Origin of the sequence: Mesorhizobium sp. L48C026A00 (genome assembly GCF_000502375.1) — a bacterium.
In the GTDB taxonomy this organism is placed as follows: Bacteria; Pseudomonadota; Alphaproteobacteria; order Rhizobiales; family Rhizobiaceae; genus Mesorhizobium; species Mesorhizobium muleiense.
Genome location: NZ_AYWU01000015.1, coordinates 1 through 54,270 on the forward strand (window position 1 = coordinate 1; position 54,270 = coordinate 54,270).

Here is a 54,270-nt window from a genome sequence, read left to right on the forward strand (position 1 = left end):
CAAGGCGGTTGCCGCCGGCATGAACCCGATGGACCTGAAGCGCGGCATCGATCTCGCGGTTAGCGACGTCGTCGCGACGCTGATCAAGAACGCCAAGAAGATCAAGACCTCGGAAGAGGTTGCCCAGGTCGGCACCATCGCCGGCAATGGCGATGCTTCGGTCGGCTCGATGATCGCCGAAGCCATGCAGAAGGTCGGCAATGAGGGCGTCATCACGGTCGAGGAAGCCAAGACCGCCGAGACCGAACTCGAAGTCGTCGAAGGCATGCAGTTCGACCGCGGCTATCTCTCGCCCTACTTCGTCACCAACGCCGACAAGATGGTTGCGGATCTGGAAGACGCCTACATCCTTCTCCACGAGAAGAAGCTCTCCAACCTGCAGGCCATGCTGCCGATCCTCGAGGCTGTCGTGCAGACCTCGAAGCCGCTGGTCATCATNGTTCGACCGCGGCTATCTCTCGCCCTACTTCGTCACCAACGCCGACAAGATGGTTGCGGATCTGGAAGACGCTTATATCCTTCTCCACGAGAAGAAGCTCTCCAACCTGCAGGCCATGCTGCCGATCCTCGAGGCTGTCGTGCAGACCTCGAAGCCGCTGGTCATCATTTCGGAAGACGTCGAAGGCGAGGCCCTGGCCACGCTGGTCGTCAACAAGCTGCGTGGCGGCCTGAAGATCGCCGCAGTCAAGGCGCCGGGCTTCGGTGATCGCCGCAAGGCCATGCTGGAAGACATCGCCATCCTCACCGGTGGCCAGGTCATTTCCGAAGACCTCGGCATCAAGCTCGANAATGTCGGCCTCAACATGCTCGGCCGCGCCAAGAAGGTGTCGATCTCCAAGGAGAACACCACCATCGTCGACGGCGCCGGCAAGAAGGCCGAGATCCAGGGCCGCGTCGCCCAGATCAAGCAGCAGATCGAGGAGACCACCTCGGACTACGACAAGGAGAAGCTGCAGGAACGTCTCGCCAAGCTGGCGGGCGGCGTTGCCGTCATCCGCGTCGGCGGTGCGACCGAGATCGAAGTCAAGGAAAAGAAGGACCGCGTCAATGACGCCNCGTCTCGCCAAGCTGGCGGGCGGCGTTGCCGTCATCCGCGTCGGCGGTGCGACCGAGATCGAAGTCAAGGAAAAGAAGGACCGCGTCGACGACGCCCTCAACGCGACCCGCGCGGCCGTCGAAGAAGGCATCGTTCCCGGCGGCGGCGTCGCACTGCTGCGCGCTTCGCTGAGCATCAAGGCTGTCGGCGCCAACTCCGACCAGACCGCTGGCATCGCCATCGTGCGTCGCGCGCTGCAGGCTCCGGCCCGCCAGATCGCGGCCAACGCCGGTGCGGAAGCATCGATCGTTGCCGGCAAGATCCTCGNTGCGTCGCGCGCTGCAGGCTCCGGCCCGCCAGATCGCGGCCAACGCCGGTGCGGAAGCATCGATCGTTGCCGGCAAGATCCTCGAGAACAAGGGCCCGACCTTCGGCTTCAATGCCCAGACCGGCGAATATGGCGACATGATCGCCATGGGTATCGTCGATCCGGTCAAGGTCGTGCGCACGGCTCTCCAGGACGCGGCCTCGGTCGCCGGCCTGCTGGTCACCACCGAAGCCATGATCGCGGAGGCTCCGAAGAAGGAGTCGGCTGGCGGCGGCATGCCCGGCGGGATGGGCGNCGATCCGGTCAAGGGTGTGCGCACGGCTCTCCAGGACGCGGCCTCGGTCGCCGGCCTGCTGGTCACCACCGAAGCCATGATCGCGGAGGCTCCGAAGAAGGAGTCGGCTGGCGGCGGCATGCCAGGCGGCATGGGCGGCGGCGGCATGGGCGGCATGGGCGGCATGGACTTCTAAGAAGTCCATAAGCACGCCCCATGAATCTAAGTTGCTCAAGCCCGCAAGCGGGCTTGAGTGGCGGCATGGACTTCTAAGAAGTCCATAAGCACGCCCATGAATCTAAGTTGCTCAAGCCCGCAAGCGGGCTTGAGTGGCGGCATGGATTTCTAATCCAACATTGCCTCGCATTCACGGAAAGGGCGCCGAAAGGCGCCCTTTTTGTTTGCTTTATTTAGTGGGCTGCCCGGCTCAGACGGCGGCCTCAATGCGCCGTGTCAGCTCCCCTTTGGCAGGCAAGGCACCTTCAATCAGCGCAGCAACTTCATCTGCCACCGCCAGCACCGGGGCGCGGTCGCGGCTGGCGCGCGCGATCACCATCAGCCCTTCCAGCGACGATTCGACAAGCAGCGCCAGGGCGCGGGCGCGGCGCTCAGGCACCCCTGCCCTGACGAAGGCCGCCTGCAGCAGGCCTACCCATTGCTCAAAAGCCGACCGGCACAGTTCGGCCAACTCCGGCACGTCGGCCGGCGAATCCAGCACCACGGGTGCGATCGGACAGCCAAGCGTGAACTGGTTGTCCTCCAGCATGCGTGCGACCGACTGGTAGATGTGGTGGACAGCCACCGCCGGATCCATTTCGGCGGTCAGCTCTTCGGCAAGCCATCGAGACACCTTGTCCACGCTGTCGCGCGTCACCTCGATGACCAATTGGTCCTTGCCGCCCGGAAAATGAAAGTAGAGCGATCCTCTCGGCGCACCGGAGGCGCTCAAGATGTCGTTGAGCGAGGTGCCGTGATAGCCGCGCTGCCTCAGCAGCAGCGCCGTCGCCTCGATCATGCGGATGCGGGTCTCGTTCGCCATGTCAACCTCTGTCAGGAGTGAGCTTTATAGGCTTGCGCCGAATATGACAATCGGTCTATATAGTATGTAGATCAGTCTATATATTCCGGCGTTTCATCGAAGAGGAGAACGACAAAATGACCATCCGTGAAGCAGAGGCCCAATGGCAGGGTTCGTTGAAAGAAGGCTCGGGCCGTCTGCGGCTCGGCAGCGGCGTCTTCGAAGGCGCCTATTCCTTCCCGTCGCGCTTCGAAAACGGTCCCGGCACCAATCCCGAGGAATTGATTGCGGCGGCACATGCCGGCTGCTTTTCAATGGCGTTGAGCGCCATACTGGGCAACGGCGGCCATGTCCCCGTAGGGATTCACACCGTCGCCAAGGTGCATCTCGGCACGAGCACGGCCGGACCGACGCTCACCCGCATTGACCTCGAAACGGAAGCCGAAATCCCGGGCCTGGCGCCCGAGGAATTCCAGCGCCTTGCCCAATCGGCGAAAGCAACATGCCTCGTCTCCCGGGCTTTGGCGGGCGTGGCGGATATCAGGCTCAAGGCCGACCTCGTCACGGCCGCCGCTGCGGAAAAATGAAATCAGGAGGTACCGAGATGAAACGGGATAGCATCATTGTCGTCCATCCCGACGACCAATCCAGACAGACGGCCGATATCATCCGGCGCTTCAACGACGTGTTCCAGCTTCATGATCCGTCGGCGCTCGCCGAGCTGGTGGCCGAGGACTGCGTCATCGAAAACACCGTGCCGGCGCCGGATGGCGCCCGCCATGCCGGCCGTGAGGCATGCGTGCGGCTGTGGTCGGCGATCGCCAGCGAACCCGGCACCCGCTTCGACGTTGAAGAAACGTTCGTCGCCGGTGAGCGGGCGACAATCCGCTGGCGCTACTGGCCCGCCGAAGGCAACTCCATCCGTGGCGTCAATCTGATGCGCGTTGCGGGCGGGCTGATCGTCGAAGCGATGGGATATGTAAAGGGATAGCACCGGCGGCTCTACCGCTCGGTCAGCGCCAGTTTTGCGCCGAGCGCGACGAAGGCGCCGGCGAAGGTGCGGCGCATCCAGGTGAGCACCATCGGCCGCCACACGACATGGCTGCGGATCGAGGCGGCGAAGATGCCGTAGCCGACAAAGACGATGAAGGTCAAAAGCATGAAGACGGAGCTGAGCTCCAGCATCCTCGACAGCGCATGCGGTTCGGTGGTGCTGACGAACTGCGGCAGGAAGGCGAAGAAGAAAATCGACAGCTTCGGGTTGAGGATGTTGATGAGGATGCCTGAGGTGATCACCTTGCCGGTCGTGCGCGGCGCGACATCCTGCCCGACGTTCAAGCTGCCGCTCTCCTTCAGCGTGTTCCACGCCATGTAGAGCAGATAGGCGACGCCCATATATTTCAGCGTCTCGAAGGCGAGCGCGCTGGTGTGCAGCAGCGCCGCCAGACCGGTGATGGCGGCCGCCATGTGCGGAATGATGCCGAGCGTGCAACCAACAGCCGCGATGATGCTGGCGCGCGCGCCACGCGAAAGTCCGGCGCTCAGCGTATAGAGAACGCCGGTGCCGGGCGAAGCCACGACGATCAGCGACGTCAACAAGAATTCGATGCTCACGATGCGTCCTCCGGTGACCTGCCGCCGGCAAGGTAGCCAGCGAAACGCGCGGGCACAAGCCAGCCCGAAGACCGTTAGTGCCTCATTTCGAATTTCGGGTCACGACCCAAGGCGGTATCCCTCGGCGGGATCTTAAAACCAACTCCCGTGGGCGACGTTTCGTAAGCTCGTTTCCTGAGGCAACCCTTGCACTGCTGGCCCTGCCATCATCGCATTGGCCTGACTTTGGACACCACCTTCGCTGCGAACGAGGCCGGTCCGGTGCCAGTCCGGAACACTTCTTGACCCGATGCCGTGTAAGCTACAAACTTGTCCTTGCGCCGTGGCCACCTCTCCTGAAGCGGGATAATCGTCATGTGTCACCAATCCGTTGGATCGCAGGAGCTGACGAAAGGCAAGGTTGTGGCGCATGCCCTGCCCTGCGCCGCTGTGTTGTTCTTTGTTGCGCGCCCGGTTTTCACGATGCTTCGCTCTGGCAGACAAATGCTTGCGGCGGCTCTCCTGCTTGGACTTTGCGCCAGCGCGCGCGCCGATGACGTGCTTTTCGAAAACGTTCGCATCTTCGACGGGAAGGGCGCCGCACTTTCGGCTCCGTCGAGTGTGCTGGTGCAGGGCAAGCTGATTGCGCGGATTTCGACAAGTCCCATCGCGGCCGAGGGCGCGCAGCGCATCGCCGGCAACGGGCGAACGCTGATGCCGGGGCTGATCGATGCGCATTGGCACGCAATGCTGATTGCATCCACCCCGGCAGAGGCGATGGGCGACATCGGCTTCGCCAATCTTGCGGCCGGCGACGAGGCGACGGATACACTGATGCGCGGCTTCACCACCGTTCGCGATGTGGGCGGGCCGGCGTTCGGCCTCAAGCGCGCGATAGATCAAGGCATTATCGCGGGACCGCGCATCTATCCGTCCGGAGCCATGATCACCGTGACCAGCGGGCATGGGGATTTCCGCCAGCTCAGCGACTTGCCCCGGACGATCGGCGGCTTGTTCACCCCCATGGAGAGGAACGGCGGCAGCATAGTCGTGGACAGTCCCGACGAGGTGCGTTTGCGTGCCCGCGAGCAATTCATGCAGGGGGCCGCGCTGCTGAAGCTGACAGCGGGCGGTGGAGTGTCGTCGCCCCACAGCCCGCTCGACGTCACCACCTTCACCGAGCCCGAACTGCGGGCCGCCGTTGAAATTGCCGAGAATTGGGGCACCTACGTCGCCGCGCACGCCTTCACCTCGGATGCGATCCGGAAGGCTGTCGCGGCCGGCGTCAAGTGCATCGAACACGGCTTCCTCATGGACGAGGCAACCGCCAAGCTGATCGCCGAAAAGGACGTTTGGCTGAGCTTGCAGCCGCTTCCCGAATTGATGAGGACAGGCCTCCGAGAGGGTTCGGTCGAGCGAGCCAAGGCCGATGAGGTGTGGCCGGGCATCGGCAGGACCTACGAACTCGCGAAGAAATACAAGATCAAGACGGCATGGGGCACCGATGTCCTGTTCTCCCGCGCGCTGGCGAAGCAGCAGGGAGCAATCCTGGCGTCGCTTGTGCGTTGGTACACGCCTGCCGAAGCACTCGTCATGGCGACCGGGACCAATGCCGAGCTGCTCGCGCTGTCGGGCCTTCGCAATCCCTATCCGGGAAAGCTCGGCGTTATCGAAGAGGGCGCGCTCGCCGACCTCCTGCTCGTCGAAGGCAATCCGCTGGAGAACCTCGACCTGGTGGCCGATCCTGCCAACAATTTCAAAATCATCATGAAGGACGGCCTGATCTACAAAAACACGCTGACTCAGTGAGGAACGACTGAGCCGCCCGTCTCTACTCGACGCATCCGATGGCCTGGCCGCAGAGCGCTGGAATTCCACAGCCCAGCGACAGGAATGGCGGCTTCCCACCCGAGGTGGAAATTCAAACTGAGACCTATCGAGGCCCGTTATCAGGGCGCCGGCAGACCATGTGCCTTGCGCGCCATCAAGCAGTCGTCGCCACCGGGCATGCAGGCGCGGCAGACGTCCGGCCGGACCTCGTAGATGCCGCAAATGGTCGACTTGCCGACCTCGCCGGAAAGTGCCGAGCAGCGCACGCCGTCACAGCGCATGCCGGCTTCGTCGGCAGCCACATATTTCTGCGGGATCCGGTCGAGCTGCGCGTCATCTTCGGTCGAGAAGCGCGGCCATTCGGATGAATAGGAACAGCAGGCGCCACAGCTCTGGCAGTCGAAGAGAGGGGCGGCGCGCTCCTCCAGTGATGAAAAGTCTCCGCCGCTCGCCAGGGCGAGCAGCCCTGACGCAACAGAATTCATACCGGCGTTGCTTGGCAAGGGCGCTATTTTTTCTTCCTGGTCTTGCGCGACGCCACGTTCGCCGGCGACTTGAACAGGTCGGTCGCTGCCTCGGCGGCGACATCGGCTTTCGGCGCGGCGGCCGGCTTGGCCAACTTTGCGATGGCAGTGGATGCTGCCGGCTGATCCTTGGCGGAAAATTTTATGGCCATATCAATCCTCGTCGGAGAAACGCGATGATGGCGCATTCGGGTTGCGAAGCCGGCCGATCAGCGCCGAGACCGCCGTGATGTTCATTTCCTCGGGCGACCAGTTCCTGGCCTCCTCGATGTGCCGGGGTGCCAGTTCGCGATGCGTGCTGCCGCTATAGGCGGCATCCTGATGGGTGACGCGCTCACGGGTCTTGGCATTTTCGCGGACATACTCGATCAGATAGTTCGGGCATTCGGAGCGGCCACGCACGCCGAGCCTGACCTGGGCATCGCCATGGGCGCGCCTGCAGCGCTCGAGCTTTTCGAGAACGCGCCGGACATACTCGACCGGCTTGTCGAGGGCTCCCACGACATCGGCGATGGTCGAATCGGCGGCGATCGCCTCTTGCGGGACGCGCTTGGTGCCCATCAGCGTTTGCCCACGCGCTTCGGCGCGGCCGCGAGCGCGGCGGCTGCAGCCAGTTCGTCGGCTTCTTTCTCCAGGCGCAGTTCGCGCAGCCGCGCGGTCTTGGCTTCCCGGGCCTGGCTGACAGCATCCTGCTCGGAAATAATGCGGTTGAGCGACATGGACTGGGTCTGGGTCTTGCTGAAGATGGATTCGGCCTGGTCGCGGGATTTCTTCGAAGTGGCGGTCAAGGTCTTTCTCCCGGTTCGGAGCGTAATGCCGAAAATGGCGAGACTGGTCTTTCGACCAGGACCACGCACAAAGCAATACGGCAGTCGGATTCAAATTGCTGGAGCATCCTTAGCACGTTCAAGCGAACGCGCGGTGCTCTTTTCGAACTTTTGCGGCGCCCGAAACGCAAAAGGCCAGGCATTGCCTGACTCCGCCGGAGCGCCGCGCGTCCGGTTGAACGCGCGTGCACTTGCTCATTCTACGCATGATCCTTTCCGGAAACTGATGTTTCCGGGGTCATGCGCTGGAATTTGCCGTTCACCGGTGCCAGTACATCCGTGGTCACCGGCGAGGCTGAATTCGGTTTTAGGCCGCCTTCAACTGATCGGCGGACATCTTGCCCGACTTGTTGTCGCGGACCATCTCGTAGCCGAGCTTCTGGCCCTCGACGATGTCGCGCATTCCGGCGCGCTCTACGGCCGAGATGTGGACAAAAACGTCGGCCGAGCCGTCGTCAGGCTGAATAAAACCGAAACCCTTGGTGGCATTGAACCATTTAACTGTGCCTGTGCTCATAACGAACCCTTTCCGTGGCAAATATTCGTTCGCCGTCATGCGAATGCACAACAGCGTTTGTCTCGATTTTGATGGGGGAAGTTCGTCAAAGGCGCGCCTGGACACGCGGATAACAAAAGTCGGTCAAACAAATATCGACGAATTGCTTTTAGACTTCTTTTGGCGCCGTGTCAATTTTTTGCTTTCGCCGTCTGCTTTCGTCGTCGGCGGGCCGATGGCGGCACGCTGGCTGCGCAGGCAATTCGACGGCGGATCTGACGCCGAAAACCGGGCCCAGCGCGAGCTGTCAGAAATGTAAAAAATCGCGCCATGCCGGGAACCATCTTGGCATCCGTGCATTTTAAGTATCGCCAGCAGTTCATGAGAGCAATCTCAGGAAAGGCTGACACAAAGGACGCCTCCCGTGCAATAAAACGCGCGAGGGGCGTTCTTTTATGCCGAGTAGCAATCGCCGTGGCGGTCAGGGCCAAAGGCCGTGGCCAGTTGATTGACCGACGAGGCAGGGCTCCGGAACCGAAAACCCAGCCACCCGTTTCCCAAACAGCAGATTGATTCCGGGAGATGCGGCCATGGTGAACAAGAGTCAGATTGCGGGCCTAGCCAAGCAGCTCAAGGGCGCGGTGAAGAAAGCCGCCGGCAAGGCGACCGGCAACAGGCAAGCTGAAGGCGTGGCCGACAAGATGGCCGGCAAAATGCAGAAGGCCTATGGCGACATCAAGGACAAGTTCAGGAAGGTGATCTGACCCCTGCGCTGCTGTTTCGATAGCGATGAGGAAAGCGGTTTAGCGGTCCGCTGTCTGCTTCAGTTGCCGTTAGAAATTCAGGCTCTTTGAGAAAGCGTTGGTGAAGGCGACCTCGCCATGGTCGCCGACGGCTTCGCCAAGCACCACGTCCATGCTGTCGCCGCTCACCCGCGCCAGCGCGAAGCCGCCCATATAAGCGGCCTTCGGCTTGAACAGGTCGAGCCCATCGCCGCGATAGATCATCGCTGTCTCGTGCTGGTGGCCATGAAAGATGCCGATGACGTTGTAGCCCTTCAGCGCCGCCAGCAGCGCCTGCCGGTCCGCCTCGCTCCACCAGTGCGGCGCACCAGCGCCTTCATCGTCGAAGGTTCCTTTGGCGGCATCCCACCGTTCGATCGAGAAAACATCCCAACCATAGTGCTGGAACAGGATGACGGGGCGGCCGTCCGCTGCATAGGTCGCCAGATCCTGCTTCAGCCATGGCAGGCCGGAGACCGCGCCGTGGCCGGTGTCGCCGGCGAAACGGTGCGTCTGGACGAGATGCAGGCCGCCCCAGTCCCACGAGTAGCAGTCGGTGTCGACATCGTAACTGGTCGCCGGCACCGGCGGCTTGAAGAACACGCCGGCACGATGGTTGACCTCGACATAGTCGCGCATTTCGCGGCGGTACCAGTCGACGTGGTTTGGCGGGCCGTTCTGGTCGAGATCGTGGTTGCCGAGGCCGACATAGACCGGCACATGCACGCGATCGGGGCCGATGCCCTGCTGGTAACGCTGGCTGAACTGGAGCAGCTGCGTGCCCTCGCTGGGCTGGATGACCTGGCCGCCGCCGTCATCGGTCATGTCGCCGCCGACGACGAGGCCGAGCGGCGTGCCGATGCGGCTGCCGGCCGAGCGCAGGCCGGTGGCGATGCCGTTGATTTCGGCCGGCCAGTGCTTCTCGCCAATGCCGTTCAACGCGGCGACGCTGCCCAGCAAGGCGGCATCGGTCTTGCCTTCCTGCTGGCAATTGGGGCTCAGCCCGTTGGCCATGCGGCAGGCATGGACATCGGCGACGAACAGGAAGGTGGCGTCGACAGGCGCAATGCGCTGTCCGGTCTGTCCGAGCGCCGGTCGCGCAAGGACGCCGGCCGCGGCCAGCCCTGCTCCCTGCGTCAGGAAGCGGCGCCGGGAGAGTGATCCTGCCGAGATGCGATTCATGGCGTGAAATTCAGCACAGCCGGCGCCTCTTCGTCCAGTTGCCGCGAACGGTATGTCGACACGCTGCCGCAGGTCTGGCATTGCTTCAGGTCAGGACTCAACTTGCGCGGGCAAACGCTATGAAGACTATATCCATCGCAACGGCACTTACCATCCTGGCGAGCGCCGCTCATGGTGCCGAGTGCATCGACGCCAAAGCCGCCAAGGCCGGCTTCATTCTCGAAAGGCCCGGCATCCACAGCGAGTTTCGACCGGCGGCGGGTGGAATGGTGTCGGTCGCCAACGAATACCAATCCCAATCGCCGCAGACGCAGTTTCTGTTCGGCGGTCTGATCGAGGTGTTTCGCGACAGCGAGACCGGTCAGCTTGCGATGATCCCGTTTTCGGATCTCAGAAAGCTGTTTCCGCTCAAGGCCGGGGCGAAAAGCACGACCGTGTTCGTCCGCCTCGCTGCAAACAAACAGCCCAAGGGCACCGAGACGCTCGAGATCAACGTAAAAGGCAAGGAGACGTTCAGCCTGGGCGACTGCAAATACCACGTGCTGGCGGTCAGGCAGACGATCAAGAACGAGGCCGGCAAGACCCAGGATGAATTCACCGCGCTCTATGCGCCCGATCTGCAGGCCGTTCTGGCCAGGCGCTATGACGAGGGCACCAACGCCGAAAGCGTGGTCGGCTACGAGGTCATCAAACCGCTGCCGAATTAAGTCCCGGCAGGGCAGAGAGCCGACTGGCGCTCCGGCATCAAAAGGCTTTGTACTGCCGCAGCACCCTGCGACGTCGCTTCGCTCTTGCTGAGGAAACTCCCTGCTCCAGCGCGTTCAGGCAATCGCGCAGCACAGCAGAATCCTGCGTCGTCTTGGCCATCGACATGGCGCCGGAATAGGTGGCGACCGCGAATGCCGCGAAGCGCCGCGGATCGGTGTCCTGCTCCCTGCCCGCTTGCTGGTCGGCCCTGACCTTGTCGGCGATCGCCTGGCGCCACGCCGAAAAAATTCCGGCAAGGGCGGTGCGGAAATCCGGATCGGCAAGCGACAATTCATGCGCCAGGTTGTTGAGCGGGCAGCCGCGCACGAAACCCTGTTGCTCCAGTTCCGCGGCCACTGCCTCGAACACGCTGCGCACGCCCTCGCGCGTCGAGCCTGCCGCCTGCACCGGCGCGATCCATGTTGCTTCGACGGCCGCGGCGACCCGCTCCTCGATCACCGCCAGCGCCAGCGCCTTCTTGGTCGGGAAGTGATGATGCAGCGCGCCGCCGGTGACGCCTGCCGCGGCCATCAGGTCGCCGAGGCTGGAGGCATGGTAGCCGCGCGCCTGAAACGAGGCTTCGGCGACATCGAGCACGCGTTTGCGCAGGCCTTCCGGGTCGTTGGTGCGTTTGCCGGGCTGCGCCTTTGGGCGAGCGGTCATCTCTGCTAACATTTTTCAACGATAGCAGATTGACAAAACAGGACAACCGATCTGTTTATAAAACAGGATGAACGCCCTGTTTTGGAGATTGCGCGATGAGCCTGCCCCTGAATGCCCGGTCCAAATCCGGCCTCAACGCCTCGCCGGTCGTCGAGCTCAGGCAATACACGCTGAAACCTGGCCGGCGCGACACGCTGATCGGCATCTTCGACGGTCACCTCATCGAGAGTCAGGAAGCGGCTGACATGACCATCATCGGTCAGTTTCGCGATCTCGACCGGCCTGACATGTTCATCTGGCTGCGCGGCTTCGAGGGTATGGAAGCGCGGAAGAATGCACTGACCGCGTTCTATGAGGGGCCCGTCTGGGCCGCCTGGCGCGACGCCGCCAACGCCACGATGATCTCCTCCGACGACGTGCTGTTGCTGAAACCGGCATGGCCCGGCGCCGGCTTCGATCTGTCGGGATCGCAACGAGCAGCCTTGGATGGTTACGAAAAACCAAGCGGAGACAATCGCTTGTGGGATATTGTTGTCATCAAGATTCATCATCTGCGGCACGGCGCCGAAGCCGACTTCGCCAGCCGCTTCAAAACCGACGCCATTGCCGTGTTGGCGGCACTTGGCGCGCGGCCACTTGCTGCGTTTGTCTCCGAACATGCCGAAAACTGCTTTCCCCGCCTGCCGGTACGATCAGGCGAAAATGTCTTCATCAGCGTCGCCGCCTTCGACAGCGCGGACGCCCATGCCCGCCACGAGGCAGTCCTTGCCAGTTCCCCGGAGTGGCAGGCATTCGAGCGGGATGCCCAGTCATGTCTGGCTAGATCGACCGAGACCTTGCGCCTATCTCCAACCTCACAGTCGCTGCTTGGGCGGTGAGAGGCGCTCCTTCAACCGATTTGCATCCTTGTCGCCCGCAATCTCCGCTTGAAGCCATTTGTGCAACGCGATACGCCGGTGCCGGGTTCGACAGACCGGAGAGACATGTGAGCGCGCCAGAGACCAGAACCGAAACCGACACGTTCGGTCCCATCGAGGTCGCCGCCGATCATTACTGGGGCGCGCAGGCGCAGCGTTCGCTGGGCAATTTCAAAATTGGCTGGGAAAAGCAGCCGGCGTCGATCGTTCGCGCGCTCGGCATCGTCAAGCGGGCGGCGGCCGAAACCAATATGGAGCTGAAGCGGCTTGACCCGGCCATCGGCAAGGCGATCATCGAAGCCTCTCAGGAAGTCATCGACGGCAAGCTGAACGATCATTTCCCGCTGGTCGTCTGGCAGACCGGCTCGGGCACGCAATCCAACATGAACGCCAACGAGGTGATCTCCAACCGGGCGATCGAACTGCTGGGCGGTGTCATGGGGTCGAAGAAACCGGTGCATCCCAACGACCACGTCAATATGAGCCAGTCGTCGAACGATACCTATCCGACGGCCATGCACATCGCCTGTGCCGAGCGCATCGTGCACGATTTGTTGCCGGCGCTCGGGCATTTGCACGCCGCGCTGAAGGCCAAGACCAAAGCATTCGCCCACATCGTCAAGATCGGCCGCACCCACACGCAGGACGCGACGCCCCTCACCCTTGGCCAGGAATTCTCAGGCTATGCCGCGCAGGTCGCCTCCTCGATCAAACGCATCGAGATGACGCTGCCCGGCCTGCAGGAATTGGCGCAAGGCGGCACGGCCGTCGGCACCGGCCTCAACGCGCCGGTCGGCTTTGCCGAGAGAGTGGCGGATCGCATCGCCGCGATCACCGGCATCGCCTTCATCACCGCGCCAAACAAGTTCGAGGCGCTGGCGGCGCATGATTCCATGGTGTTCTCGCATGGCGCCATCAACGCCTGCGCCGGCGCCCTGTTCAAGATTGCCAACGACATTCGTCTGCTCGGCTCCGGCCCGCGCTCCGGCCTTGGTGAACTGTCGCTGCCGGAAAACGAGCCGGGTTCGTCGATCATGCCGGGCAAGGTCAATCCCACCCAGTGCGAGGCGATGACCCAGGTCTGCATCCAGGTGTTCGGCAACAATGCGGCCGTGACCTTCGCCGGCAGCCAGGGCCATTTCGAACTCAACGTCTACAACCCGCTGATGGCCTACAATTTCCTGCAGTCGGTGCAACTGCTCGCCGACGCCTCCATCTCGTTCACCGACAATTGCGTCGTCGGCATCGAGGCGCGGGAAGACAATATCAAGGCCGCCCTCGACCGTTCGCTGATGCTGGTGACAGCACTGGCGCCGACCATCGGCTACGACAACGCCGCCAAGATCGCCAAGACCGCTCACAAGAACGGCACAACCTTGCGTGAGGAAGCGCTTGCCACCGGGCTGGTTAGCGAAGCCGACTACGACCGCCTGGTTCGGCCGGAGGAGATGACGCATCCGGGATGATCTTGCGCTGATCGCAAAAACTTTACTGCGGTGAACAATCTGTAACCAAATCTGCATCTTTGGTGAACAGTCGCCCTGCTCTATGTGGGTGGGCACCACAACCCCTCCCGGAGAGCCCATCATGTCCACCAACACGTCCGTTGCCGGTTCCGGCACCGTTTCCAACGCCGCTTCCAACGCCTCAGGCACCATCCTGCTCGGCCGCATCCTGCTTTCGGTCATCTTCGTGCTTTCCGGTTTCGGCAAGCTCACTGCGATCGCCGGCACCGCCGGTTACTTCGGCAGCATGGGTCTGCCGATGCCGACCGTGACGGCGATTGTGGTCGGTCTGCTCGAGCTGCTCGGCGGCCTCGCCATCCTCATCGGCTTTCAGACCCGGATCACCGCCTGGGTGCTGGCAATCTTCACCGTCGCCACGGGATTGGTCGCCCACACCGGCTGGGCCGATCAGATGCAGATGATCAGCTTCATGAAGAACCTGGCGATTGCCGGCGGCTTCCTCGTGCTGGCTTCCTCGGGCGCCGGCGCCTATTCGGTCGACGCCAAGCGCGGCTGAAGCGGTCCAGGAATCACTTGCAACAAGGGGCGCGGAATTTTCCGCGTCCCTTTTTCGTTGTCGGTTTATGCCCGTCGATCAGCCGGCCGGACTTTCTGCTAGGATGAGGTGTCGGGGTGAAGCAAACCGCCGCCAACGTCGGAGGTGACCAATGCCGCGCGATGCGCTGCTTCTGCTTTCGCGGCTGCTGCTCGCCGCTCTATTCGTTCCGTCCGGCTTTCACGCGCTTACCGACATTGCCGGCACATCGGGCTATTTTTCCGGCCTTGGCCTGCCGCTGCCGACACTCGCAGCCTGGGCGACGGGCCTGTTCGAGTTGATCGCCGGACTGCTCATCCTCGTCGGCCTCAAGACGCCGATCGTGGCGCTCCTGCTTGCCGCTTTCTGCATCGCGGCAGGCTTCATCGGCCACTATGGCCAGGGCGGCGACGATCCGACGCTGACCTTCATGCATTCGCAGATGCTGATGAAGGACATCGCGATATCGGGCGGTTTTCTGGCGCTGGCAATTGCAGGCGCCGGCGCCTACTCGATCGACGGGAGGATGCTTCGGATCGGCGCTGAAACGACTTGACCGACACAAGCTGCCGGACTGAGCCGAATTACTTGACTGAGCCAGACTACTTGGCTGGCATAGTGGGGCCGCCCTCGACCGCCAGCACCAGCCGGCGATTGGTGACCCTCGCCAGTTGCGCCAGTCGCCCGGCCGGCCGCTCGCCGTAAAGATCGGCCAGCGACGCCGGCAGCACCAGCGCCAGCACGCCATTGCCGCGCCTCTCCCATTTCAACCGCGGCATGACGCCCGGCATTGCCGCCGTCAGCAGGTAGACGACGCGCATCACCGCGGCCAGCACACGGGCGCGCTCGATATAGCGCGGCGTTGCCAGTGCCTTGATTTCCGGCGCGATCGATTCGTTGAAGACGCCATCATGACGGTAGGCGTTGGCCAGCGCCAGGAAGGCGCGGCCGGGATGGTCGACGCCGATGAAGGAGGCGTGGGCAATGATGTTGAGCGATTGCTTGCCGCGATATTCGGGATGCGCGCGCCAGCCGATGTCGGCAAGCAGGCAGGCGGCCTGGCGGTAACGCGCCTCGTCGACGGTCTCCTCGATGCCGAAGGCGGCGAAGGTCTTGCCCGTCCACTCAACAAGCTCTTGCGCGTGGGTGACCGAGCGCGAACGCAGCCGGGCGAGTTCCTCCGAGGCCGAGATCAGCGGATCCGCCTTCTGCTCGGCTTTGTCGAGCAGCGAATAGAGAAAGCCCTCGCGCACGCCAAGTGCCGAGACGATGATCTTGGACGGCTGCATCGCCGCCATGATCTCCTGCAGCACGATGGCGCCAAAAGGCAGCAGCGAGCGGCGGTTCTTCGAGACTCCTTCGATGCCCTTTATTTTCTCGATCTCACCCTTGGCGACCTGCTTGAGGAAGGTCGCAGCGCTGTCGATGCCGATCTCGTAATGATGCATGACACTCAGCGGATAGCTGGTCATTTCCATGTACAGCCGGGCGAGGTTTCGCCAGGTTCCGCCGACCGCATAGAACGGCCTGCCCTGCCCGCCTTTCAGCAGCTTTGCCTTCGCGAGCTCGTCGCGCGCTATCTTTGCCGCCTGGGCCAGCGAGTTCTTGGCCATGTCCTGCAGGCGCAGGCCGCCCAGCGGCAGCGTGATGCCGTCGCCGATTGCCTCGCCATCGACGTCGACCAGTTCGAGGCTGCCGCCGCCGAGGTCGCCGGCGATGCCGTTGGCCGGGTGGAAGCCGGAAATGACGCCAAGCGCGGAATAGTGGGCTTCCTGGCGCCCGCTCAGGACCTGGACCTCGGTCTTGAGCACATCTTCGGCGCGGTGGATGAAATCGGGGCCGTTGACCGCCTCGCGGGCGGCGGCGGTCGCCAGCACATACATATGCTCGGCGCCGGCCTGCTCGGACAGCGCACGGAAACGCCGAAACTCCTCCATCGAACGGGTCACCGCCTCGGGATCGAGCTTTCCGGTCGAGACGATGCCGCGACCGAGGCCGGCCAGCATCTTTTCGTTGAACAGCGTGGTTGGCGAGCGCGCCAGCCCCTCATAGACGACAAGCCGGATCGAGTTCGACCCGATGTCGATGATGGACAGCGGTCGGCGGTCCTGAAGCCGGCCCTGGGACGTTGAAATCATCAGCCGGTCGCTGCAGCGTTTTTCTTGCGGCGCTTGAACTGCGCGATGCGCTTGGGCGCATGCGATTTCAGCGCATCGCCGCGTCCGGAGAGGCTCGGATTGGTCATGAAATATTCCTGCGCGTTGAACGGTTCCTCGCCCTCCTCGAGCGTGGCGCGCCGGGAGGTTCCGTCAGCCAATACGTCGAAACTTTGCTGGTTGTCCATGATGTTGCCCAGCATGATCTGACCGAGGACTTGTTCATGCACCGTTGGATTGGTGATCGGCACCATGGTTTCGACGCGGCGGTCGAGATTGCGCGGCATCAAATCGGCCGATGAGATGTAGACGATCGCCCCGTCCGACGGCAGTCCATGGCCGTTGCCGAAACAATAGATTCGGCTGTGTTCGAGGAAGCGGCCGACGATCGACTTGACCCTNCAGTCCATGGCCGTTGCCGAAACAATAGATTCGGCTGTGTTCGAGGAAGCGGCCGACGATCGACTTGACCCTTATGTTTTCCGACAGGCCCGGCACTTGGGGCCTCAGGCAGCAGATGCCGCGCACGACGAGATCGATCTCGACGCCGGCGCGGCTGGCGTCATAGAGCGCGTCGATGATGATCGGGTCGACCAGCGAATTCATCTTCATCCAGATGCGGGCCGGCCTGCCCTCCAGCGCATGGCCAATCTCGTCCGAAATGTGCTTGAGGATGCGCTTGCGCAGCGTGAACGGCGAGATGGCCAGCCGCATCTCCTCGGTCGGCTCGGCGTAGCCGGTGATAAAATTGAACAGCTGAGCGACATCGCGGGCGATTGTCGGAGCGGTGGTGAAGAAGGACAAGTCGGTGTAGATGCGCGCGGTGACCGGATGGTAGTTGCCGGTGCCGAGATGCACATAGTTGCGCAGCTTGCCGTCCTCGCGCCGCACCACCAGCGACATTTTCGCGTGGGTCTTCAGTTCGAGGAAGCCGAATACGACCTGAACGCCGGCGCGCTCGAGGTCGCGCGCCCAGCGGATGTTGGCTTCCTCGTCGAAACGCGCCTTGAGCTCGACCAGCGCGGTCACCGACTTGCCGGCCTCCGCCGCGTCGACCAAAGCGCGCACGATCGGGCTGTCGTTCGAGGTGCGATAGAGCGTCTGCTTGATCGCCACCACTTCCGGATCGGCCATCGCCTGGCGCAGGAACTGCACCACCACGTCGAAGGATTCGTAGGGGTGATGAACGATGATGTCCTTCTCGCGGATGGCGGCGAAACAGTCGCCGCCGTGCTCGCGGATGCGTTCGGGAAAGCGCGGATTGTAAGGCTTGAATTTGAGATCGTCGCGGGCGATGGCGACGATCTCGGAAATCTGGCTGAGCGCCAGCGGACCGGTGAGCACGCTGATCCGGCTCGACGAGACGCCAAGCTCGCCGGCGACGAACTCGCGCAGTTCGGCCGGCATCAGCTTGTCGAATTCGATGCGGATGACCGAGCCGCGACGACGCCGTTTCAGCGCCGTCTCGAACAGGCGCACGAGATCCTCGGACTCCTCCTCGACCTCGATGTCACTGTCGCGGATGATGCGGAACGTACCGGAGCCCTTGACCTCGTAGCCGGGGAACAGCTTGCCGATATAGAGGCCGACCGCTTCTTCCAGCGGAATGAAGCGGACATGATGCTTGCGGTCAGGCAAGCGGATGAAGCGCTTCAGCGCCACCGGCAGACGCAACAGCGCGCTCATCTCCTCGCCATTCCTGCGTTGGCGCAGTTGCAGCGCCATCGAGAAGCCGAGATTGGGAATGAACGGGAACGGATGCGCCGGGTCGATCGACAGCGGTGTGAGCACCGGAAACACCTGCTCCTGGAAATGATCCTCGAGCCAGGTCTTCTCGTCCTTGGTCAGCCCATCGCGGCTGATGCTCTCGATGCCTTCCTTGTCGAGCAGCAGTATCAGAGCGGATAGGCTGTTCTGCTGGTCCTCCTGCAGGCGCTCGACCTCGCGCAGCAATTGTTCCAGCTGTTGTTCGGGGGTGCGGCCGTCCGCGCTCTTCAGCGTGATGCCTTCGCGAACCTGGCCGGCGAGGCCGGCGACACGGACCATGAAGAACTCGTCGAGATTGGCGGCCGAAATCGACAGGAAGCGGACCCGCTCGAGCAGCGGATGGTTGGCGTTCAGCGATTCTTCGAGGACGCGGCGGTTGAATTGCAGCCAGGAAAACTCGCGGTTGACGAAGCGGTCCGGATTGCCGCCCTCTGGGCTCGCCACCTCGACAGTGGTGAATTCGCTCTGCACCGGCTTTAGTTCGTTCATGGTTCCTGCTCGTTTCGCACCCGCTGGCCACAGCGTCGCGCGTCGTTGCGGACGCGCAAAAGGACGCTCCCACCACTTAAGCTACGCATGATCCCCAGCAAAACCGAATTCGGTTTCGGGGCCATGCCTTAACCGGCTTAGCTTATCCTGTGACAGGCTTTTACGACAGTTTGATTTCATCGATCTTGCAAAGAGACTGCTTATGATCCAGATGCAATCCAGGTACAGCGCGGCGCGTCCTTTGGACGCGCAAAGGACGCGGTGGAATTATGATTTTGCACATGATCCGGGGTCATGCGGCAAATATAGGAGACGACGATGGCAGGCGGTTCCATTCCCCATTTCCAGAACGATGCGGGCTATCCGGCAATCGACATCGGCGTCAAGGAATTCATGTGCACCGGCGCTAACCCGCCCTTTGACCATCCGCATGTGTTTCTCGACATGGGCGACGACAATGAAAAGGTCTGCCCCTATTGCTCCACGCTTTTTCGCTATTCGCCAAAGCTGAAGGCGACGGAAACACAGCCTGCCGGATGCCTCTATATCCACCAGGCCGCCTGACGCGCACGCCATCCGATGGACGACACCCGGTCCCGGCAGGTCGTTATCGCCGGAGCCGGCGTCGCCGGACTGACCGCGGCACTGGCGTTTTCCGAGCGCGGCTATCTGGTGCGGCTGTTCGAACAGGCGCCGCGCCTCGAAGCGGCCGGTGCCGGCATCCAGCTCTCACCCAACGCGACGCGCATCCTTCGCCAGTTCGGCGTGCTCGACCGGCTGTTGCCGGCGGCGGTGCGGCCGGAGGCGGTCGTGCTCAAGGACGCCGCCACGCTGCGTGAGCTGGCGTGGGTGCCGCTTGGCGAAGCGGCCGAAAGGCGCTGGCAGGCGCCTTATCTCGTCGCTCATCGGGCTGACCTGCAAGATGCACTGATGGCGCGCCTTGCCGAACGGCCGGACATCAGTCTCGTCACCGGCGCGCGCGTCGGCGGCATCGCCACAGGACCGCGCCATGCCACGGCAACAGTCGAGATTGCCGGCAAGACAGTCGAAGCCGGCGGCTTTCTGCTGATCGGCGCCGACGGCGTCTGGTCGGCGATCCGGGCTTTTGGCGGGTTTGCGGCCAAAAGCCGGTTTTCGGGCGAGCTTGCCTGGCGCGCTACGATCAGTGCAGACAGTGTCGCAGGAGAAGCCCTTGCGGCGGTCGGCGCCGCCAATTGCGTGACCACCTTCCTGCATCCCGGCTTCCACCTCGTCGCCTATCCGGTCAGCAACGGCACGGCGTTCAACCTGGCTGCCTTCACCAGGGGCGAGATCATCGCCGAGCGCTGGTCGGGCCACGCCGACCCCAATATCCTCCTCGGCGCCATGCGTGGCACGGCGGCAGCACTGGCCCGGCTTGTCGAGGATGCCGGCCCGTGGGCTGCGTGGCCGATCCATACGGTAGACCAGGCACAGCCATGGACGACGCCCGCCGGCATCGCGCTGATCGGCGATGCGGCGCATGCGATGACGCCGTTCGCGGCGCAGGGGGCGGCGATGGCGATCGAGGATGCCGCAACCCTTGCCGGCTTTGTCGCCGCCTCACCCGCCGGTCCGTGGGGCGCGCTTGCCGCCTGGGAGAAGATGCGGCGGCCGCGTGTCGCCAAGGTCGCCCGCCGCGGTGCCGTCAACCGGCTCGCCTGGCATGCAACGGGGCCGGTGGCCGTCGCGCGCAACCTGTTCCTGAAGTGGCGCTCGCCGGAAAAGCTCGCGGCCGATCTCGACTGGCTCTATGGCTGGCGGCCGCCGGATGGCGATCGGCGATGAAAGCTCGACCGGTTGGCGGGACAGCGCCCCCCTCTGTCCTGCCCTCTTTGCCAAAAACTTGGCATCTCCCCACTTGGGGGGAGATCGGCCGTCACCTCGGCTTTCGCCAATCTCCAACGTTGCAGGATGAAGCGCGGCGCCGAAACTGAATATCTCCCTCCTTGTGCCTCCTTGTGGGGGAGATGTCCGGCAGGACAGAGGGGGCGCGCCGGAATGAGGCGCTGATTACCCGGAGCATCAATTATAAATCCGCATCGACAGGTCGAGTGAGGCCGGCAGCGGATTCCACCAGCCTGTCCGCAGGCCGGCGATACGCAGAGCCGCCGCTGTCCAGGTGTTGCAGCCAACCAGCGCATTGAAATGGCCGTTGGCTTCGTAGAAGCGGTCGAACCTGGAATAAGCGGCATTCTCGATCAGGATCGGACCGTTCGGCCCTTGCTGGAAACTCGCCGCGATGAAGTCGAGCAGCGCTGCAAAACGCTGCTCGCTGATATCGAAGCCGGCGACGTCGGGGTGCGGCTCGATAATGTTGCCGGCGACATCGACATGCATCACCGATGCGTCCAATGTCAGCGCCTTCATCACCGGCGCCGCCTTCAGTTCCGACCAGGTCGGCGTCTCCAGATAGAAGGCGCGGCCTCCCCAGCCGAAGACGATGTAGCGGACCCCAGCCATGTCGGCCGGAATGCCGCCACCGACCAGGAAATGGAAGCGCTTGCGCACGTCGTCATCGACCGGGATGGCGATATCTGTATGGATCGGATTTTTCAGCACCAGGACGTGCCTGGTGGCGGCGGGATCGGCGGCGGCCGCCGGCAAGAGCGGCCGTGGAATGAATGTGCCCAGAACCACGGCAAGCACGATTGCCACCACCAGAATGGCGAGAAAACGCCCAAGCTTTTTCACGAGGGACGGCTTTTTCATGAGGGACGGCCTCGCAATCGGGGCGCAATCGCCTGCTGACGGCTCAGACGCAAAAGAGCCCGGCAGGGTTTCGGCCGGGCTCTTTTGATTCGCGTGAGAGCAATCAGTGCAGGATTTGCGACAGGAACAGTTTTGTGCGCTCGTGGCGCGGATTGTCGAAGAACTCGGCTGGCGTGTTCTGCTCGACGATCTGGCCCTGGTCCATGAAGATCACCCGGTTGGCGACCTTGCGTGCAAAGCCCATCTCGTGGGTGACGCAGAGCATGGTCATGCCCTCTTCGGCGAGGCCAACCATCGTCTCCAGCACTTCCTTGATCATTTCGGGATCGAGCGCCGAGGTCGGCTCGTCGAACAGCATGATGCGCGGATTCATGCACAACGAGCGGGCGATGGCGACGCGCTGCTGCTGGCCGCCGGAAAGCTGACCGGGATATTTGTTGGCCTGTTCCGGAATCTTGACACGCGTGAGGAAGTGCATGGCGATTTCCTCGGCCTGCTTCTTCGGCGTCTTGCGCACCCAGATCGGCGCCAGCGTGCAGTTTTCCAGGATGGTCAAATGCGGGAACAGGTTGAAGTGCTGGAACACCATGCCGACCTCGCGGCGCACCTCGTCGATCTTCTTGAGATCGTTGGTCAATTCCTTGCCGTCGACGATGATCTTGCCCTTCTGGTGCTCTTCCAGCCGGTTGATGCAGCGGATCATCGTCGATTTGCCCGAGCCCGAAGGGCCGCAAATGACGATGCGCTCGCCGCGCATCACCTTCAGGTTGATGTCCTTCAGCACATGGAATTCGCCGTACCATTTGTGCATGGCGATGATGTCGATGGCGACATCGGTGGTGGAAACCTGCATCTTGGCGGCATTGACCTTGATCTCTTCCGCGCTGACTGCATTTTCTATTGTCATGGAAGGTTCCCTTTTTTGTTCTTAGCGCTTGTGGCCGGTGTCGAGCCGGCGTTCCGTGAACATCGAATAGCGCGACATGCCGAAACAGAACAGCCAGAAGACAAAGGCAGCAAACACCAGGCCGGACCTGGCCGTTTGCGGCGTTGCCCAGTTGGGGTCGTTAAAATTCTGCTTGACGACGCCGAGCAGGTCGAACATCGAGATGATCGAAACCAGGCTGGTGTCCTTGAACATGCCAATGAAGGTATTGACGATGCCGGGAATGACCAGCTTCAGCGCCTGCGGCAGCACGATCAGGCCCATTTTCTGCCAGTAACCGAGGCCGAGCGAATCCGCACCCTCATACTGGCCCTTGGGGATCGCCTGCAGGCCGCCCCGCACCACTTCGGCCATATAGGCAGCGGCAAACAGCGAAACACCGATCAGCGCGCGCAGGAACTTGTCGAAGCTGACGCCGGCCGGCAGGAACAGCGGCAGCATGACGCTGGCCATGAACAGCACGGTGATCAGCGGGATGCCGCGCACCGTCTCGATGAAGATGACGCACAGCATCTTGACGATCGGCATCTTCGAGCGCCGGCCGAGCGCCAGCACGATGCCGAGCGGCAGCGACACGGCAATACCGACGAAGGACAAGGTGAGCGTCACCAGCAGCCCTCCCCATAGCGGGGTTTCGACATGCGGCAGGCCGAACACGCCACCAACCAGCAGGATGAAGGCAAAGATCGGCAGCGCCCCGAAGAACAAGATGGCGTTCAGCCCCTTGCGCGGCACCTTCGGGATGAGCAGCGGCACCAGAAGCGCCACGAACAGGATGGCGACCAGGATCGGCCGCCAGCGCTCATCGATCGGATAGCGGCCGAACATGAACTGGCCGAACTTGGCGTTGACGAAGGCCCAACAGGCGCCGGACCAGCCGTCCGGCTGGACGCCGCCCTGTGCCGCCGTGGCGCAAAAGGTACGGTCCGCGCCGGTCCATTGGGCGTTGATGAAGGCCCAGCTGATCAGTTGCGGCAGGATCATCGCGACCAGCACGATGCCGATGATGGTCAGGATCGTGTCACCGGTCGACGCAATCAGGTTCTTGCGTATCCAGGCGCCCAGGCCGCGCTCGCTTGCAGGCGCCGACTGTGCCAGCGCCAATTCGACGCGGACGAAGGAAAGATCGTGCTCCTGCATGTCGCTACCTCTCCACCAGCGCCATTCTGGCGTTGACCACGTTCATGACCGCCGACGTCAACAGGCTGAGTGCGAGATAGACCACCATCATGATCAGCACGCACTCGATAGCCTGACCGGTCTGGTTCAGCACCGTGCCGGTCGTCGCCGTCAGATCCGGGTAGCCGATGGCGATGGCCAGGGACGAGTTCTTGGTCAGGTTCAGATATTGGCTGGTCAGCGGCGGAATGACGATCCGCATAGCTTGCGGAATGACGACAAGCCGCAGGATCGATCCCGGCCGCAGCCCGAGCGCACCAGCTGCCTCGGTCTGACCCTTATTGACGCCCATGATGCCGGCCCGCACGATTTCGGCGATGAAGGCCGCCGTATAGAAGGACAGCGCCAGGTAGAGCGACAGGAACTCCGGTTTGACCTGAAAGCCGCCAGTCAGGTTGAAGGTCGATTGCTTTGGATAATCGAAGCTCAGCGGGAAGCCGCTGAGCGCGTAGGCCAGCAACGGCAAGCCGATGATCAAAGCCGCCGATGTCCAGAACACAGGGAATTGCTGGCCGGTCGCCATCTGCCGCTGACGCGCCTTGCGGGCGACGAACCACGCCATGGCGATGCCGAGAAGCAAAGCAACCAGGATCAGCCAGGAGCCTTCGCCCCACACGGCGCGTGGAAAATAAAAACCGCGTTGGTTGAGAAAGGAGCTGAACGGCAAATTGATGCTTTCGCGCGGCGGCGGCAGCACCGAAAGCACGCCGGAATACCAGAAGAAGATGACCAGCAACGGCGGGATGTTGCGAAAGACCTCGACATAGACCATGCAGATCTTGCGGATCAGCCAGTTGTGCGAAAGCCGGCCGACGCCGAGGATAAAGCCGATGATGGTGGCGGTGACGATGCCGGCGGCGGCAACGATGAGGGTGTTGATAAAGCCGACCACGATGGCGCGGCCATAGGTCGAATCCGACGAATAGGCGATGGCGCTGTCACTGATGTCGAAGCCGGCGCGACCCCTGAGGAAGCCGAAGCCTGACGCAATGCGCAGGCGCGTCAGATTGTCGATGGTGTTTTGGACGATCCACCAGACCAACGCAACCAGCACGATGACGACCACCGCCTGGAAGACTATGCCGCGGACCTTTGGATCATTGATGAAGGAGCCGCGGCTTGGCTCCTCGCGAAGAATTTCCTGCGATGCCATTCGACCATCCCCTGGAAAGAGAAACCGGGAGGCAGACGATCTGCCTCCCGGATCACATTTCGATCAGCGGATCGGCGGAGAGTATTGCAGACCGCCCTTGGTCCACAGCGCGTTGATGCCGCGCGCGATCTTCAGCGGGCTGCCCGACCCGACATTGCGTTCGAACATTTCGCCGTAATTGCCGACGGTCTTGACGATGTTGACGACCCAGTCGTTGGAGACACCGAGATCGGTGCCGATCTTGGTATCGGCCTCCTGGCCGAGCACGCGCTTGATCTCGGGATTGTCCGAGGCCTTCATTTCCTCGACATTGGCCTTGGTGATGCCGAGTTCCTCTGCCTGCAGCAGCGCAAAATAGGTCCACTTGACGATGTGGTACCACTGGTCGTCGCCCTGGCGCACGGCCGGTCCGAGCGGCTCCTTGGAGATGATCTCAGGCAGCACGACGTGGTCGGCGGGCGCGCCCAGCGTCAGCCGGATGCCGTAGAGACCTGATTGGTCGGTGGTGTAGACATCGCAACGGCCGGCGTCATAGGCCGCGTCGACCTCTGACAGCTGTTCGAATACGACCGGGCTGTACTCCATCTTGTTCGTCTTGAAGTAGTCGGCGAGGTTGAGTTCGGTCGTGGTGCCGCTCTGCACGCAGACCGCCGCGCCCGAAAGCTGCAGCGCGGAATTCACCCCCGGCAGCTTCTTGGCGTTGATCATGAACCCCTGTCCGTCATAATAGGTGACACCGACGAAGTTCAGACCAAGCGCCGTATCGCGGTTGATGGTCCAGGTGGTGTTGCGCGACAGAACGTCGATCTCGCCTGACTGCAGTGCGGTGAAGCGTTCCTTGGCACTGAGCGGCGTGAACTTGACCTTGGTGCCATCGCCGAACACGGCGGCCGCGACAGCGCGGCAGAAGTCCGCATCGATGCCTTGCCAGTCGCCCTTGTCGTCCGGCGCCGAGAAGCCGGCCAGACCGGTCGACACGCCGCATTGGATGAAGCCCTTGGCCTTGACGTCGTCGAGCGTGGCCGCCGACGCGGCCGAAGCCACCAATCCAAGCGCGGCGGCGCCCAGAATGCCGATTGCAATGTGTTTCATAACCCACAGACCCTTTTCTGTTTTTTTCAGGCGAACCTGACTTTTTTTCCGTGTGAACGCAGCTTCCCGTTCCGGCCCATTACCGGAACCCGCATCGCAACCGACGCGCTGCCTCCCATTCACGAACTGCATCGAAGGCGATTATCACAGTGAGGTCAAGGAAAATGACCGAAACCCAAAGAGTTTCAAACCATTTGCCGCAAATGCCTGAATTGCAGACAAACGCGCCCGAAAATTAGCCAGCAACTGCGAGGTCCGGCCAACGCGAATCGGAGCTGGCCTCTGAAATCCTTCTTCGGCGAGACAGCGCCGCGCGCCTGAATGCCATCGGAGCGATTGGCACAACCAGTCCGCCGGCTGGCGGTTGGCGAACGGTTGCGCGGCCAATGCCGCCGCACTATGGCTAGCGCTTCATCAGAGGCGAAGCGCAATGGCAAAAGACGGCAATGAAATGGGCATCAACACGCGGCTTGCCCACTCGGGCAACAATCCGCATGACTATTTCGGCTTCATCAACCCGCCGGTCGTGCATGCCTCGACCGTGCTCTTTCCCAACGCGGCGACGATGTCGGCACGCGGCCAGAAATACACCTACGGCACGCGCGGCACGCCGACCACCGACGCCCTTGCCAGNTTGCCAGCGCCATCGACGGACTGGAAGGCTCGGCCGGCACGATTGTGGTGCCCTCCGGCCTGGTGGCGGTGACAGTGCCGCTGCTCGCCTTCCTGTCGGCGGGCGACCATGTCCTGATTGTCGATTCCGTCTATCACCCAACCCGCAATTTCGCCGACACGATGCTGAAACGGCTAGGCGTCGAGGTCGAATATTACGATCCGCATGTCGGCGCCGGTATAGCGGCGTTGATCAAATCCAACACCAAGGTCGTGTTCACCGAATCGCCGGCCTCCAACACTTTCGAGGTGCAGGACATACCGGCCATTTCCAGCGCGGCACACGCCGCAGGTGCGATCGTGATGATGGATAACACCTGGGCGACGCCGCTCTACTTCCGCCCGCTCGACCACGGCGTCGACATCTCGATCCATGCGGCGACGAAATATCCGGCCGGCCATTCCGACGTGCTGCTCGGCACGGCGTCGGCCAACAAGGCCTGCTGGAAACAGCTTTGCCAGACATTTTACACGATGGGCTGCTGCGCCGGGCCGGACGACGTCTATCAGGTGCTGCGCGGCCTGCGCACCATGGGTGTGCGCCTCGACCACCATCAGCGCAGCGCCCTGGCCATCGCCGGCTGGCTGGAGGGCCAGCCGGGCGTGGCGCGGGTGCTGCATCCAGCGCTTGCCAGCCATCCCGACCACGATCTCTGGAAGCGGGACTTCTGCGGCTCGAGCGGCATTTTTTCGATCGTGCTCAAGGGCGGCGGCCAGAAACAGCAGCATGCCTTCCTCGACGCGCTCAGGATATTCGGCCTCGGCTATTCCTGGGGCGGTTATGAGAGCCTTGCTGTGCCGGTCTTCCTCGGCGACCGCGTCGTCGCCAAGGGTCCTTATGATGGCCCGCTCATCCGCCTGCAGATCGGGCTTGAGGATGTCGAGGATTTGAAGGCCGATCTGGCGCGCGGCCTCACTGCGGCGGCGGGTTGAGCTACGGTAGCGAGCTTCCAACACCGATTCAGAAAACGCGCTCAACCTCTTGAAAAGACTAGCCGGATCACGCTGTGTAGCTGCTCCGGCTGGCGGCCGGACCTCGCCTGATCTACCCGCGTCGCGCAACAATATTTCCCAAATCCGCCATTTCTCGGATTGGTTTGGCTTTCGAATTCAGCAGTCTGGCGTCATTGCAAGGCGTTTCAAAGTTCAACACTCCTCGGGGATCAACCCCAGAGTGGGATAAACCCCAGAGCACCCATGGCCTTTCGTCTTTTTTCTCCCATACTGGCCGGCGCGACACTGCGCGAGCGCATGATCGCCTGTTTCGGTGCGACGATCGGCATTGCGCTGACCGGCGCGATCGGTGGCCTCGTGCTCGGCAGCGGCCCGCATGTGCCGCTGCTCGTGGCGCCGATGGGTGCCTCGGCCGTGCTTTTGTTCGCAGTGCCGGCGAGCCCGTTGGCGCAACCCTGGTCGATCATCGGCGGCAACACCATATCGGCGCTCGTCGGCGTGATTGTGGCGCGTTTCATACATGAGCCCGTCCTTGTGGTGGGCATTGCGGTATCGTTGGCCATCGCCGCAATGTCGTTCACACGCTGCCTGCATCCACCAGGCGGCGCGGCGGCTCTCACGGCGGTGTTCGGCGGCCCGGCCGTCATCGACGCCGGCTTCCTGTTTCCGTTCGTGCCGGTGGCATTGAACTCGATCGTGCTGGTGGCGCTCGGATACGGTTTTCACAAGCTGACGCGACGGACCTACCCGCATGGTACCACCGCTGCGTCAAAGAACAGCCACGGCACCATCGATCCACCGGCGCAGGAGCGTATCGGCTTCCGGCCCGAGGACATCGATGCTGCGCTCGGCGCTTTGGAGGAGACGTTCGACATCGACCGCAACGATCTCGAACGGCTACTGCGGCAGGTGGAGTTACAGGCGATGGTGCGCACGCACCGGACCTTGCTGTGCGAGGATATCATGTCGCGCGACGTGATTGCCGTGGACGAGCATGCTGATGCCGACGAGGCGCGTCATCTGCTGCTCGATCACAATATCCGGATGCTGCCGGTCGTCGACGCGGAGGCCAAGCTTATCGGCGCCGTCGGACTGCGCGAACTGGCGCGGGCGGCGCAAGCGGTGAAAAGCGTGACAAAGGCCGTGGCGACTGCCTCGGCGAGCGCGCCGGCCATGGGCCTCCTGCCGGTGCTTACCGACGGCCGCAGCCACGCCGTCGTCATCGTAGACGACAACCAGCACATCCTCGGCCTCCTCACGCAGACCGATCTGCTGGCCGCAACGGCACGCGCGCAAGCTGGCGACAAGGCGTTGGCGGAAGCGGCAGCGTAAGCGGTGCCGGCCGCCGGGAAAAATGTTCGGGAACCTTTTCGCGGTTAGCCCGTCCAATGTTTCGATCGGAGGATTTGCTTCCGGTCATGAGATTGGCTCACGATGAGGAAACCGGCCATATCTGCGACCGTCATGGCCCGCCGCATCTGGCGAGATGCAGCTTGTCGGCCGTGCGCTGGCGCGCGAGGGCGGAGCCTTCCACACGATTATCAAAATGCACAACCAGCGACTCTATCGTATCGCCCGCAGCGTCGTCCGCAACGACAGCGAGGCTGAAGACATCGTGCAGGAGGCCTATGTCAGGGCCTTTGCCCAGCTCGGGGATTTTCGCGGCGAATCCTCTCTCGCCACATGGCTGTCGCGCATCGTCATCAACGAGGCGCTTGGGCGTTTGCGCAAAAGGCGGCGAACGGTAGCGATGCCGCAAAATCTACAAGCCGAAATCATCAAGTTCCCCTCAATCCCAGCGACGATCCGGAGCGGATGATGGCGCAACGGCAGATCCTCGAGCTTGTCGAACGGGCGACCGATCGCCTTCCCGATGTCTACCGGACAGTATTCGTGGCGCGGGTGATCGAAGGTCTCAGCATAGACGAGACCGCCGAATTGCTTGATGTGCGGCCCGAAACCGTCAAGACCCGGCTGCACCGCGCCCGCGCCCTCGTGCGCAAGGCGCTGGCCGATCAGATCGGCCCGGTGCTGCTCGATGCCTTCCCCTTCGCCGGCCGCCGGTGTGAACGGCTGACCGCCGCGGTGATGCAGCGGCTTGGCTTTACAGACTGACTTTCCCGAATTCCCGGGAACGTTTGCTCCCTTCCGGCATCCAATCATCGTCAACTGAAAATGCCCGGAGCCAACCGCATCCGGCGAAGGAGAACGTCATGTTTATTCGATCGACCACCGCACTGGCCGCGCTTTTCCTGCTCAGCGCAGCGACGTCGGCGCAAGCCTCCGACAAGCCGAGCGACCCGCAGATCGCGCACATCGCCTACACAGCCGGCGTGCTTGACGTCGAGGCGGCCATGCAAGCACTGAAGAAATCGAAGAACAAGGAGATTCTCGATTTCGCCAAAGACATGGTGCGAGACCATGAAGCCGTGAACAAACAGGCGCTTGACCTGGTCAAGAAGCTCAACGTCACGCCAGAGGACAACGCCACCAGCAAGGTTGCCTATCACAAGCAGGTCAACGGCGCGCTCGAAACTCTGATGATCCCCTCGGCCGAGAATGCCAAACTGAAGAGCCTGCTGGAGACCGGCCTGAAGCTATTCCAGGGCCATGAACAGCATGCCGAACATGTCGCCGGCATGCTGAAATGAGAACAGCACCGACGGTGTCGAAACGGCATCTGTGGATTGCAATGGCGTTGAGTATTGCTGCCGCACCAGCCAAGGCCGAAACGATTGAGGTGACGATCGAGAAGCTTGTATTTTCGCCCGCAAGCATCGAGGCGCAGGTCGGCGATACGATAGAGTGGGTCAACAAGGACGTGTTCGCCCACACGGCGACCGTCAAAGGCGGCTGGGAGGTGGTTATCCCGCCGAAGACATCAGCGAGCATGGCCCTTCAGAAGGCGGAAGCGTTCGACTATTTCTGCCGCTTCCACCCCAACATGAAAGGCCATCTGACGGTGACGTCGCCCTAGCCGTGCCAGCGGGACCGCCCTGCGCGCGCAAGGGCGGTCGGGCGGCGTCAAGCCGCCTGGTAGCGAGGCGCCGGCTCGCCGGTCTGCGTCGCGGCGAACAGGGCGGTGGGGGCGGCGTCGTAGGTTTCCCACAGCGCGACGGTCTGGTCGAGGTCCGCCAAGATGCCCATGATCGGCGAACGAAACATGCTGTGCTGACGCCACTCGGAAAAGCGCGATACCAGCAGGCATATGTCGTGTGGGTCGAGGCCAACCGGCGCGTCGAGGCGACTTTGGGGGCGGCCGCGGCCGAAAAGCTGAGGAGCCTCGCCGACGATGTCGCCTCGCCGGACTTTCTCGACGCCTATGTTTCGGGCGCGAAGCCGCCGAGCAGCACCGAATCGTCGGAGTGTTAAAGCGCCGCGCGCCCTTTGGGACGCGCTATGGACGGTCTGATTTTGCACGACCGGCAACCGCTCGGATGCAGGCGGACGACAATCTGTGCTAAAATAGCGCTATGAAAGCCTGGCTGGAAGCCGCAAAGCGCCGGGCGCGCGACATCAAGCTTGATGTCGTCGCCCTGTGGCTCGCCGCGCGCGACCCTCGGGTGCCCTGGTTTGCGAAGTTCGTTGCCGGGATCGTGGCCGCCTATGCGCTTTCCCCCATCGACCTCATCCCCGACTTCATTCCGGTGCTCGGCTATATCGACGATCTGATCATCGTTCCGCTCGGCGTAGTCCTGGCCATAAGGCTTGTTGCGCCGTCGCTGATGGCCGAATTTAGGGCGCGGGCTGCCGCGCTCGAAAAACAGCCGCAAAGCAGGATGGGGATGTTCATTGTCGTGGCGCTCTGGCTGGCTTTGGCAGCTTTGCTGATCTGGGCGTTCTGGCCCACGCACGCCAAATAGTCCGACCAGGCCTGCACCTGAAGCAGCCTTGCCTGCTGCTAAAACCCAAGTGCCAGCCACGCCGTCCCGGCAAGCAGCGTGACCAGCGTCAGCGGTAGGCCGACCTTGAAGAAGGCGGCGAACGACAGTGGTGTGCCGGAGACCCGCGCGTACTCGGCGACGATCAGATTGGCGACTGAACCGAGCAGCGTGAAATTGCCGGCCAGCGTCGAGCTCATGGCGACGACCAGCCAGGCGCGCTCGGGGTCTTCCAGGCCGGGTATGAACGGCCGCAGCGCCAGCACAGCCGGAACATTGCTCATGATGTTGGACAGCACCGCGGTGAAGCCGGACAGCCGCCAGACGTCGTCCAGCCCGAGGCCTTTTGCCGAGGCTATGATGTCGGGCGTGAGCAGCGTCTTCTCGGCGCCGGCGACGACGATGAACAGGCCGGCGAACATGAACAGCAACGGCCCGTCGATCTCGCGGTAGATGCGCGCCGGCTTTATGGCACGGGTCACGAGAAGAATGGCCCCGCCGATGAGCGCCGCCTTGGCGACCGGAACGCCGGCAAAGAAGGCGATCGCCAGTCCGATGCAGACGACCACCGCCTTGAGTACCTGGCCCGGCAACATGCGGCCGCGATAGACTTCGGGGCTGAGTTCGGCCTTGCGCGCGAACTCGGCGCGATAGACGATGCGCACGATGACGACGACGGCGACGAGGCCGAACAGCGCGACCGGCGCCAGGGCCGCCGAAAAGGCCGGATAGGAAATCCCCGACAGCGCGCCGATGACCATATTCTGCGGGTTGCCGGTGATGGTGGCGACACTGCCGCAATTCGACGCCGTAGCGGTGGCGATCAGATAGGGGACAGGGTTTCGGTTGATGACGCGGGTGACGTGGACGACGATCGGCGCCATGACCAGGCAGATCGCGTCGTTGACCAGAAACGCCGACAGCACCCCGGTCAGCAGCGTCACCATCACAAGCAGCATGAACGGCGCATGCGCATGCTCGATGGCAATGGCGCCGAGCGCACGGAATGCGCCCGAGACTTTCAGATGCGCCACGACGATCATCATGCCGAGCAACAGCGTGATCGTGTCGAAACTGATGGCGCGGTATGCGTCCTCCAGGCTGAGTGCGCCGATGGCGATCATCGCCGCACCGCCGAGCAGCGCGATGCCTGCCCGGTCGAGGCGCAAGCCGGGGAACCTGCCGACGGCGACGCCGGCATAGGTCAGGATCAGGATCAGCAGTGCCGCCGCGCCCATCAAAGTCATTCGTGGAAAAGCCCCGTTCAGATCCGCCCTGCCCCACGCCCTAAGGGCAGCCGGCGCAAGCTGTGATTCCTGCCGCCATACTCACCCGAACTCAATCCGATCGAGCGAGCCTTTTGGCAACATCAAAGATTGATGTGACGCGCGCGCCGTCGAACCATTGGCGCACATCGGCCAACAGACAATCACACGGGCAGAATATCTCGTAAAACGCCGGGTAGGGTTCCGTCAAAAGATGAAAGGTTTGGAAGACGCCCAAGCTCATCGAAATCGTGGGCTCTATCATGCCCTGAACACTCGGCTGACGCGGGGAACAAGCAGCCGATTTCGGAGTTGGAACGGCGGTAGAGGTTTGCCGGTATGAGACCCACTCCCGTGCTGCAGTACATTTATAGGATAATTGCTCGCGACGTTTTTCTCGTGCTTGCGCGTGACGCTCTTTGCGCGGCGTGGCCGCAATGACGCAGCGCGATCGTAACTCCACTTCACCACGGGAAGACAAGAAGGACGGCATAGGGCGAGCACTTGGACTCGGCCTTATCACCGGCGCCGCCGACGACGATTGCTCGGCGATCGGCACCTATGCAAGTGCCGGCGCGCGCTTTGGCCCGGACCTGCTTTGGACCGCTCCTGTAACGCTGCCGATGATGTACACGGTCGTGTATCTCTCGTCGAAGCTTGGACAGGTTTCGGGCCGCGGCCTCTTTCATGCGATCAAGGACTTCTATCCCCGATGGCTGCTCTGGGCTGTCCTGGTGGGCGTGCTGATCGGCAACACGATCGAAGCAGCCGCCGATCTCGGCGGCATGGCTGCATCCATCAACATCTTCCTTCCTGTTCCGATTCCCCTCATTGTGGTTGTAGTCGCGGCCGCTATCTTTGCTCTCCAGCTTTGGGGCTCTTACAAGCTCATACGCAACATCTTCCGCTGGCTCGCGCTGGCCCTGCTTGCCTATGTCGGCTCGGCCATCATGGCGAAGCCGGATGCGGCAGCCGTGCTGTGGGGAACCCTTGTTCCAAAAATCCAGTTCAGCCGCGAGTTCCTGTCCATTCTGGTGGCCATCATCGGCACCACCCTTTCAGCCTATCTCTACACCTGGCAGTCGAATGAGGAGGTGGAGGAAGAGATTGCCGAGGGGAGAACGACGCTGAGGAAGCGCAAGGGCGCCACGGACGGTGAACTGCGCCGCTCCCGCCGCGATATCCTGATCGGCATGATTTTTTCCAACCTCATCATGTACTTCATCATCCTGTCGACAGGGTCTACGCTCTATGAAGCCGGTGAGCACGACGTCGAGACCGCCGCTCAAGCAGCCGAAGCTCTCAAGCCGCTCGCTGGTGCAGCCGCCGGCGTACTGTTCGCTGCCGGCGTGATCGGGGTCGGGTTCCTTGCCGTTCCGGTCATGACGACAGGTGCCGCATACGATCTGGCGCAGGCGGTCGGGTGGGAGCACAGCCTTCATGCCAAGCCGCGTGAGGCGCCAAAGTTCTATATCGCGATCGGCGCCTTCACGCTGATTGCTGTTGGCCTGAATTTCCTGGGTTTCAACCCAATGAAGGCGCTCGTCTGGTCCGGTATCGTGCAGGGCTTTTCCACGCCGCCACTGCTTCTTCTCATCATGCTGATGACGAACAACCCGCGGATCATGGGAGACAAGGTCAACAGCCGGACAACCAACGCCCTGGGGTGGGCTACTACGATCGCAATCTTTTCCGCGTCTATGGGGCTGGTGGCGACCTGGTTTATCTAGGTCACCATTACGCTCGCGCTCATGCCCGGCAATTCGAGCTCACTTTCAATGTGGGGTTGGCAATGAAGAAGTTGGTCTGCACATCTGCCACAGCTACCGCGCTCCCGGCGGCATGGCCAAGTGCGCGTGCTTCTGGAAGATCGCGATCTTGTCGGGATAGGTGATCCGGATCTCGCGTCCGCATCCCTCGCACTTGTAATGGGAAACGACCTGAAACCACCTGCCGTTCTTGATGACGGTGAAGTTGCACTGCGGGCATTGGAAAGTCAGGCCAACAGAGAATAGGCTGGGAGACAGGGACATTGCAGCACTTCTTGTCAGTCCGGCGGATCGACGACGAAGGATGCGGCAATCAAATCGTCGGCATCGATTCTGCCCTTGCCGTCCTCCAGGACTGCTGCGACCTTTCGAAAGGTCTTCAGTTCGTTTTCGGTAATCCGGGCGCCGCGCATCCTCTCAGCGAGGTCAGCCACGCGTATTCGCAGCGCCTGCGACGCTCCAATCTCACGGTTCGACATGGTGATCACATTCCTCGTCGCTCGACTTCCCGCCGCACCTTTCGGCACGGCGGGTCCAGTCGCTTAGCTCATTCGATGACTTTGATGATCTTGCGCGTGCCCGGGTCAACCACAACGGTCCGGTTGTCGACCACCACGTAACGGTATTTTGTGTCGGGGACTTCATGAAGTTCGACGGTTTCGGGCAAGGTTGAGCCGATATTGAGCTCCACTCCAGGGATTTTCACCGATGCCAGCGGCTGCTTTTTGACATATTCCCTGATGACGGTCTCCTGTTCAGGCTCGATGACTACGTCCTGAGCGGCAGCGGCGCCGATACCGGCCAGCAACAGAAACCCAGCGGCTGCAGTGGAAAGACGCATACTCATAAGTGCCTCCTTTATGTGAGCTCTATTATGTGAGCTCTATTGCGCTGAACGGCATCGTCTTCGCGCCAGGTTCACCAAACCTCAGGCAGCCGCAAACGTTCCTTGGTTGGGCTTCGGTCTGATTCGAGACGGGACCTAAGTCTCACCTGTTTTCGCGTAATAGCCCGGACACCGCGCCACCTGGAACTGCGGCTGCTCGTAGCAGTTGCTAGCTGTCAGCTCACGCAAGCCGATGGAGAATGGCGTCCACCAAGCCCGCTGGTTACTCGCCGCGGTCTTCGCCGTCTCCATCACGTTCCTGGCAAACGGTCGTTGGCCAGGGAACCGGCCGGACTTTGACGATTGGACCAAGAACGAACTGAGATCTGCGCAGCTACGTCCCTTCCTGCGCTGATAAGGACCACCCGCCATTCCTCATTTGGCGGGTGGTCCACAATCACGCCCAAGTCCACCCGAGCGAGGCCTGTCAGCGGTTCAAGGTCGCGAGGGCAGCATCACCTCACATCAGGTCTTCGGCAACCCCGTCGAATTTCCTGAGGCCTGCGCTTGGAGGCTTTTGCTCAAGAAGGCCCTGTTCAGATGCGGCCGCCTCGAAAGCAGCGAACGCAGCTTGATGACTGCAATGTCCGGCCAGGCACTCCTCGAACATTCGGATCGCTTCAAGTCGGGACGGCTTATCCATGGATGGCCATGGTTGCTTCAGCGCTTTCGCAGCGTCGGCTATCGACGCGATCGCCATCGCTTTGCCATTCAAGGTGATTGAAATCGGGGTGAACGCCGTCATTTTTAAAGCTCGCCGGGATTGAAGGCGGCTAAACGCAAAGACAAGGCAGTGGTTGCATGGTTGTGAATTCAGAGCGCCGCTGTCCGAAACGATCGAGGCTGAACACGCACGTCCGATAGCCTTGATCGTTTCGGCGGCGCCCGCGCTGAAGTCCTGCCTGGATTCGACCGGGAAGCCCCATCGTCCTTAACCGAACTGAAAACCAGCCCAGCAGCAAATACCGTGGAACCTTTCAAAGCCGCATGCCTTGTCCGTTCTTCATGGAAGGAGGTGCGAAATGAGCCTTGACATAGGAAAAGTCGCCATAGCCTTGCTTGGCCTGCTTGCCTACAAGAATAGGGACAAGATCGGCGAGTTAATCGCCGGTAGGAACTCGACAGATGCCAAAAACGCTGGCTCCACCGGCGGGCTCGGCGACATCCTGGAGCGTCTCAGGAATGCGGGTGCGGGCGATCAAGTCGATTCTTGGGTTGGTACAGGATCGAATCGCCCCGTTCAGCGCGACCAAGTCGAGAAAGCGATCGACCCGCAAACGTTGAGCGATCTCGCCGAGCAAACCGGATTGTCCCGCGAGGAACTTCTCGACCGGCTCACAAGTGAACTGCCCGACGCAGTGGACAAGCTTACTCCCGACGGCCAGATGCCTGTGAGTAAAGGTCCAAATCTCCTCGACGAGGCACCTGGAGCTAGTCGCACTTAGCACCAGGCTGAAAATGAAAGCCCGCGCCTCCGGGCGAGGACGCGGGCCGATCAGCGCATCGCCGATACTAGCCCAGAATGGACCCTGAAAATGCTGGCGATCCCGACAGGATTCGAACCTGTGACCATCGGCTTAGAAGGCCGGTGCTCTATCCAGCTGAGCTACGGGACCGCTGGCCGACGCCAAGGCCGGCTAATTTATGCGCTGGGACGGCTGCCCGGCATTTGCCGGTCAATGCGTCCAGGGCGTCCTGCGGTCATAGCGGAAATTCTCCGCATAGGAAATCTGGCGGCGCTTGGATTCCTTCGGCTCCTCGACGCGATAGGCCAGCCCCTCTTTCTCCGCATAGGCCACCGCCTCTTCCCTTGTGTCGAAGGTGAGCCTGATCTGGCTCCGCATGTCAGCCGACGTGGTGTAGCCCATCAGCGGATCGATTTTCTTGCGCATCTCGGGATCGAATTCCAGCACCCAGTGGCCGGTCTTGGCCTTGCCGGACTGCATCGCGGTTTTGGCTGGGCTGAAAATGCGCGCGGACATGAACACCTCGTTACTACGTGCAAGCGGCACCGCCGCTGTATTCCCGTCATTACTGCGCAATGCTGCCGGCGGCAAGGCCGAGCCTGCCGTACCCCTTCACGGCGGGCCACCGACGATAATTGCGCGATGTGACGGCCGTGGACAGGACGACCGAGATCGCGCCGGGCGTTTTCTTCCCGGCGGGGACGTTTTATCCGGGTTAACGGCAGCGTGCCGCTGGACAGCAACCTGGGTGCCTGAGGTGGCGCTGCCGCGAAACCGTTGCGCCGGCCGGCATTTTCGACTCCGCTCTCGACCCGGGCCTGCCGTTTGTTGCGTTTTCGTCTTTTAGGGGTTGCGCAGCCAAGCCCGTAACCCTATACGCCGCCAAGGACTCGGAGTGTAGCGCAGCCTGGTAGCGCATCTGGTTTGGGACCAGAGGGTCGGGAGTTCGAATCTCTCCACTCCGACCATCCATTCACCGGAAATCACCGGCCGTGCTGCCGGCGCACCTGCGCCGGACAGCATCTGCGACTGACGAAGCACCCAAGCGACCAACGGGCAGCCCGGACTTCCCGGGGTGCCCGCCTGAAGCTTGCGAAGCGTCAGCCCTGGATGAACGCCAGGAGATCCGGATTGATGATCTCCGGGTGGGTGGTGCACATGCCGTGCGGCAGGCCCTTGTAGACCTTGAGCGTGCCGTGCCTCACGAGCTCGGCGGCAAGCAGGGCTGAGTCGGCAATCGGCACGATCTGGTCATCATCGCCGTGCATGATCAGGACGGGCACGTCGATCTTTGTCAGCTCTTCCGTGAAGTCGGTCTCGGAAAAAACCTCGATGCAGTCGTAGTGGGCCTTGGCTCCGCCCATCATGCCCTGGCGCCACCAATTGTCGACGGCCCCTTGCGAAACCTTGGCGCCCTCGCGATTGAAGCCATAGAACGGGCCGGCCGGCACATCCCTGTAGAACTGGGCGCGGTTGGCGACCAAAGCGGCACGGAAGCCGTCGAAGACCTCGATCGGCAGGCCGCCGGGGTTGCTGTCGGTCTTAAGCATGATCGGCGGCACCGCGCCGATCAGCACCGCCTTGGCGACGCGCCCTTCGCCACCGTAGCGGGCCACGTAACGCGCCACCTCGCCGCCGCCGGTCGAATGGCCGATATGGACGGCGTTCTTGAGATCAAGATGCGCGACCAGAGCCGCGACGTCGGCGGCATAGGTGTCCATCTCGTTGCCGGTCGCGGTCTGTGTCGAGCGGCCGTGCCCGCGCCGGTCATGCGCGATGACGCGATAGCCCTTGTCGAGGAAGAACAGCATCTGGTTGTCCCAGTCGTCGGCGCTCAGAGGCCAGCCGTGATGGAACACGATTGGCTGGCCTGTGCCCCAATCCTTGTAGAAAATCTCGGTGCCGTCCTGGGTGGTGAATGTGCTCATCGTCTTACTCCTTGCTGCAATTGGCTGAATTGGTGGGGAAGGTTCGTTCCTTCTGTGGACAAGCTATTGCAACGGAGTAATGGTGAGTATTGGCAAAACAGACATTGAACGTGGCAAAACTGACAGATGCATGCGGGGCGTGATCGGGTCGAAATCGGGCTTGTTGTGTATCCCGGCGTTCAGCAAGCGGCAGTTCTCGGTCTGACCGACCTGTTCCAGCTGGCCAACCGGCTGGCTGCCGACCGGTCGCCGGACGGGCTGAGGCTTCGCGTCAGCCATTGGCAGTGGCAGGAGGCGAGCCAAACCGTCATCCGCAGCTTCGACAGCGAGCCCGGCCCCGGCCATGGACCTGCCATGGTCATCTTGCCTCCGACCCTGGGTGATCCGATCCCTCGCGAGACGGCCGCGCCCTACGCCGACTGGCTCAGGGCTCGTCATGCGGCGGGCGCGACGCTCGGCTCGGTCTGCGCCGGCGCCTTCGTGCTTGCCGAGGCCGGCCTGCTATCCGGTCGTGCGGCGACCACGCACTGGGCCTATCGCGACGCGCTGGCGATGCGCTTTCCCGACATCCTACTCGATGCCGACAAGCTGGTCATCGATGACGGCGACATCATCACCGCCGGCGGCTATATGGCCTGGACCGACCTTGGCCTGAAGCTCGTCGACCGGGTGCTTGGGCCGACCGTGATGATGGACACCGCCCGTTTCATGCTGGTCGACCCGCCGGGACGCGAGCAACGCTTCTACAGCCCCTTTGCACCCAGGCTGAACCATGGCGACGAGGCCATCCTCAAGGTGCAGCACTGGCTCCAGGCGAGAGGCGCTCGCGATGTAACGCTTGCCACCATGGCGGAGCATGCGGCCTTGGAGGAGCGGACTTTTTTGCGCCGCTTTCGCAACGCCACCGGCCTCAAGCCGACCGAGTATTGCCAGCACCTGCGCGTCGGCAAGGCGCGTGAGATGCTGCAAGCGACGACCCGATCCATCGACCAGATCGCCTGGGATGTCGGCTATGACGATCCCGGCTCCTTCCGCAAAGTGTTCGCCAGGATAACCGGCCTGGCGCCGGGCGATTACCGCAGGCGCTTTGGCGCGGAACGAGCGGCGGTGGTGGGCGTAGGGAGTTGAGTTATTATCTCGTTGAAGGCAAGCTCGCCGGGAAGAGAACCCCAACCGCCTCATCTCCCGGCGAGCCTACAACCTGATTTGATACGCATCAGGACCGGGGTTAGCCGGCAAGCTTGCATGTGCAAGAGAGATGCCAGTCAATGTTTCCCGAAATGGGACACCGACCGGAGCTTTTTCCTTCTCTCCTTGTAGTAGAAGGTGGATCGGCGCGCCGCGCCGAGCCGGATGAGGGGTGCTGGAAGAAATGAGGCGCTGGCGATCCTGTCGCAGTGCGCCCGATTTGGACGAGGGTGTTCGCCAAGCTGGAACACCCTCATCCGACCGAGCTTCGCTCGGCCACTTTCTCCCACAAAAAGAGGAGAAGGGAAGTTCTCCCACCGCCTAAATCTCGAACTCGCCCTGCCCCTCATCCATGGCGCTGACGGTTTCGGCGGCGAGCGCCCTCGTGATCGGCGTCTTGCGTTCCAGTGCCGTGCGGTCGAGCCGTTCGACCACGCGCATCGCGGTGGCCAGCGAGCGCTCGATGCGGCGCACCAGATATTGCACGACATGCGGCTCGACCTCGACCTGGCGGTCGGCGAACAGTTTGGTGATGACACCGGCCAGCAAGAGATCGTCGGGCTCGTGGATCTCGACCATCGCCGCCGCCTTCAGCCGCGATGCGAGGTCGGGGAGCCTGACACCCCAGGCGGACGGAAAGCGCCGCGCGGTCAAGAGCAAGGTCGAGCCGGCCGCGCGCACCGCGTTGATCAGATGGAACAGCCCCTCTTCATCGACCGGACCGGCATCGACATCGTCGATCAGGGCCGGCCGCGCGCCGAGGCTCGCCATGCAGTCGCCGATCCGCCCGGCGTCTACCTTCACTGCGCCGGCGCGGGCGCGCCAGATCGACGCCAGATGGGTTTTTCCACAGCCTGCGGGGCCGGCGAGCACGACCACCGGCGACGGCCAGTCCGGCCAGCGATCGACAAGCGCCACCGCCTGGCTGTTGGTGCCTGAGACAACGAGTTCGTCGCGCGAATAGCCGGTGCCGTGGCCGAGATCGAGCGGTAACTGGCGCGGCGGGTCGATCTTGTTGTCCGGCATCTGGCTCAACTGCGCGGCCCACCGCTCCCGCGGCGACGCGCCGGCAGCGGCGGCACAGGTTCGGTGTTGTGGCCCTTGTAGAGCGGCGACTCGAGATAGCGGGCGATGGCAAAGCGCACCAGGACGGCAACGGCGGCCGAGGCCGGCACGGCGATCAGCAGGCCGACGAAGCCGAACAGCGCGCCGAAGGCAAACAGCGAAAACATCAGCCACACCGGATGCAGGCCGACGCTTTTTCCGACCAGCCTTGGCTGCAGGATGTTGCCCTCGATGAACTGGCCGACGAAGAACACGCCGGCCACCGCCGCGACCATGGTCCAGTCCGGCCAGAACTGGACGAAGGCGACGCCGACGGCCAGCACCAGCCCGGTCAGCGAGCCGACATAGGGGATGAAGGAGATCAGACCGGCGAACAGGCCGATGAGGATGGCGAAATTCAGACCGGTCAGCGTCAGCCCGGTGGCGTACATGGCACCCAGTACCAGGCACAGCGTGCCCTGACCTCGCACAAAGCCGGCGGTGGCGGTGTTGATGTCGTTGGCGATCGCCCTGACGGTCTGGACATAATCGCGCGGCACCCAGCTGTCGACAATCGTCACCATGCGATCCCAGTCGAGCAGCATGTAGAAGGCGACGACGGGCGTGACGACGAACAGGCTGACCACCGAGACCAGCGCCACGCCGGAACTCCAGATCGAGGTGAACACCGTGGTCAGCAGGCCGAAGCCGGAGGTCAGCAGCGAGTTCAACCCTTCGCGCAGGCCATTGGCGTCGACGCCGAATTGCTCTTCCAGCCATCTCGGATCGAAGCTGGTGATCAGGCTCTGCAGCCGGGTCAGGTATTCCGGCAGCTTGCTGGCAAAATCGGCCATCTGCGAAGCCAGCACCGGAATGAGGATGACGAAGGCCAGCACCAGAACGACGATGAAGGCAAACAGGATGACAATCGTCGCCATCAGCCTGGACAGGCCGAGCCGCTGCAGCCGGTCGGCGACCGGGTCGAGAAAGTAGGCGAGCACCATGCCGGCGACGAACGGCAGCAGGATGCCGCTGAAGACATAGAGGAAGACCGCGAGGATGATGGCGCTGATCAGCCAGAAGCGGATTTGGCGCCGAAACACGCCGGACGCGGCCGCATCGGCAGCGGCAGCTTCGGCTGCCGCGTCGATGTTCTGGTCAGGTATCCGGTTTGGAGCCTTCGCCATAGCCGCTCATATGCCTCAGCCAAGCCACGAGATAGGCCGCGGCCGAAGCCACGGTCAAGACCCCGGACAGCAATATGAGCACCGGCCTGAGCGGATCGAGATCGATGGCGAGGGCCAGTTCGCCCAGCACCACCGCCGCCAGCCCGATCTGGACGGCGGTGTTGGCCTTCGACACGAACAGCGGCTTCATCTCGACCGGGTGGGCCATGACGGTGGACAAAACGACGGCGCAGACGATCAGCGCATCGCGCGACACCATGGTGACGACCAGCCACAGCGGCAATTCACCGATGAAACCCAGCACCACGAACACCGAGACCAGCAGCAATTTGTCGGCCATCGGATCGAGATAGGCGCCAAGCTGCGAAAACTGGTTGAAATGGCGGGCGATGAAGCCGTCGACGCCGTCGGAAATGCCGGCGATCAGGAAGCCGGCGAAAGCCCAGTCCCAGCGCCCCTGCAGCATGGCCAGCACCACGCCCGGCACCAGCACGAAACGCATGATCGTGATCATGTTGGGGATGGTCAAACGCATGTCCCGTCGCTTCTGTTTTGATGATACATGATAGAGATGAGAGGCTACGGCAAGTGAGAGCGACGCAGATGCTGCCAATCTCCGCTCGTGGGGAGAGATTGGCTATCTTCAAGGCCTTCGCCATCGCCAATGTTGGAGATTTGCCTGAGGCCTCTGTCCACGATTTTGTGATGCCGAAAATGCCTGAGCCAGCCGTTATCCTTGCGAGGCGCAGCCGTTCATGCGAAGAGCCCCGGAAAGCAGGAAAGAGTGATGAGCAAGCGCAAGAACGGGCTCACCTATGCCGAGGCGGGTGTCGACATCGATGCCGGCAACCTCATGGTCGAGAAGATCAAGCCGCTGGTGCGCGCGACGCGCCGGCCGGGCGCCGATGGCGAGATCGGCGGCTTCGGCGGCCTGTTCGACCTCAAGGCCGCCGGCTTCACCGACCCGGTGCTGGTCGCCGCCAATGACGGCGTCGGCACCAAGCTGAAGATCGCCATCGATGCCGGCAAACACGACACGATCGGCATCGACCTCGTCGCCATGTGCGTCAACGACATCGTCGTGCAGGGCGCCGAGCCATTGTTCTTCCTCGACTATTTCGCCACCGGCAAGCTCGACCCCGACCAGGGTGCGGCGATCGTCGGCGGCATCGCCGAGGGCTGCCGGCAGGCCCGATGCGCGCTGATCGGCGGCGAGACGGCGGAAATGCCCGGCATGTATCACGGCAACGACTACGACCTCGCCGGCTTTGCCGTGGGCGCGGCCGAACGCGGCCAGTTGCTGCCGACCGACGACATCGTCGAGGGCGACGTGCTGTTGGGGCTGGCCTCGTCGGGCGTGCATTCAAACGGCTTTTCGCTGGTCCGCCGCATCGTCGCCACCAGCGGCCTTGCGTGGACCGATCCAGCGCCCTTCAACGATGAAGCCACGCTGGCCGAGGCGCTGCTCGAGCCGACCCGTATCTACGTCAAGTCGATCCTCAAGGCGATCCGTAACACGCATGGCATCAAGGCGCTGGCCCATATCACCGGCGGCGGTTTCCCGGAAAACATCCCGCGCGTCCTGCCGAAGGATTTTTCGGCCGAACTCGACCTCGACGCCATCGAAGTGCCGGCGGTGTTCTCATGGCTGGCCAAGACCGGCGGCGTGGCGCCGGAAGAGATGATGCGCACCTTCAACTGCGGCGTCGGCATGATCCTCGCCGTCGCCTCCGGCCAGGCGGCACAGGTCGCGGCCGTGCTGCAGGAGGCCGGGGAGACGGTGACGCCGATTGGCCGCATCGTGCCGCGCCGCGACGCCGGCGTGATCTATCGGGGCGCGATCGGCCTATGAGTGCGCGCAAACGCACCGTGGTGCTGATTTCGGGACGCGGCTCCAACATGACGGCGCTGATCGCCGCGGCCAGCAACCCGGACTATCCGGCCGAGATCGTCGGCGTCATTTCCGACCGGGCCAATGCCGCCGGTCTCGGCATCGCGGCGGCGCGCGGCATCGCCACCAAGGTGATTTCGCGGGCCGACTATACCAGCAAGGAAGCGCATGACGGGGCGATCGACGCCGCACTTGTCTCGTTCGGCGCCGAGATCGTGGCGCTGGCCGGTTATATGCGCATTCTCGGCGTGCGCTTCGTCGAGAAATGGCTGGGCCGGATGATCAACATCCACCCTGCCCTGCTGCCCGCCTTCAAGGGGCTGGATACGCATGCGCGCGCCTTGCGCGCCGGCATACGCATCCATGGCTGCACGGTGCATTTCGTGACGCTGGACATGGATGACGGCCCGATCATCGCCCAGGCTGCCGTGCCGGTGATGGTCGGCGACAATGAGGACATGCTCGCCGCGCGCGTGCTGAAGGCCGAGCACCGGCTTTATCCGCTGGCGCTCGGGCTGGTCGCCGAAGGCAAGGCGCGGATGGAAGGCGGCCGCACCGTGCTTGCCCACTTCGCCGACGATGCCGACAACAGCACCTCCGTGATCATGGCGCCCGATCCGCTGCGCGAGGAAACCGACCTCGAGCATCTGGCGCGCATCACTCCCTGAGAACCATCCTTGCCAACATGGTAGCAAATGTTGCTACCATGTTGGCAAGGAGACAGGTTGATGGCGACAGTCGAAAAGGTCAGCGTGGCGCTTTCGCCGGAACTGCTGGACATGGTCAAGGGCGCGGTGGCCAGCGGGCAATACGGTTCGGCAAGCGAAGTGATCCGCGAGGCGCTCCGCGAATGGCGTCTTCGCCAGCCCTTGCGCGAGGCGGAAGCGGAACGGCTGCGGAAAGCCTGGACGGAAGGGCTGGGGAGCGGCCCGTTCGCGCCTTTCGACATCGAGGACATCAAACTGAAGGCGCACAGCCGGTTCAGCGACGCCAGCAAAAAACAGCGGAATGGCTGACGTCCTCATTGTCCGCAGCCCGGCCCGGAATCCGGCGCCAAAAACCCAACATCGGTGCCGAAGTGCGAGCATTGACGATCGGCAATTATCTCGTGCTTTATCGCCTGGCCGAACGGCGCGTCGAGATCGTGCGCGTGGTGCATGGCGCACGCGAAGTCTCAACGTTATTTTGACAGATGCAGACAGGCAAATGGATCTCTTCCACTGCGCTATGCGGGCAAAAGGTGATCTGGCCGGTGCCTTCGAGTATGATGAGGCGGACGATCCAACCAATGCCACGGCATACTTCTATCTGTATCGAATCGAGGACGGGCGAACAGGTTCTGTCATCGATGCAATTCACATTCGATCGGGCGATTGGGCCATTGCTGAAGCAGACATTTCGGTCAGGTGGGATAGGGATGAACGGCGCGTAGGTTTGTTCATCTTTGGTGCGCTTTGGGCGACCTTGATACCGCCATGGGCACAAAACATGGCGGCGGATATGGGAAAGACTTTCAGCCCGACATTCCTTGGTCTTAAATTGAACTCATGAAGCAACTCCTTGTTCTGCGTCACGCCAAGTCGAGCTGGGACGATCCAGACCTCATCGACTTCGACCGGCCGCTTTCAGGGCGCGGGCTGAAGGCCGCCCCGCTGGTCGGTCGCGAACTGGCCAGCCAGGGCTGGCTGCCCGATCTGGCGCTGGTATCGCCGGCGCTGCGCAGCCGCGACACATGGCGGCTGGTCTCGGCGGAACTGCCCGCGAAAGCGCCGGCCAAATTCGTCCAGGCGCTCTACGAGGCCAGCGCGGCAGACGTTCTCGCCAAGGTCCGGCAGGCAAATGCGGCAACAATCAGCCTCTTGGTGCTGGGCCATAATCCCGACCTGGAGGAATTCGCGCGCCGACTTGCCGGCGCCGGGTCGGATGCCGCGGCACTCAAAAAGCTTGAAGAAAAATTCCCGACAGCGGCTCTTGCCCGCTTCGTTTTCGACGGTGACTGGGCACGGCTGGCCCTCGGTGACGCGCGGCTGACGCACTGCGTTTGGCCAAAGGATCTGCGCTAAACGAGAGCTGTGACTTGATAAGCAAGAACGGCGGGCCAAGCCCGCCGCTCTTTGCGTTCCGCAGCTTGAGGATTTAGCGGCCCCAGTTGCCCCGGCCGGACTGAGGCACGACCGGTTCAGTCGTGCCGGGCTGGGTCGTCGCGTTGGTATTGACGGTATTGTGCTCCGCCGTAAACGGCTTGCGGATCGAGCCCGTGAACGTGTTGTCGATATTTCCAACAGCCGCATTGCCAACAGGCGCGGCCGGCTGATTGGCGCCGTCCGATCCATAGTGGTCGCTGCCGGCAAAGGCGCTGCCTGCGGCAATGAGGATGGCGGCAGCGGTGAGAGCAATCTTGGTCATTTCAGGTACTCCAGTACTTTCATACTTTCAGTGTTGTTGTCCGTCTGGTGGCGTGCCTTGGGAGGATTTCGCGTCGCTCGGACCACCCCGAGGTGGGCTGGCCCTGCAGCAATTTCCAATCACAAAGATGTTCCGGCTACGCCCTGAACCGGGTGCTTGAAATCCGCCAAAAGGCTTCCTTCGCCACAATCTTTGACTTGCTTCTCAATGCGTTAGGCGAATATTTCTGCCGCGTGGCCCGGCCATTCGCTGAGCCGACGTTCACTTGGTCTTGCACAATGCGTCAACAAAAACGAACCGATCGGTTCGATTCCCTGTACAGCTGAAATCGCAGATCTACCGGTTTTGCGCTGCCGCCCTAGACGTGCACGTCGCCAAAGGAGAGCTCGCCGTCGTCGCTGGCGGTCAGGAACGCCGTGACCAGCAGGCCGGCATAGAAGGCGGCGACCAGCACGACGATGACCAGGCCGGGAATGGGCCCCAGAGCAGCGCCGGCAACCGCCTCGCGCACCGAACTGACGAAGTCGATGCGGACACCTTCGGTTAGAAGACTGGGGGTCGACAGTTTCAGGATCCAGGCCAACAGCAGGATCAGCAGCATGTGGATGTAGTTTCGACGCAGACGGCGCGCCAACGCCGCTCGTTGCGAAATGAGGAATTTTGGAGTGCGCAGACTTTCGCCGACGACCAACAGCCAATCTGACGCGAAGTCCGGCTGCGGCGAGAATATCTGCGCGAAATAGTGCCGTTCGAACTGGCGCACTCGGGCCCGGTAAACGTCGAAGAAGCGATATCGCCGCGCTTCTATCCACAGCAGCAACAGGACAAGCAGCATGGCAAAAAGCAGTACGCCGTGATGCGCGCTGGCCGTCGAAAGCGAGATGGACAACATTGCCGCGACGACCGTTATCGCCCAATTGCTCGTCCGGTCGAGGCGGTCGCGCCACCCCGTCATGCGCAGAATCTCGGCGCGATGAAAATGCGCCATCGTGGTCACGAGTTCGCCGGGCGAAAGCGTCCTTCCAACGGGGGCCGGCGCTGCCAACGCTTCTGCCATCACCATGTCTCCACCGCCACGCAAAAACGGCTGGTTGGGCATATCGTTCCGACGCTTCACTTTGCCGGGCGCAGCCACACCTTGTTGTCGTGGAACGCCGCACCGCCATAGGGCGCCGGCGCGTCGGCGCCGGTCAGGACGTTGATGCCCTCGCCGCGCTCGTGGGCGCTGTTGGGCCAGATGCCTTCGGCCACCACGACACCGCGCTTGACGCCGTCGAACAATCTTGCGTGCAGCACAACTTCGCCGCGCGCATTGCCGATCTCGACGCGGTCGCCATTGGCCAGCCCATAGGCTGCCGCATCGTCCGGATGCAAAAACAGTTCCGGCCGGCCCTCCTTGGCCATCGACACCGGCGTCTCGGAAAAAGTCGAGTTGAGGAAATTGCGCGCCGGCGAGGTGGCCAGCCGGAACGGATGCGCAGCATCCGCCACCTCGATCAGATCGACGTGGTCGGGAAATTCCGGCAGGCTTGCCACCGGCCCGAACAGGCCCATGCATTTCGGCGGCCGGTTGGGCGCCGCCTGCCCGGTCCAGTCGGCGCGAAAGCGGAATTTTCCGTCCGCGTGGCCGAAGCCGTCGATAAAATGCGCCGCTTCGAAAGCCGGCTGCAAATCGAGCCACTTTTGTTCCTTGAGGCTCGAAAAACTGCCCAGCCCGCGCTTGCCCAAAATGATGTCGATATGCTGCTGCTCGGTCATGCCGAAGCCAGGCCTGTCGCCAACACCGAGCCTTTTGCCGAGTTCCTCGATGACGAAATGGTTGCTGCGCGGCCCTTCCGGCGGGTCGATCAACTTCGGCCCGAGCGTGATGTGCTGATTGCCGCCGCCCTTGTAGATATCGTCATGCTCTAGAAACATCGTCGCCGGCAGCACGACATCTCCGAGTTTTGCGGTGTCGGTCATGAACTGTTCGTGCACGCAGGAAAACAGGTCGTCGCGCAAAAAACCCTGCTTCACCAGCCGCTGCTCCGGCGCGACATTGACCGGATTGGTGTTCTGGATCAGCAGCGCCGTCACCGGCGGGCCGCCATAGAGCGCATCCTCAGCGCCGGTCAGCACCGGGCCGATGCGCGAATGGTCGAGATGGCGGATCGCCGGGTCGCGCATCCGCGTGCCTTCCAGCAGTTCCTGGTTCAGCTTGAAGATGCCCGAATTGGAATGGAAGGCGCCGCCGCCCTCATATTGCCAGCAGCCGGTGACCGCGGCGATCGAGGCGGCGGCATGCATGTTGACCGAGCCGTTGCGCTGCCGCGAAAAACCGTAGCCGAGGCGGAAATAGGTTTTCTTGGTCGTGCCGACGAGACGGGCGAAGGCCTCGATCTCATCGACGGAAAGCCCGGTGATATCAGCCGCCCATTGCGGCGTCCTCGTCTGAAGATGCGCTTCCAGACCGTGCGGATCGTCGGTGTATTTTGCCAAATAGGCGCGGTCGGCCATGCCGTCACGGAACAGCACATGCATCACCGCGCAGGCCAGCGCACCGTCGGTGCCGGGCTTCAGAACCAGGCCGAGATCGGCCTGCTTCATCGTCGCGTTCTCGTAGACGTCGATGACGACGATCTTGGCGCCGCGCTCCTTGCGCGCCTTGATCGCGTGGGTCATGACGTTGACCTGGGTGACCACGGCATTGGTGCCCCAGACCACCACGCAGTCGGACTTGGCCATCTCGCGCGGGTCGGGACCGCGCAGCGCGCCGGCCCCCATTATCCAGCCGGTCCAGGCCAGATTGGTGCAGATCGAACCGAAAAAGCCGGAGTATTTTTTCGCATGGCGCAACCGCTCGATGCCGTCGCGCTGCACCAGCCCCATCGTGCCGGCATAGTAATAGGGCCAGACCGTCTCCGAGCCATATCTTGCCTCGGCCGCGATGAATTTTTCGGCGACCAGGTCGAGTGCGGCCTCCCAGCTCGCGTCCTTCCAAAGGCCCTCACCCTTGGCGCCCGCCCGGATCAGCGGCTTCAGCAAGCGGTCGGGATGATGGACGCGGTCGGCATAACGGGCGACCTTGGCGCAGATGACGCCAGCCGTGTAGCTGTTGGCCTTGGCGCCATGGACGCGGCCGATGCGCTTGCTGTCGAGCAGCTCGACCTCGAGCGCGCAGGTCGACGGGCAATCATGCGGACAGGCCGAATGGCCGATCCTGAGCTTGGCGTGCTGATTCATGGGGCCAGATTAGCGGGTTCTGGACACGGCGTGTAGGGCCAGATCGCGCAAGCGCCTATCTCCCCCCTTGAGGGGGAGATGTCGCCGAAGGCGACAGAGGGGTCGCGGCGCGTGGAGCGCCGACATCTTTCGCGACGAAGTAAGACGCTGGCGATCTACGCGAGACGACCCCCTCTGCCCTGCCGGGCATCTCCCCCCTCGAGGGGGGAGATCACGCGCTACTCCGCCGTGCCTTCCTCATACTCTGCCGACATCGACAGCCATTTTTCCTCATGGCCGGCCAGTGTCTGGGCCAGTTGCGAGCGCTCCTTGGCCAGCCGTGTCGCCGTCGACGGGTCCTTTTCGTAGACCGCCGGATTGGCGAGTTCGTCCTCGATCAAGTCGATGCGCTTGCGAATGCGGTCCATCAGCGCTTCGGTGGCGCGGATCTCCTTGGCCAGCGGCTCGAAGGCGGCGCGGCGCGCTGCCGCGTCACGGCGGCGGTCGGCCTTCGAGGCCTTTTCGGCCTCGCGCTTGCCGCGGCGGTCGCCGGCCACGCCGGTGACCAGCGTCTTGTAATCATCGAGGTCCCCGTCAAAAGGATTGACCGTCCCGTCCTTGACCAGCCACAGCCGGTCGGCCGTTGCCTCGAGCAGATGGCGGTCGTGCGAGATCAGGATGACGGCGCCGGGAAACTCGTTCAGCGCATGGATCAACGATTCACGGCTGTCGATATCGAGATGGTTGGTCGGTTCGTCGAGGATGAACAGGTTTGGCCCCTCGAACGCCGACAGGCCCATCAACAGCCGCGCCTTCTCGCCGCCCGACAGGTCCTTGGCGGCGGTGTTCATCTTTTCGGTGGTCAGTCCGAACTGGGCGACACGGCCGCGCACCTTCGATTCCGGTGCTTCCGGCATCAGCCGGCGGACATGCTCATAGGCGTTTTCACTCGGTCGGAGATCGTCGAGCTGATGCTGGGCAAAGATCGCCACCTTCAGGCCGGGCGCCACCGTCATGGTGCCGGTCTCCTGCTTCAGGCGGCCGGACAGCAATTTGGCGAAGGTCGACTTGCCGTTGCCGTTGGCGCCGAGCAGTGCGATACGGTCGTCGGCATCGATGCGCAGCGTCATCTTCTTCAGGATCGGCTCACCCTCGACATAGCCGACATTGACGTTGTTGAGCGCAATGATCGGCGAGGCCACCGTCTTCACCGGCTCGGGAAAGGAGAACGGCCGCACGTTGTCGTTCACAATCGCGGCGATCGGCTTCATCTTCTCCAGCGCCTTGATGCGCGACTGCGCCTGTCTCGCCTTGGAAGCCTTGGCGCGGAAGCGCTCGACGAAGGACTCCATGTGCTTGCGTGCGGCTTCCTGCTTGACCCTGCCCTTCTCCTGCAATTCGCGCTGCTCGGTGAATTGGCGCTCGAACTGGTCGTAGCCGCCGCGCCAGAAGGTCAGCTTCTTCTGGTCGAGATGGACGATCGAGTTGACGGCGCGGTTGAGCAGGTCGCGGTCGTGCGAGATCAGCAGCACTGTGTGCGGATATTTCGACACGTAGTTTTCCAGCCACAGCGTGCCTTCGAGGTCGAGATAGTTGGTCGGTTCGTCGAGCAGCAGCAGATCGGGCTCGGCAAACAGCACCGCCGCGAGTGCGACGCGCATGCGCCAGCCGCCGGAGAACGACGAGGCCGGCCGCCGCTGGGCGGCGTCGTCGAAGCCGAGGCCGGCGAGGATGGTGGCGGCACGAGACTCGGCCGAATGGGCGTCGATATCGGCGAGCCGCATGTGGATGTCGGCGATACGGTGCGGATCGGTCGCCGTCGTTTCCTCATCGAGCAATGCGGAGCGTTCGAGGTCGGCCTTGAGCACGATCTCGATCAGCGGCTCCTCGGTGCCGGGAGCCTCCTGCGCCACCTGGCCGATGCGCGTGTTCTTCGGCAGGCCGATCGAGCCGGTCTCGGAGGCGAGGTCGCCGGTGATCGCCTTGAACAAAGTGGTCTTGCCGGTGCCGTTGCGGCCGACAAGCCCTGCCTTGCTGCCGGCCGGCAAGGTCAGCGAGGCATGGTCAAGAAGCAGGCGTCCGGCCATGCGGAGCGAAAGGTCGTTGATGATCAGCATGGCCGCGCTTTTGCACGGGACGTCAGCGCTTCGCAAGACCTCGAGCACCGGTTGGCCGCATAACGCATGAAAATGGCCGCCAGCGACAGGTACCCGGTGCCGCGGGCGGAGAAAGAAGACGATTGATCCGATCGCCGGCCTCGCCGGATCAAAGGATCAGTTGCGGGCTGAGCCGGCAACCGCTGCGATGGCGTTGCGCCTGGCGAGCATCGGCTTCTCGCAGTCGAAAACTGCGCATTTGTCAGTTAATTGCCGGTGCAAGGCCGTCGTCGTCATGACGCAAAGGCAAGACTCAGCTAAGTCTAGGTGTGCGGCGGACCTGATACCCGCCTGGCCGGCGTCATCGCTCCCTCCCAAGCGGCGCCGGCCATCTTTCCTACAGCTTTCACTGCGCCGGCGGCGCGGCGGGTTGATCATCGCCTGGCGTCGCGTTGGGCGCAGGGTCGACCTGCGGGTTTTGATCGGCGCCGGGAGCCTTTGTCGGTGGAATGTTGTTGTCGCAGGCCGCGACAGCCAGCGCTGCGGCCAAGACGAGCCAAGTCGAGGCCAGCAAAGTTGAGAGCTTGTTCATCGCAACCTCCTGTCACCGGGCAAACGAGACGGTGCCGATTTGGTTGCACGCTCGGGCAAGAGCTTGGGACGTTTTGGAACCCCGGGAACAAAACGAGAGAGGGGAACAAAACGCCGGCTCCTCGGTTGGTCCACACCAATGGAGAAAATCATGATCCGTCTGCTCATAGCCGGGGCCGCCGTCTATGTGGCCTACCGCATCGTCAGGGAAATCATCGACGAGGTGCCTGACGATTTCGATCCGCTGTTGCTGCCGCCTCCCGATGACGACAAGTCGCTGCCGCGGCAGTCTGCGGCGATGGGCGTCGAGCCGCAGCGCTAGTTTCGGTTCGTCGGTCGGGCGCCAGCAGGATCGGACGCATCGGTCGCACGTACGAAAGCGTTGCGAACAAAGCAGAAACGATGCTTGATGGGCAATGAACCTCGCTGCCCGTGATTCGACCTTCCGGCCTGCCTATCTCGCAAAGCTGAATGCCGAGCAGTGCGTTGCCGTCGAGCATGGCGACGGCAAGGTCGCCGGGCCGCTGCTGGTGATCGCCGGGGCCGGCTCCGGCAAGACCAGTACGCTGGCGCATCGCGTCGCGCATCTGATCGTCAGGGGCGCCGACCCGAGGCGCATCCTTTTGATGACGTTTTCGCGTCGCGCCGCATCGGAATTGGCCAAGCGCGTCGAGCGCATCGCCGGCGAGGTGCTCGGCCGCGACGCTTCCGTCATCACCGATGCTCTCACCTGGGCCGGCACGTTTCACGGCATCGGCGCCAGGCTGCTGCGCGACTATGCGCTGGAGATCGGCCTCGATCCGGCCTTCACCATCCACGACCGCGAGGATTCGGCCGACCTGATGAACCTCGCCCGGCACGAACTAGGCTTCTCGAAGACGGAAGGCCGTTTTCCGACCAAGGGCACGTGCCTGGCGATCTATTCGCGTGCCGTCAACGCGCAGGCGCCGCTCGGCGAAGTTTTGGGTTCGGTGTTTCCCTGGTGCGCGGGATGGGCAGAACAGCTTAAGGCGCTGTTCGCCCGATATGTCGAGGCCAAGCAGGCGCAGAACGTGCTCGATTACGACGACCTGCTGCTCTACTGGGCGCAGATGGCCGGCGAGCCGGAGATATCGGCGCATCTGGGTGGGCGTTTCGACCATGTGCTGGTCGACGAATACCAGGACACCAACCGGCTGCAGGCCTCGATCCTCGCGGCGCTCAAGCCGGACGGATCCGGGCTGACGGTGGTCGGCGACGATGCGCAGTCGATCTATTCGTTTCGCGCCGCGGAAGTGCGCAACATCCTCGACTTTCCAAAACAGTTCGCCCGGCCGGCCGAGATCGTCATGCTGGAGCGCAACTACCGCTCGACCGAGACCATCCTGGCCGCCGCCAATGCGGTAATCGGCGAGGCCTCGGAGCGCTTTACCAAGAACCTCTGGTCGGAGCGCAAATCGACCGAAAAGCCGAAGCTGGTCAGCGTCCGCGACGAGGCCGAGCAGGCGAGTTACGTCTGTCAGGCGATCCTGACCGAGCGCGAGGCGGGCACGGCGCTGAAGGCGCAGGCCGTGCTGTTTCGCGCCTCGCACCACAGCGGGCCGCTGGAGATCGAACTGACGCGCCGCAACATCCCGTTCGTCAAGTTCGGCGGGCTGAAGTTCCTCGACGCCGCCCATGTCAAGGACGTGCTGGCGGTGCTGCGCTTCGCCGAGAACCCGCGCGACCGCGTCGCCGGTTTTCGCGTGCTGCAGCTTTTGCCCGGCATCGGCCCTTCGGCGGCTTCGCAGATCGTCGACACCATGGCGACGTCGCTCGACGAAGCGATGGGGCTGGCGCGCTACCGGCCGCCGCAACGCGCCGCCGACGACTGGCCGGGTTTCGTCGCGCTGTTCTCGCAGCTTCGCGCCGGGTCGGGAAAATGGCCTGTTGACCTCGAACAGGTCAGGCTCTGGTATGAGCCGCATCTCGACCGCATCCACGAGGACGCAACGACACGCCGGGCCGATATTCTGCAGCTCGAGCAGATCGCCTCGGGCTATGCCTCGCGCGAGCGTTTCCTCACCGAGCTGACCCTCGATCCGCCGGATGCAACCA

The 54,270-nt window shown here is 62.7% G+C and carries 60 protein-coding genes, 2 tRNA genes and 5 pseudogenes (1 of these 67 only partly in view); 34 read left to right on the plus strand and 33 right to left on the minus strand.

Annotation, left to right across the window (positions count from 1 at the left end; all coding sequences use genetic code 11):
* Positions 1–418, plus strand: a pseudogene (locus tag X738_RS88415) (TCP-1/cpn60 chaperonin family protein); the annotation flags it as partial.
* A 22-nt stretch (positions 419–440) separates the two neighbouring features.
* A pseudogene (locus X738_RS87215) lies at positions 441–1,657 on the plus strand (TCP-1/cpn60 chaperonin family protein); the annotation flags it as partial.
* Positions 1,658–2,065: 408 nt separating this feature from the next.
* Here X738_RS87215 and X738_RS64310 read toward each other — a convergent pair.
* Positions 2,066–2,677 carry a TetR/AcrR family transcriptional regulator gene (locus tag X738_RS64310; RefSeq protein WP_023800598.1) on the minus strand — a complete coding sequence of 204 codons (612 nt, stop codon included), beginning with the start codon at positions 2,675–2,677 and terminating at the stop codon, positions 2,066–2,068.
* Between the two features lie 116 nt (positions 2,678–2,793).
* Between X738_RS64310 and X738_RS64315 the strand changes: the two genes are divergently transcribed.
* Both X738_RS64315 and X738_RS64320 read left to right on the plus strand, forming a co-directional pair.
* Positions 2,794–3,243 carry an OsmC family protein gene (locus X738_RS64315; protein ID WP_023800599.1) on the plus strand — a complete coding sequence of 150 codons (450 nt, stop codon included), beginning with the start codon at positions 2,794–2,796 and terminating at the stop codon, positions 3,241–3,243.
* Positions 3,244–3,260: 17 nt separating this feature from the next.
* Positions 3,261–3,647: a nuclear transport factor 2 family protein gene (locus X738_RS64320; protein WP_023800600.1), complete on the plus strand. Its 387-nt coding sequence runs from the start codon at positions 3,261–3,263 to the stop codon at positions 3,645–3,647.
* 11 nt (positions 3,648–3,658) lie between these two features.
* Here X738_RS64320 and X738_RS64325 read toward each other — a convergent pair whose 3' ends face one another.
* A complete protein-coding gene (locus X738_RS64325; protein WP_023800601.1) occupies positions 3,659–4,270 on the minus strand; it encodes a LysE family translocator in 612 nt (203 codons plus the stop codon).
* Between the two features lie 483 nt (positions 4,271–4,753).
* Between X738_RS64325 and X738_RS64330 the strand changes: the two genes are divergently transcribed.
* Positions 4,754–6,058, plus strand: coding sequence for a metal-dependent hydrolase family protein (locus X738_RS64330; RefSeq protein WP_023800602.1), 1,305 nt, complete (start codon positions 4,754–4,756; stop codon positions 6,056–6,058).
* A gap of 140 nt (positions 6,059–6,198) precedes the next feature.
* On the opposite strand, the gene X738_RS64335 is transcribed toward X738_RS64330, so the two are convergent.
* The 5 genes from X738_RS64335 to X738_RS64350 all read right to left on the minus strand — a co-directional run bounded on the left by X738_RS64335 (position 6,199) and on the right by X738_RS64350 (position 7,947).
* Positions 6,199–6,564 carry a YkgJ family cysteine cluster protein gene (locus X738_RS64335; protein ID WP_023800603.1) on the minus strand — a complete coding sequence of 122 codons (366 nt, stop codon included), beginning with the start codon at positions 6,562–6,564 and terminating at the stop codon, positions 6,199–6,201.
* A gap of 23 nt (positions 6,565–6,587) precedes the next feature.
* Positions 6,588–6,755, minus strand: a complete 168-nt coding sequence (locus X738_RS86155) for a hypothetical protein (protein ID WP_023800604.1) — start codon at positions 6,753–6,755, stop codon at positions 6,588–6,590.
* Between the two features lies 1 nt (position 6,756).
* Entirely contained in the window at positions 6,757–7,164 is a 408-nt protein-coding gene (locus X738_RS64340; protein WP_023800605.1) for a hypothetical protein, read from the minus strand.
* Complete coding sequence (locus tag X738_RS64345) at positions 7,164–7,391, minus strand: hypothetical protein (RefSeq protein ID WP_023800606.1); 228 nt, start codon at positions 7,389–7,391, stop codon at positions 7,164–7,166. The genes X738_RS64340 and X738_RS64345 overlap by 1 nt, the downstream gene beginning before the upstream one ends.
* Positions 7,392–7,737: 346 nt before the next feature.
* The gene (locus X738_RS64350) at positions 7,738–7,947 is read right to left on the minus strand and encodes a cold-shock protein (RefSeq protein WP_010915421.1); all 210 of its coding nucleotides are present in this window, start codon (positions 7,945–7,947) and stop codon (positions 7,738–7,740) included.
* A 43-nt stretch (positions 7,948–7,990) separates the two neighbouring features.
* Here X738_RS64350 and X738_RS64355 point away from each other — a divergent pair, with 43 nt between their 5' ends.
* Complete coding sequence (locus X738_RS64355; protein ID WP_023800607.1) at positions 7,991–8,245, plus strand: hypothetical protein; 255 nt, start codon at positions 7,991–7,993, stop codon at positions 8,243–8,245.
* Positions 8,246–8,516: 271 nt separating this feature from the next.
* Positions 8,517–8,690, plus strand: coding sequence for a CsbD family protein (locus tag X738_RS81995; RefSeq protein WP_023800608.1), 174 nt, complete (start codon positions 8,517–8,519; stop codon positions 8,688–8,690).
* A gap of 69 nt (positions 8,691–8,759) precedes the next feature.
* Here X738_RS81995 and X738_RS64360 read toward each other — a convergent pair whose 3' ends face one another.
* Positions 8,760–9,890: a metallophosphoesterase gene (locus X738_RS64360; RefSeq protein ID WP_023800609.1), complete on the minus strand. Its 1,131-nt coding sequence runs from the start codon at positions 9,888–9,890 to the stop codon at positions 8,760–8,762.
* 119 nt (positions 9,891–10,009) lie between these two features.
* Here X738_RS64360 and X738_RS64365 point away from each other — a divergent pair, with 119 nt between their 5' ends.
* Positions 10,010–10,597 carry a hypothetical protein gene (locus tag X738_RS64365; protein WP_023800610.1) on the plus strand — a complete coding sequence of 196 codons (588 nt, stop codon included), beginning with the start codon at positions 10,010–10,012 and terminating at the stop codon, positions 10,595–10,597.
* Positions 10,598–10,634: 37 nt separating this feature from the next.
* Here X738_RS64365 and X738_RS64370 read toward each other — a convergent pair whose 3' ends face one another.
* The gene (locus X738_RS64370) at positions 10,635–11,300 is read right to left on the minus strand and encodes a TetR/AcrR family transcriptional regulator (protein ID WP_023800611.1); all 666 of its coding nucleotides are present in this window, start codon (positions 11,298–11,300) and stop codon (positions 10,635–10,637) included.
* 95 nt (positions 11,301–11,395) lie between these two features.
* Here X738_RS64370 and X738_RS64375 point away from each other — a divergent pair, with 95 nt between their 5' ends.
* From X738_RS64375 to X738_RS64390, 4 genes are all read left to right on the plus strand, one after another.
* Complete coding sequence (locus X738_RS64375; RefSeq protein WP_023800612.1) at positions 11,396–12,178, plus strand: NIPSNAP family protein; 783 nt, start codon at positions 11,396–11,398, stop codon at positions 12,176–12,178.
* A 107-nt stretch (positions 12,179–12,285) separates the two neighbouring features.
* Positions 12,286–13,683: a class II fumarate hydratase gene (gene fumC, locus X738_RS64380; protein ID WP_023800613.1), complete on the plus strand. Its 1,398-nt coding sequence runs from the start codon at positions 12,286–12,288 to the stop codon at positions 13,681–13,683.
* A gap of 121 nt (positions 13,684–13,804) precedes the next feature.
* Positions 13,805–14,239: a DoxX family protein gene (locus X738_RS64385; protein ID WP_023800614.1), complete on the plus strand. Its 435-nt coding sequence runs from the start codon at positions 13,805–13,807 to the stop codon at positions 14,237–14,239.
* Positions 14,240–14,390: 151 nt separating this feature from the next.
* Positions 14,391–14,813, plus strand: coding sequence for a DoxX family protein (locus X738_RS64390; RefSeq protein WP_023800615.1), 423 nt, complete (start codon positions 14,391–14,393; stop codon positions 14,811–14,813).
* Positions 14,814–14,859: 46 nt separating this feature from the next.
* Here X738_RS64390 and ppx read toward each other — a convergent pair whose 3' ends face one another.
* Together ppx and X738_RS64400 are read right to left on the minus strand one after the other, a co-directional pair.
* The gene (gene ppx / locus X738_RS64395; protein WP_023800616.1) at positions 14,860–16,395 is read right to left on the minus strand and encodes an exopolyphosphatase; all 1,536 of its coding nucleotides are present in this window, start codon (positions 16,393–16,395) and stop codon (positions 14,860–14,862) included.
* Positions 16,395–18,669: pseudogene (locus X738_RS64400) on the minus strand (RNA degradosome polyphosphate kinase). Before X738_RS64400 ends, ppx begins: the two are co-directional and overlap by 1 nt.
* A gap of 318 nt (positions 18,670–18,987) precedes the next feature.
* Here X738_RS64400 and X738_RS64405 point away from each other — a divergent pair.
* Both X738_RS64405 and X738_RS64410 read left to right on the plus strand, forming a co-directional pair.
* Positions 18,988–19,233 (plus strand): zinc-finger domain-containing protein, encoded by a 246-nt coding sequence (locus X738_RS64405; RefSeq protein ID WP_023800617.1) that lies wholly within the window; start codon positions 18,988–18,990, stop codon positions 19,231–19,233.
* 15 nt (positions 19,234–19,248) lie between these two features.
* On the plus strand, positions 19,249–20,475 hold the full coding sequence (locus X738_RS64410) for an FAD-dependent monooxygenase (RefSeq protein WP_023800618.1): 1,227 nt from the start codon (positions 19,249–19,251) through the stop codon (positions 20,473–20,475).
* Positions 20,476–20,712: 237 nt separating this feature from the next.
* Here X738_RS64410 and X738_RS64415 read toward each other — a convergent pair whose 3' ends face one another.
* The 5 genes from X738_RS64415 to X738_RS64435 all read right to left on the minus strand — a co-directional run bounded on the left by X738_RS64415 (position 20,713) and on the right by X738_RS64435 (position 25,769).
* A complete protein-coding gene (locus X738_RS64415; protein ID WP_198032847.1) occupies positions 20,713–21,399 on the minus strand; it encodes a TIGR02117 family protein in 687 nt (228 codons plus the stop codon).
* A gap of 103 nt (positions 21,400–21,502) precedes the next feature.
* Positions 21,503–22,306, minus strand: coding sequence for an amino acid ABC transporter ATP-binding protein (locus X738_RS64420; protein WP_023800620.1), 804 nt, complete (start codon positions 22,304–22,306; stop codon positions 21,503–21,505).
* 21 nt (positions 22,307–22,327) lie between these two features.
* The gene (locus tag X738_RS64425) at positions 22,328–23,485 is read right to left on the minus strand and encodes an amino acid ABC transporter permease (RefSeq protein WP_023800621.1); all 1,158 of its coding nucleotides are present in this window, start codon (positions 23,483–23,485) and stop codon (positions 22,328–22,330) included.
* 4 nt (positions 23,486–23,489) lie between these two features.
* Complete coding sequence (locus X738_RS64430; RefSeq protein ID WP_023800622.1) at positions 23,490–24,677, minus strand: amino acid ABC transporter permease; 1,188 nt, start codon at positions 24,675–24,677, stop codon at positions 23,490–23,492.
* A 63-nt stretch (positions 24,678–24,740) separates the two neighbouring features.
* Positions 24,741–25,769 (minus strand): amino acid ABC transporter substrate-binding protein, encoded by a 1,029-nt coding sequence (locus tag X738_RS64435; protein WP_023800623.1) that lies wholly within the window; start codon positions 25,767–25,769, stop codon positions 24,741–24,743.
* A 430-nt stretch (positions 25,770–26,199) separates the two neighbouring features.
* On the opposite strand from X738_RS64435, the pseudogene X738_RS64440 reads away from it, so the two are divergent.
* The 6 genes and pseudogenes from X738_RS64440 (at position 26,200) to X738_RS64460 (ending at position 30,372) form a co-directional block, all read left to right on the plus strand.
* Positions 26,200–27,374 (plus strand): annotated as a pseudogene (locus tag X738_RS64440) (cystathionine beta-lyase).
* A 264-nt stretch (positions 27,375–27,638) separates the two neighbouring features.
* Positions 27,639–28,727 (plus strand): HPP family protein, encoded by a 1,089-nt coding sequence (locus tag X738_RS64445; protein WP_023800624.1) that lies wholly within the window; start codon positions 27,639–27,641, stop codon positions 28,725–28,727.
* A 214-nt stretch (positions 28,728–28,941) separates the two neighbouring features.
* A pseudogene (locus X738_RS87220) lies at positions 28,942–29,103 on the plus strand (sigma factor); the annotation flags it as partial.
* Complete coding sequence (locus X738_RS64450; protein WP_245277729.1) at positions 29,079–29,510, plus strand: sigma-70 family RNA polymerase sigma factor; 432 nt, start codon at positions 29,079–29,081, stop codon at positions 29,508–29,510. The pseudogene X738_RS87220 and the gene X738_RS64450, both read left to right, overlap by 25 nt.
* A 98-nt stretch (positions 29,511–29,608) precedes the next feature.
* Positions 29,609–30,046 (plus strand): DUF4142 domain-containing protein, encoded by a 438-nt coding sequence (locus X738_RS64455; RefSeq protein WP_023800625.1) that lies wholly within the window; start codon positions 29,609–29,611, stop codon positions 30,044–30,046.
* The gene (locus X738_RS64460) at positions 30,043–30,372 is read left to right on the plus strand and encodes a cupredoxin domain-containing protein (RefSeq protein ID WP_023800626.1); all 330 of its coding nucleotides are present in this window, start codon (positions 30,043–30,045) and stop codon (positions 30,370–30,372) included. The genes X738_RS64455 and X738_RS64460 overlap by 4 nt, the downstream gene beginning before the upstream one ends.
* Before the next feature lie 47 nt (positions 30,373–30,419).
* Here X738_RS64460 and X738_RS86160 read toward each other — a convergent pair whose 3' ends face one another.
* Positions 30,420–30,560, minus strand: coding sequence for a hypothetical protein (locus X738_RS86160; protein WP_023800627.1), 141 nt, complete (start codon positions 30,558–30,560; stop codon positions 30,420–30,422).
* A gap of 3 nt (positions 30,561–30,563) precedes the next feature.
* Between X738_RS86160 and X738_RS0142305 the strand changes: the two genes are divergently transcribed.
* Positions 30,564–30,767, plus strand: coding sequence for a hypothetical protein (locus tag X738_RS0142305; protein WP_023800628.1), 204 nt, complete (start codon positions 30,564–30,566; stop codon positions 30,765–30,767).
* 101 nt (positions 30,768–30,868) lie between these two features.
* Positions 30,869–31,258 carry a YkvA family protein gene (locus X738_RS64465; protein WP_023800629.1) on the plus strand — a complete coding sequence of 130 codons (390 nt, stop codon included), beginning with the start codon at positions 30,869–30,871 and terminating at the stop codon, positions 31,256–31,258.
* Positions 31,259–31,296: 38 nt separating this feature from the next.
* Here X738_RS64465 and X738_RS64470 read toward each other — a convergent pair whose 3' ends face one another.
* Complete coding sequence (locus X738_RS64470; RefSeq protein WP_023800630.1) at positions 31,297–32,523, minus strand: anion transporter; 1,227 nt, start codon at positions 32,521–32,523, stop codon at positions 31,297–31,299.
* 446 nt (positions 32,524–32,969) lie between these two features.
* Between X738_RS64470 and X738_RS64475 the strand changes: the two genes are divergently transcribed.
* Positions 32,970–34,271: an Nramp family divalent metal transporter gene (locus X738_RS64475; RefSeq protein WP_306454972.1), complete on the plus strand. Its 1,302-nt coding sequence runs from the start codon at positions 32,970–32,972 to the stop codon at positions 34,269–34,271.
* Positions 34,272–34,364: 93 nt separating this feature from the next.
* Here X738_RS64475 and X738_RS64480 read toward each other — a convergent pair whose 3' ends face one another.
* The 4 genes from X738_RS64480 to X738_RS0142315 all read right to left on the minus strand — a co-directional run bounded on the left by X738_RS64480 (position 34,365) and on the right by X738_RS0142315 (position 35,941).
* Positions 34,365–34,574, minus strand: coding sequence for a hypothetical protein (locus X738_RS64480; protein WP_023800632.1), 210 nt, complete (start codon positions 34,572–34,574; stop codon positions 34,365–34,367).
* Between the two features lie 14 nt (positions 34,575–34,588).
* Entirely contained in the window at positions 34,589–34,789 is a 201-nt protein-coding gene (locus tag X738_RS64485; protein ID WP_023800633.1) for a hypothetical protein, read from the minus strand.
* 68 nt (positions 34,790–34,857) lie between these two features.
* Positions 34,858–35,157: a DUF1236 domain-containing protein gene (locus X738_RS64490; protein WP_023800634.1), complete on the minus strand. Its 300-nt coding sequence runs from the start codon at positions 35,155–35,157 to the stop codon at positions 34,858–34,860.
* A 499-nt stretch (positions 35,158–35,656) separates the two neighbouring features.
* A complete protein-coding gene (locus tag X738_RS0142315; RefSeq protein ID WP_051407872.1) occupies positions 35,657–35,941 on the minus strand; it encodes a DUF982 domain-containing protein in 285 nt (94 codons plus the stop codon).
* A 277-nt stretch (positions 35,942–36,218) separates the two neighbouring features.
* Between X738_RS0142315 and X738_RS64495 the strand changes: the two genes are divergently transcribed.
* Complete coding sequence (locus X738_RS64495; RefSeq protein ID WP_023800637.1) at positions 36,219–36,641, plus strand: YidB family protein; 423 nt, start codon at positions 36,219–36,221, stop codon at positions 36,639–36,641.
* A 94-nt stretch (positions 36,642–36,735) separates the two neighbouring features.
* Here X738_RS64495 and X738_RS64500 read toward each other — a convergent pair.
* Both X738_RS64500 and X738_RS64505 read right to left on the minus strand, forming a co-directional pair.
* Positions 36,736–36,812: transfer RNA gene (locus X738_RS64500), tRNA-Arg, on the minus strand.
* A 60-nt stretch (positions 36,813–36,872) separates the two neighbouring features.
* Positions 36,873–37,178, minus strand: coding sequence for an ETC complex I subunit (locus tag X738_RS64505; RefSeq protein WP_023800638.1), 306 nt, complete (start codon positions 37,176–37,178; stop codon positions 36,873–36,875).
* A gap of 375 nt (positions 37,179–37,553) precedes the next feature.
* Between X738_RS64505 and X738_RS64510 the strand changes: the two genes are divergently transcribed.
* A tRNA-Pro gene (locus X738_RS64510) sits at positions 37,554–37,630 on the plus strand.
* A 132-nt stretch (positions 37,631–37,762) separates the two neighbouring features.
* Here the strand turns inward: X738_RS64510 and X738_RS64515 are convergent.
* Positions 37,763–38,590, minus strand: coding sequence for an alpha/beta fold hydrolase (locus X738_RS64515; protein ID WP_023800639.1), 828 nt, complete (start codon positions 38,588–38,590; stop codon positions 37,763–37,765).
* A gap of 126 nt (positions 38,591–38,716) precedes the next feature.
* Between X738_RS64515 and X738_RS64520 the strand changes: the two genes are divergently transcribed.
* Complete coding sequence (locus X738_RS64520) at positions 38,717–39,718, plus strand: GlxA family transcriptional regulator (protein ID WP_023800640.1); 1,002 nt, start codon at positions 38,717–38,719, stop codon at positions 39,716–39,718.
* 381 nt (positions 39,719–40,099) lie between these two features.
* Here X738_RS64520 and hdaA read toward each other — a convergent pair whose 3' ends face one another.
* Genes hdaA through X738_RS64535 form a run of 3 tightly spaced genes read right to left on the minus strand, consistent with a single transcriptional unit; the run spans position 40,100 to position 42,538 of the window.
* A complete protein-coding gene (gene hdaA / locus X738_RS64525; protein ID WP_023800641.1) occupies positions 40,100–40,804 on the minus strand; it encodes a DnaA regulatory inactivator HdaA in 705 nt (234 codons plus the stop codon).
* Positions 40,805–40,809: 5 nt separating this feature from the next.
* The gene (locus X738_RS64530; protein WP_023800642.1) at positions 40,810–42,009 is read right to left on the minus strand and encodes an AI-2E family transporter; all 1,200 of its coding nucleotides are present in this window, start codon (positions 42,007–42,009) and stop codon (positions 40,810–40,812) included.
* Positions 41,981–42,538, minus strand: coding sequence for a CDP-alcohol phosphatidyltransferase family protein (locus tag X738_RS64535; RefSeq protein ID WP_023800643.1), 558 nt, complete (start codon positions 42,536–42,538; stop codon positions 41,981–41,983). Before X738_RS64535 ends, X738_RS64530 begins: the two co-directional genes overlap by 29 nt.
* A 258-nt stretch (positions 42,539–42,796) precedes the next feature.
* Between X738_RS64535 and purM the strand changes: the two genes are divergently transcribed.
* The 6 genes from purM to X738_RS64565 are packed head-to-tail and all read left to right on the plus strand — an operon-like array spanning position 42,797 to position 45,963.
* Complete coding sequence (gene purM / locus X738_RS64540) at positions 42,797–43,861, plus strand: phosphoribosylformylglycinamidine cyclo-ligase (protein WP_023800644.1); 1,065 nt, start codon at positions 42,797–42,799, stop codon at positions 43,859–43,861.
* A complete protein-coding gene (purN, locus tag X738_RS64545) occupies positions 43,858–44,568 on the plus strand; it encodes a phosphoribosylglycinamide formyltransferase (protein ID WP_023800645.1) in 711 nt (236 codons plus the stop codon). Before purM ends, purN begins: the two co-directional genes overlap by 4 nt.
* A 60-nt stretch (positions 44,569–44,628) precedes the next feature.
* Complete coding sequence (locus tag X738_RS64550; RefSeq protein ID WP_023800646.1) at positions 44,629–44,916, plus strand: type II toxin-antitoxin system ParD family antitoxin; 288 nt, start codon at positions 44,629–44,631, stop codon at positions 44,914–44,916.
* A gap of 8 nt (positions 44,917–44,924) precedes the next feature.
* Positions 44,925–45,089 (plus strand): type II toxin-antitoxin system RelE/ParE family toxin, encoded by a 165-nt coding sequence (locus tag X738_RS87225; protein WP_023800647.1) that lies wholly within the window; start codon positions 44,925–44,927, stop codon positions 45,087–45,089.
* 17 nt (positions 45,090–45,106) lie between these two features.
* Positions 45,107–45,451: a hypothetical protein gene (locus X738_RS64560; protein ID WP_023800648.1), complete on the plus strand. Its 345-nt coding sequence runs from the start codon at positions 45,107–45,109 to the stop codon at positions 45,449–45,451.
* Entirely contained in the window at positions 45,448–45,963 is a 516-nt protein-coding gene (locus X738_RS64565; protein ID WP_023800649.1) for a SixA phosphatase family protein, read from the plus strand. Before X738_RS64560 ends, X738_RS64565 begins: the two co-directional genes overlap by 4 nt.
* Before the next feature lie 73 nt (positions 45,964–46,036).
* Here X738_RS64565 and X738_RS64570 read toward each other — a convergent pair whose 3' ends face one another.
* The 5 genes from X738_RS64570 to X738_RS64590 all read right to left on the minus strand — a co-directional run bounded on the left by X738_RS64570 (position 46,037) and on the right by X738_RS64590 (position 52,195).
* Positions 46,037–46,306 carry a DUF680 domain-containing protein gene (locus X738_RS64570; protein ID WP_023800650.1) on the minus strand — a complete coding sequence of 90 codons (270 nt, stop codon included), beginning with the start codon at positions 46,304–46,306 and terminating at the stop codon, positions 46,037–46,039.
* A gap of 358 nt (positions 46,307–46,664) precedes the next feature.
* Positions 46,665–47,363 (minus strand): DUF2270 domain-containing protein, encoded by a 699-nt coding sequence (locus X738_RS64575; protein ID WP_023800651.1) that lies wholly within the window; start codon positions 47,361–47,363, stop codon positions 46,665–46,667.
* 56 nt (positions 47,364–47,419) lie between these two features.
* Positions 47,420–49,528: a molybdopterin-containing oxidoreductase family protein gene (locus X738_RS64580; RefSeq protein WP_023800652.1), complete on the minus strand. Its 2,109-nt coding sequence runs from the start codon at positions 49,526–49,528 to the stop codon at positions 47,420–47,422.
* A 218-nt stretch (positions 49,529–49,746) separates the two neighbouring features.
* Positions 49,747–51,624, minus strand: a complete 1,878-nt coding sequence (locus X738_RS64585; protein ID WP_023800653.1) for an ABC-F family ATP-binding cassette domain-containing protein — start codon at positions 51,622–51,624, stop codon at positions 49,747–49,749.
* Positions 51,625–52,009: 385 nt separating this feature from the next.
* Positions 52,010–52,195 carry a hypothetical protein gene (locus X738_RS64590; protein WP_023800655.1) on the minus strand — a complete coding sequence of 62 codons (186 nt, stop codon included), beginning with the start codon at positions 52,193–52,195 and terminating at the stop codon, positions 52,010–52,012.
* A gap of 150 nt (positions 52,196–52,345) precedes the next feature.
* Between X738_RS64590 and X738_RS86165 the strand changes: the two genes are divergently transcribed.
* Together X738_RS86165 and X738_RS64600 are read left to right on the plus strand one after the other, a co-directional pair.
* Positions 52,346–52,516 carry a hypothetical protein gene (locus X738_RS86165; RefSeq protein WP_023800656.1) on the plus strand — a complete coding sequence of 57 codons (171 nt, stop codon included), beginning with the start codon at positions 52,346–52,348 and terminating at the stop codon, positions 52,514–52,516.
* Positions 52,517–52,610: 94 nt separating this feature from the next.
* Positions 52,611–54,270, plus strand: the 5' portion of a protein-coding gene (locus X738_RS64600) for an ATP-dependent helicase (RefSeq protein WP_023800657.1). The gene runs 422 nt beyond the window's last position; only the first 1,660 of its 2,082 coding nucleotides appear in the window; its start codon is at positions 52,611–52,613; its stop codon lies beyond the right edge, outside the window.

Coding starts and splice junctions, on each gene's coding strand:
- X738_RS64310 (WP_023800598.1), bottom strand. CDS start 2,677: ATGGCGAACGAGACCCGCATCCGCATGATCGAGGCGACGGCGCTGCTG.
- X738_RS64315 (WP_023800599.1), top strand. CDS start 2,794: ATGACCATCCGTGAAGCAGAGGCCCAATGGCAGGGTTCGTTGAAAGAA.
- X738_RS64320 (WP_023800600.1), top strand. CDS start 3,261: ATGAAACGGGATAGCATCATTGTCGTCCATCCCGACGACCAATCCAGA.
- X738_RS64330 (WP_023800602.1), top strand. CDS start 4,754: ATGCTTGCGGCGGCTCTCCTGCTTGGACTTTGCGCCAGCGCGCGCGCC.
- X738_RS64335 (WP_023800603.1), bottom strand. CDS start 6,564: ATGAATTCTGTTGCGTCAGGGCTGCTCGCCCTGGCGAGCGGCGGAGAC.
- X738_RS86155 (WP_023800604.1), bottom strand. CDS start 6,755: ATGGCCATAAAATTTTCCGCCAAGGATCAGCCGGCAGCATCCACTGCC.
- X738_RS64340 (WP_023800605.1), bottom strand. CDS start 7,164: ATGGGCACCAAGCGCGTCCCGCAAGAGGCGATCGCCGCCGATTCGACC.
- X738_RS64350 (WP_010915421.1), bottom strand. CDS start 7,947: ATGAGCACAGGCACAGTTAAATGGTTCAATGCCACCAAGGGTTTCGGT.
- X738_RS64355 (WP_023800607.1), top strand. CDS start 7,991: ATGCACAACAGCGTTTGTCTCGATTTTGATGGGGGAAGTTCGTCAAAG.
- X738_RS81995 (WP_023800608.1), top strand. CDS start 8,517: ATGGTGAACAAGAGTCAGATTGCGGGCCTAGCCAAGCAGCTCAAGGGC.
- X738_RS64360 (WP_023800609.1), bottom strand. CDS start 9,890: ATGAATCGCATCTCGGCAGGATCACTCTCCCGGCGCCGCTTCCTGACG.
- X738_RS64365 (WP_023800610.1), top strand. CDS start 10,010: ATGAAGACTATATCCATCGCAACGGCACTTACCATCCTGGCGAGCGCC.
- X738_RS64370 (WP_023800611.1), bottom strand. CDS start 11,300: ATGACCGCTCGCCCAAAGGCGCAGCCCGGCAAACGCACCAACGACCCG.
- X738_RS64375 (WP_023800612.1), top strand. CDS start 11,396: ATGAGCCTGCCCCTGAATGCCCGGTCCAAATCCGGCCTCAACGCCTCG.
- X738_RS64385 (WP_023800614.1), top strand. CDS start 13,805: ATGTCCACCAACACGTCCGTTGCCGGTTCCGGCACCGTTTCCAACGCC.
- X738_RS64390 (WP_023800615.1), top strand. CDS start 14,391: ATGCCGCGCGATGCGCTGCTTCTGCTTTCGCGGCTGCTGCTCGCCGCT.
- ppx (WP_023800616.1), bottom strand. CDS start 16,395: ATGATTTCAACGTCCCAGGGCCGGCTTCAGGACCGCCGACCGCTGTCC.
- X738_RS64405 (WP_023800617.1), top strand. CDS start 18,988: ATGGCAGGCGGTTCCATTCCCCATTTCCAGAACGATGCGGGCTATCCG.
- X738_RS64410 (WP_023800618.1), top strand. CDS start 19,249: ATGGACGACACCCGGTCCCGGCAGGTCGTTATCGCCGGAGCCGGCGTC.
- X738_RS64415 (WP_198032847.1), bottom strand. CDS start 21,399: ATGAAAAAGCCGTCCCTCGTGAAAAAGCTTGGGCGTTTTCTCGCCATT.
- X738_RS64420 (WP_023800620.1), bottom strand. CDS start 22,306: ATGACAATAGAAAATGCAGTCAGCGCGGAAGAGATCAAGGTCAATGCC.
- X738_RS64425 (WP_023800621.1), bottom strand. CDS start 23,485: ATGCAGGAGCACGATCTTTCCTTCGTCCGCGTCGAATTGGCGCTGGCA.
- X738_RS64430 (WP_023800622.1), bottom strand. CDS start 24,677: ATGGCATCGCAGGAAATTCTTCGCGAGGAGCCAAGCCGCGGCTCCTTC.
- X738_RS64435 (WP_023800623.1), bottom strand. CDS start 25,769: ATGAAACACATTGCAATCGGCATTCTGGGCGCCGCCGCGCTTGGATTG.
- X738_RS64445 (WP_023800624.1), top strand. CDS start 27,639: ATGGCCTTTCGTCTTTTTTCTCCCATACTGGCCGGCGCGACACTGCGC.
- X738_RS64450 (WP_245277729.1), top strand. CDS start 29,079: ATGGCTGTCGCGCATCGTCATCAACGAGGCGCTTGGGCGTTTGCGCAA.
- X738_RS64455 (WP_023800625.1), top strand. CDS start 29,609: ATGTTTATTCGATCGACCACCGCACTGGCCGCGCTTTTCCTGCTCAGC.
- X738_RS64460 (WP_023800626.1), top strand. CDS start 30,043: ATGAGAACAGCACCGACGGTGTCGAAACGGCATCTGTGGATTGCAATG.
- X738_RS86160 (WP_023800627.1), bottom strand. CDS start 30,560: ATGTTTCGTTCGCCGATCATGGGCATCTTGGCGGACCTCGACCAGACC.
- X738_RS64465 (WP_023800629.1), top strand. CDS start 30,869: ATGAAAGCCTGGCTGGAAGCCGCAAAGCGCCGGGCGCGCGACATCAAG.
- X738_RS64470 (WP_023800630.1), bottom strand. CDS start 32,523: ATGACTTTGATGGGCGCGGCGGCACTGCTGATCCTGATCCTGACCTAT.
- X738_RS64480 (WP_023800632.1), bottom strand. CDS start 34,574: ATGTCCCTGTCTCCCAGCCTATTCTCTGTTGGCCTGACTTTCCAATGC.
- X738_RS64485 (WP_023800633.1), bottom strand. CDS start 34,789: ATGTCGAACCGTGAGATTGGAGCGTCGCAGGCGCTGCGAATACGCGTG.
- X738_RS64490 (WP_023800634.1), bottom strand. CDS start 35,157: ATGAGTATGCGTCTTTCCACTGCAGCCGCTGGGTTTCTGTTGCTGGCC.
- X738_RS0142315 (WP_051407872.1), bottom strand. CDS start 35,941: ATGACGGCGTTCACCCCGATTTCAATCACCTTGAATGGCAAAGCGATG.
- X738_RS64495 (WP_023800637.1), top strand. CDS start 36,219: ATGAGCCTTGACATAGGAAAAGTCGCCATAGCCTTGCTTGGCCTGCTT.
- X738_RS64505 (WP_023800638.1), bottom strand. CDS start 37,178: ATGTCCGCGCGCATTTTCAGCCCAGCCAAAACCGCGATGCAGTCCGGC.
- X738_RS64515 (WP_023800639.1), bottom strand. CDS start 38,590: ATGAGCACATTCACCACCCAGGACGGCACCGAGATTTTCTACAAGGAT.
- X738_RS64520 (WP_023800640.1), top strand. CDS start 38,717: ATGCATGCGGGGCGTGATCGGGTCGAAATCGGGCTTGTTGTGTATCCC.
- hdaA (WP_023800641.1), bottom strand. CDS start 40,804: ATGCCGGACAACAAGATCGACCCGCCGCGCCAGTTACCGCTCGATCTC.
- X738_RS64530 (WP_023800642.1), bottom strand. CDS start 42,009: ATGGCGAAGGCTCCAAACCGGATACCTGACCAGAACATCGACGCGGCA.
- purM (WP_023800644.1), top strand. CDS start 42,797: ATGAGCAAGCGCAAGAACGGGCTCACCTATGCCGAGGCGGGTGTCGAC.
- purN (WP_023800645.1), top strand. CDS start 43,858: ATGAGTGCGCGCAAACGCACCGTGGTGCTGATTTCGGGACGCGGCTCC.
- X738_RS64550 (WP_023800646.1), top strand. CDS start 44,629: ATGGCGACAGTCGAAAAGGTCAGCGTGGCGCTTTCGCCGGAACTGCTG.
- X738_RS64560 (WP_023800648.1), top strand. CDS start 45,107: ATGGATCTCTTCCACTGCGCTATGCGGGCAAAAGGTGATCTGGCCGGT.
- X738_RS64565 (WP_023800649.1), top strand. CDS start 45,448: ATGAAGCAACTCCTTGTTCTGCGTCACGCCAAGTCGAGCTGGGACGAT.
- X738_RS64570 (WP_023800650.1), bottom strand. CDS start 46,306: ATGACCAAGATTGCTCTCACCGCTGCCGCCATCCTCATTGCCGCAGGC.
- X738_RS64575 (WP_023800651.1), bottom strand. CDS start 47,363: ATGGCAGAAGCGTTGGCAGCGCCGGCCCCCGTTGGAAGGACGCTTTCG.
- X738_RS64580 (WP_023800652.1), bottom strand. CDS start 49,528: ATGAATCAGCACGCCAAGCTCAGGATCGGCCATTCGGCCTGTCCGCAT.
- X738_RS64585 (WP_023800653.1), bottom strand. CDS start 51,624: ATGCTGATCATCAACGACCTTTCGCTCCGCATGGCCGGACGCCTGCTT.
- X738_RS64590 (WP_023800655.1), bottom strand. CDS start 52,195: ATGAACAAGCTCTCAACTTTGCTGGCCTCGACTTGGCTCGTCTTGGCC.
- X738_RS86165 (WP_023800656.1), top strand. CDS start 52,346: ATGATCCGTCTGCTCATAGCCGGGGCCGCCGTCTATGTGGCCTACCGC.